Raw genomic sequence first — 46645 nt, 5'->3', positions numbered from 1 at the left:
ACCGGCGCCGCGTCGGCCGCGACCACCGCGGCCGGGCAGGGCGCCGTGGCCGCGGCGCTCGCGCAGCGGCTCGGCTCGCGCACCGCCGGCTCCTACCTGAAGGGAGGCGAACTGGTCGTCACGGTGACCGACGCCGCGTCGGCCCGCGCCGTCCGCGCCGCCGGCGCCGTGCCGAAGACCGTCGCGCGCAGCGGCGCCGACCTGAAGAAGGTCATGGCCGCGCTCAAGCGCGACGCGACCGTCCCCGGCACCGCCTGGGCCGCGGACCCGGCCACCGACCAGGTCGTCCTCACCATGGACGGCACCGTCAAGGGCGCCGCGCTGAAGAAGGTGAAGGCCGCCGCCGCCGAGCAGGGCGCGGCCGTCCGCACCGAGCGCGTCGCCGGGGCGTTCCGCACGTTCACCCGCGGCGGCGAGGCCATCTACACCAGCGGCGCGCGCTGCTCGCTGGGCTTCAACGTCCGCAGCGGGAGCACCTACTACTTCCTCACCGCCGGGCACTGCACCAACATCGGCACGACGTGGACCGACTCGTCGGGCCGCACGCTCGGCCGCACCGTCCGCAGCGTGTTCCCCGGCCACGACTACGGGCTCGTCCAGTACACCTCCACCCCCGCCGACACCCAGGGCTCCGTCAGCCTCTACAGCAGCGGGACCCGCGACATCACCGGCGCCGCGAACGCCACGGTCGGGCAGACCGTGTACCGCAGCGGCAGCACCACCGGGCTGCACAGCGGCAGCGTCACCGCGCTCAACCAGACGGTGAACTACCAGGAGGGCACCGTCAGCGGCCTGATCCGCACCACGGTGTGCGCCGAGCCGGGCGACAGCGGCGGCTCCCTGTTCGCCGGGTCGAGCGCGCTCGGGCTCACCTCCGGCGGCAGCGGCAACTGCTCGTCCGGCGGGACGACGTTCTTCCAGCCCGTCACGGCCGCGCTGAGCGCCTTCGGCGTCTCGATCTACTGACCGGGCGCGGCGCCCCGCCGGAGCTCCCAGCCGGCCGGTAGCCGCGTTCACCGCGACGCCGGGTGGGCGGCGGGCCGGGGCTCGGGACTCCCGAGCACCGGTCCGCCGCCCTGCCGCGTCAGGCGGGGACCTCCAGCGTGCGGTGGATCTCCTTGATGACGCCCGGCTGCTGGTCGGCCAGGTAGAAGTGGCCGCCCCGCAGCACCGTCAGCGTGAAGCGGCCGTCGGTGAGCGTCCCCCACCCCTTGGCCTGCGCCTCGGTGACGTGCGGGTCGGCGTCCCCGATGATCGCGGTGACCGGGACGGCCAGCCGCGTCCCCTCCCGGTGCTCGTAGGACTCGATCAGCGCGAAGTCGTTGCGCACGTACGGCAGGACCAGCTCGCGCAGCTCCGGGTCCCGCAGCGCCTCGGTGTCGGTGCCGCCGAGCTCCGCCATCGCCTCGACCACGCCGTCGTCGTCCCGGTCCGCCACGCGCTCGCCGCCCCGGTCGTGCGGGGGCCGGGCGCCGGAGGCGAAGACGTGCACCGGCGGGGTGCCCCGCTCCTGGAGCAGCCGCGCCACCTCGTAGGCCAGCACGGCCCCCATGCTGTGCCCGAACAGCGCCGCCGGCCGGTCCATCAGCGGCGCCATCGCCCCGGCGACGAGCCGGGCGAGCTGGTGCGCGTCGGTGACGAACGCGTCCGCCAGCCGGTCGGCGCGGCCCGGGTACTGGACGGCCTGCACCTCGACGGCCGGGCTGACCGCCTTCGCCCAGGGCCGGTAGAACACCGCGGACCCGCCCGCGTGCGGCAGGCAGAACAGCCGCATCGACGCCCACGGCCGGGTCTCCGGGCAGCGGAACCAGCTCACGTGATCAGCTCCTCCTCCTGGTACCGGCGGGACGCCGCGCGCGGGTCGTGCGGCAGCGGCCACGGCGCGACCCGCGGGTCCGGGACCAGCTTGGCCGCGGTCGTCTCCGCCGCCACCTTGAAGCCGCGGCGCCGGTAGTTGGCCATCGCGTTCGGATGATCGAGCGTACTGGTGCGCAGCCACACCCGCGAGGCGGGACCGCTGCCGGCGGCCCACAGCTCGCCGCGCTGCCACGCCCGCCGGGTGCATTGCTCGACGAGGTAGCCGCCGTAGCCGCGGCCGACGAACGCCGGGGTCAGCCCGACGAGGTGGATCTCGGTGTCGCCGCCGGGCTGGGCCTCCAGCTCGAAGAACCCGGCGATCGTCCCCTCGGCCATCGCGAGCCAGGTGGACAGCTCGGGGCGCTCCACCCAGGCCCGCCAGTCGGCGTGCGTCCAGGGGAAGCGGTCCGTCCAGCAGACGCGGGCGCCGACCATCGCGTACAGGGCCCGGTTGACGTCCGCGGACGGCACCCCGGCCAGGGTGAAGGTCATCTCGACGCCGGGCAGCGGCGCGGGCCGCAGGTCGGCGGCGTCGAGCATCTCCATCGCCCACTCGGTGACCGCGGGGATCTCCAGGGCGCGCCCCGCCGCCGGGTCACTCACCCATGGCCTCGATGAGGCTCTTCGGCCGCATGTCGGTCCAGTTCTCCTCGATGTACTCCAGGCAGGCCTGCCGGGTGTCCTCGGCCTTGGCGACCGTCCATCCGTCGGGGACCTCGGCGAACGACGGCCACAGCGAGTGCTGGCCCTCGTCGTTGACGAGGACGACGTACGTGCCGTCGGCGTCCTCGAAGGGGTTCGTCATCGGAGTCCCTTTCCAGTGTTCCCAGGTGTCTGGTCGTTGACGTGCAGTTTGTCGAGTTTCGCGGCGAGCACGGCGCCCATCTCGGCGGCCGGGCCCGGCTCCAGCAGGAAGTGGTGCTCGACGTCCAGGGGGTAGTCCTCGATCTGCCCCTCGACGAGCGGCCCCCAGTTGGACGGCCCGGTCGGCGAGTCCGCGGTGCGGCCCCGCAGGGCGGTGAAGAAGACGACGTCGCCGCGGTACCGGCCGGGCCGGTACCGCTCGGCCTGGCGCAGGCCGTTCTCGTAGTTGCGGTAGACGTTGACGAGGTCGTCCTCCTGGAGGGTGGCGAGGGCGTCGTCGCGTTCGGCGAGCACGGCCATGATCTGGGCCATGTCGGGATTGCCGTCGCCGGCGACCATCCGCGCGTCGATCCCGATCGACTCCAGCAGCTCGGGAAGGATCTCCCGCTTCTCCGCCTCCAGGTCCTGGGTGTGGTAGGCGTCGATGAGCCCGAGCAGCCCGACGCGCTCCCCGGCCTCCTGGAGCCGGACGGCCATCTCGTAGGCGATGAGGCCGCCGAGCGACCAGCCCACGAGGTGGTAGGGGCCGGACGGCCGCACGGCGCGGATCTGCTCGATGTAGTCCCGCGCCATCTCCTCGACCGAGCCGGGCAGGTCCTCGCGGGTGAACGCGCTGCCCTGGAGGCCGTAGATCGGCTGGTCGGGGCCGAGGTGGCGCTGGAACTGCAGGTAGCTCCAGGCGAGGCCGCCTGCGGGGTGGACGAAGAAGACCGGCGGCCGCGTCCCGGTGGTGCGGATCGGCAGGAGCATCTCGAAGCCGAGCCGGTCCTCGGGCTCCCCGGCGCGCAGCAGCGCCTCGACGGTCTGGTGGGTGAACACGTCGCGGGGCGTCAGCTCCATCCCGGCCTGGCGGGCGCGGGTGACGAGCTTCAGCGCGGCGATGCTGTCGCCGCCGAGGTCGAAGAAGCTCACGTCGGCGCCGACCCGGTCGAGGCCGAGGACGTCCGCGACGATCCCGCAGAGCACCTCCTCATCCGGGGTGGCGGGGTCGCGCCCGGCGGCGGCCTCGGCGTAGTCGGGCGCGGGCAGGGCGCGCCGGTCGAGCTTGCCGTTCGGGCCGACGGGGAAGGTGTCGAGCCGGACGAACGCGGCGGGCACCATGTACTCCGGCAGCCGCGCCGCGAGGAACTCCTTGAGCCCGTCGGTCCCGGGCGCGATGACGTACGCGACGATGGTCTTGGCGCCCGGGGCGTCCTGGCGGGCGACGACGGCGGCGTTCGCGACGTCCGGGTGCGCGGTGAGCGCGGCCTCGATCTCGCCCAGCTCGATCCGGAACCCGCGGACCTTCACCTGCTGGTCGGCGCGGTCGACGTATTCGAGGGCGCCGTCGGGGCGGTGCCGGACGAGGTCGCCCGTCCGGTACATGCGGGACCCGGGCGGCCCGAACGGGTCGGGCACGAACCGCTCCCCCGTCAGGGACGCGCGCCGCAGGTAGCCGCGGCCGACGCCCGGGCCGGCGATGTAGCCCTCGCCGACCGTGCCGGGCGGGACGGGCCGCAGCGCCGGGTCGAGCACGTACATCCGCCGGTCGTCCATGGGGCGGCCGAGCAGCGCGGACGTCTCGCCGGGGCGGGCGGCCAGCCGGGCCCGCTGCCGGTCGATGGTGGTGTAGGTGGTCGCCTCGGTGGGGCCGTAGACGTTGCCGACCTCGGTGTCCGGGCAGGCGGCGAGGACCCGGCGGACCGCCGCCATCGAGCCGGACTCGCCGCCGGTGAGCACCTCGCGGAGCCCGGCGAACGCCTGAGGCCGCTCGTCGGCGATCAGGTTGAACAGCGTCGTGGTGAGGAACAGGCCGGTGACGCCGTGCGCGCGGGCCAGGTCCTCGACGGCCTCGCCGGTGAGGTGGCCGGGCGGCGCGACGACGGTGGCGCCGCCGTGCAGCAGCGGCGTCCAGATCTCGTAGATGTGCGCGTCGAACGCGTGCGGTGAGTGGAACAGCACGCGGTCGTGGGCGCCGCCGCGCAGCTCGCCGTCGGTGGCGAGGCTCACCGCGTCGCGGTGGCGGAGCATGACGCCCTTCGGCACGCCGGTCGAGCCGGAGGTGAACAGCACGCAGGCGAGCTGCTCGGGATGGCACGGGACGTCCGGGGCGGTGGCGGGCTGCGCGCCGGTCTCCGGGTCGTCGTCCACGACGACGACGTGGGCGGAGGTGTCGAGGCGGTCGACGCGGCCGCGCATGGCGGTGTCGACGAGCAGGACAGGCGCGTCGACCTCGGCGATGGCCCACGCCGTCCGCTCGGGCGGGTAGGCGTGGTGGATCGGCGCGTAGGCGCCGCCCGCCTTGAGCACGGCCAGGGACGCCACGACGCCGGCCGCCGACCGCTCCACCAGGACCGCGACGGGCGTCTCGCGGCGGACGCCGAGCCCGGCGAGGCGGTGCGCCAGCCGGTTCGCGCGCTCGTCCAGCTCCGCGTAGGTGATCGTCTCCCCGCCCGCGACGACGGCCTCGGCGTCCGGGGTCTTCGCGAGCTGCTCGGCGAAGCGGCCGGTCAGGGTGCCGGGGCGGCGCTGCGTACCGGTTCCCTGCCAGGCGCGCAGCACGAGGTCGCGCTCGTCGTCCTCCAGCACGTCGATGCGGCCGAGCGGCAGGTCGGGACGGTGCGCGACGGACTCCAGGATCCGGACGAACCGCCGCATCAGCCGCTGCGCCCCGTCCTCGGTGAACAGGTCCGTGCGGAAGTCCAGCCGCAGCGACAGGCTCTGTCCGCCCCGACCAACCGACCCCGACCGACCTCCCGGGCCCGGGACGGCGGCGAGGGTCAGCGGGTAGTGGGTGGCGTCGTGGCCGTCGACGTTGTGGAGGGTGAGGCCGTCGAGGTCGGTGCCTGCGGCGTCGGGGTCGAACGGGTAGTTCTCCAGGACGGTCATCGTGTCGAACAGCGGGCCGGCGCCGGCGAGCCGCTGCACGTCCGACAGCCCGAGGTGGTGGTGCTGCATCAGCGCGGCCTGCTCGTCCTGCAGGCGGGCGAGGGCGGCGGCGACGGTGTCGCCGGGGCGGACCCGCACGCGGATCGGCAGCGTGTTGATGAACAGGCCGATCATCTGCTCGACGCCGGGCAGCTCCGGCGGGCGCCCGGACACGGCGGCGCCGAACACCACGTCCGTCGCGCCGGTGAGGCGGCCGAGCAGGACGCCCCAGCCGAGCTGGAGCACCGTGTTGAGGGTGACGCCCTCGGCGCGGGCGCGCGCGGACAGCGCGGCGGTGAGGTCCTCGGTGAGCCGGATCCGGACGCGGCCGGGCTCGGCGGCACCGGGCTCGCCGGCACCGGGCGCGACGAGGGTCGGCCCGTCGACGCCGTCGAGGGCGCGTCGCCAGGCGTCCTCGGCCGCGGCGCGGTCCTGCCCCGCGATCCACGCGAGGTAGTTCTTGTACGGGGTGACGCGCGGCATGCCGGTGTCGTCGCCCTTGGCGAGGTACAGCGCGAACAGCTCGGTCTGCAGGACGGGCGTGGACCAGCCGTCCAGCAGGATGTGGTGGTTGGTGAACACCATCCGGTGCAGGCCGTCCGCCAGCCGGATCAGCAGGAAGCGCAGCAGCGGCGGCCTGGTCATGTCGAACGGGCGGGCCCGCTCGGCCTCGGCCAGCTCCCGCGCCCGCGCGTCCCGCTCGGCCTCGGGCAGGCCGGTCAGGTCGGCGTCCTCCCACGGCAGCCGGACGGCGCGGTGCACGACCTGGACGGGCGAGCCCTCCTTGCGCTGCCGGAACCCGGCGCGCAGGTTGGCGTGCCGGCGCAGCAGGGTCGCGGCGGCGGCGCGCAGGGCGTCCACGTCGAGGGGGCCGCGCAGGTCGAACACGATCTGCGCGGTGTAGACGTCGTGCCCCGAGTCGTACAGGGCGTGGAAGAACAGGCCCTGCTGCAACGGGGACAGCGGGAGGATGTCCTCAAGCTGCGACTTGCTCAATCCAGCTCCCATTCACCGTCGAGTTCGGCGGCGAGCTCGTCGATCTCGTCCTGGCTGACGTCGACCAGCGACAGGTCGGAGGGGGTGAAGCCGCCCACGGGCCCGTCGGCGGACGCGTCCACGACGTGCGCGACGAGGCCGCGCAGCGCCGCGAACCAGCGTTCGGCGAGGTCGCGGACGGCGTGCTCGTCGAACAGGCCGCCCGCGTAGGTCCAGGTGGCGCTGAGCTCGGGGCCGTCCGGAAGGTCGCGGGTGTGGGCGTTGACCTCGACGGCGTGGACGAGGCCGAGCGCGTCGTCCTGCCCGCCGCCGAGCGCCTCGGCGTCGGCCTGCCCGGCGGGCCCCCAGTCGGTGGCCTCGGGCACCGCGGACCGGCCGAGGTAGTTGAAGGCGATCTGCGGGTGCGGGCGGCCGCCGAGCCGCCCCGCGGCGGCCGGGTTGAGGTGGCGCAGCAGCCCGTACCCGATCCCGTTGTCGGGGATCTCCCGCAGCTGCTCCTTGACCCGCTTCAGCGCGGTGCCGACGGCCTGCCCGCCCTCGCGGACGTCGCCGGGCTCGACCCAGCCGGCGTCGAGCCGGACGGGGTGGATCGCGGTGAACCAGCCGGCGGTGCGGGACAGGTCGACGCCCGGCACGATCTCCTCGCGGCCGTGGCCCTCCAGGTCGATGAGGACGGCGGTGTCGTCGCACACGCCCCGGTCGCGGCGCCATTCGGCGACGGCGAGGGCGAGGCCGGTGAGCAGGACGTCGTTGGCGCGGCCGTGGAACGCGGCCGGGACGTCGGTGAGCAGCGGCCCGGTGACGTCGGCGGGCAGGTGGAGGGTGAGGTGCCGGGCCGTCCCGAACGTGTCGGCCTTCGGGTCCAGGGGGCGGGCGCCGAGGGCGGGGTCGGGGGTGGCGAGGACGTCCTCCCACAGCGCCAGCTCGGCGGTGCGGGACGGGTCGGACGCCTCCGCGACCAAGCGCTGCGCCCAGCGGCGGAACGAGGTCGGGACGGGGTCGAGGGTCCCGCCCGCCCAGGCGGTGACGAGGTCGGGCAGCAGGATCCGCCAGGACACGCCGTCGACGACGAGGTGGTGCAGGGTCAGCAGCAGGCGGCCGGACGCGCCGGGGCCGGCGTCGAACCAGACGAGCTGCGCCACCGTCCCGGCCCCGGGGTCGAGGCGGTCGCGGGCGGCGCGGGCCTGCTCGGCGAGGACGGCGCGCAGCGCGCCGCCGTCAAGGCCGGTGACGTCGACGCGATGGACCAGCGGCGCCGCGTCGACCGCGCCGGGCTCGGCGACCTCGAACTCGCCGTCCCGCACGCGGAGCCGCAGCATGTCGTGGTGGTCGACGAGGGTCTGGAGGGCCGCCGCCAGCTCCCCGGCGCCGAGGCCGGGCGGGACCTGCAGCAGCATCCGCTGGCTGTAGCCGGCGGTCGGGCCGTCCAGCTCCTGGAACCAGCGCATGATCGGGGTGGCGGGGACCTGGCCGACGCCCGCGCCGGGCGCCTCCGCCTCGATCCGCTCGCCCTCGCCGACGGGGCGCGACGCCGCCGCCAGCTCCTCGACGGTCTGGTGCTGGAACACCTCGCGGGGCGTGATGACCAGGCCGGACTGCCGGGCCCGCGACACGAGCTGGATCGCGATGATCGAGTCGCCGCCGAGGTCGAAGAACCCGTCGTCTATCCCGACCCGCTCCAGGTTCAGCACCTCGGCGAACAGCCCGGCGAGCGTCTCCTCCTCGGGCGTGCGCGGCGCGCGCGACGACGCCTTCGCGGCGAAGTCGGGCGCGGGCAGCGCCGCGCGGTCGAGCTTGCCGTTCGTGGTGAGCGGCAGCGCGTCGAGCACCACCACGGCGGCCGGGACCATGTAGTCGGGCAGGCCCCGGCCCGCGAACGCGCGCAGCTCCGCCGGGTCGGTCTCGCCGGTGGTCACGACGTAGCCGATCAGGCGGTCGTCGCGGACGACGACGGCCGCGTCCGCCACGGCGTCGTGCCGGGTCAGCGCGGACTGGACCTCGCCCAGCTCGATCCGGAAGCCGCGCAGCTGCACCTGCTGGTCGGCGCGGCCGAGGTATTCGAGCGTGCCGTCGGCGCGCCGGCGGCCGAGGTCTCCGGTCCGGTACATGCGGGTGCCCGGCTTGCCGTGCGGGTCGGCGACGAACCGCTCGGCGGTCAGGCCGGGACGGTTCAGGTAGCCGCGCGCCAACCCCGGGCCCGCGACGTACATCTCCCCCACCACGTTCGGCGGGACGGGCTGGAGCCGCGCATCGAGGACGTAGACGCGCAGGTCCGGGATGCCGGTACCGATGACGCTGCCCGGCGCGGTGGCCGAGGAGACCCGGTCGAGGGCGAGGTACGAGACGTGGACGGTCGTCTCGGTGATCCCGTACATGTTGACGAGGGTCGGCGCGTCCTCGGCGTGGCGGGAGTACCAGTCTTCGAGGCGTCCGAGGTCGAGGGCCTCGCCGCCGAACACGACGTACCGCAGCGCGAGATCCGCGCCCGGGTTCGCCTTGTCGGCGGCCATGAGCTGGTAGAACGCCGACGGCGTCTGGTTCAGGACGGTGACCTGCTCGTCGGCCAGCAGCTTCAGGAACTCGTCGGGCGACCGCGACGTCAGGTACGGGACCACCACGAGACGGCCGCCGTGCAGCAGCGGCCCCCACAGCTCCCACACCGAGAAGTCGAACGCGTAGGAGTGGAACAGCGTCCAGACGTCGTCCGGGCCGAAGTGGAACCACTCCTCGGTGGAGCGCAGCAGCCGGACGACGTTCTGGTGCGGGACCACGACGCCCTTGGGACGCCCGGTCGACCCCGACGTGTAGATCACGTACGCGGGATGGTCCGGCGAGACCGCAACGCCGAGGTTCGCGTCGTCGTAGCCGGACGCGTCCAGGTCGTCGGGACGCAGGGTCAGGACGGGGGCGGCGTCCTCGACCATGTACGCGATGCGGTCCTCGGGGTAGTCGGGGTCGATCGGGACGTACGCCGCCCCGGCCTTCAGGACCGCGAGGATCGCGACGACGAGATCGGCGGAGCGCGGCAGCGCCAGCGCGACGAACTGCTCCGGGCCGACGCCCTGCTCGGCCAGGCGCCGCGCCAGCCGGTTCGCCCGCGCGTTCACCTCCCCGTACGTCAGCGACACGCCCTCGAACGACACCGCCACCGCGCCCGGACGCGCCGCCGCCTGCGCCTCGAACAGCGCCGGGATCGTCGACCGCTCCACCTCCGGCGCCTTGCCGCCCGCCCACTTGCGCAGGATGGTGCGGCGTTCGGCGCGTTCCAGGATCTCGGCGGTGCCGATGGGGGCGTCCGGGTCGGCGACGAGGTCGCGGACAAGTCGCTCGAACCGTCCGGCGATCGCGGCGGCGGTCGCCGGGTCGAACAGGTCGAGGGCGTATTCGAGACCGGCCTCGATCCCGTCCGGCGCGCCGTCGCCGCCGTGCCGCTCCTCCAGGTAGAGGGACAGGTCGTACTTCGCCGTCCCGGCGGTGAGCGGCTCCGCCCCGCCGGTGAGGCCGTCCATCTCCAGGCGCGCCTCGGGGTTGTTCTGGAACGACAGGGCGACCTGGAACAGCGGGTGACGGGCCATCGACCGCGCCGGGTTCAGCACCTCGACGAGCCGCTCGAACGGCAGGTCCTGGTGGCCGTAGGCCGCGAGGTCGGTCTCCTTCACCCGCGCGACCAGCTCGCGGAACGACGGGTCGCCGGAGGTGTCGGTGCGCAGGACGAGCATGTTGACGAACATGCCGACGAGGTCGTCCAGGGCCTCGTCGGTGCGGCCCGCGATCGGCGACCCGATCGGGACGTCGGTGCCCGCGCCGAGCCGGGTCAGCAGCGCGGCGAACGCGGCCTGCATGACCATGAACAGGCTCGCGCCGCTCTCCCGGGCGAGCCGCAGCAGGCCCGCGTGCAGCTCGGCGTCCAGCTCGAAAGCGTGCGTGCCGCCCCGGTAGGACGCCTCCGGCGGGCGCGGCCGGTCGGTGGGCAGCCGCAGCTCCTCCGGCAGTCCCGCCAGCGCGTCCCGCCAGTACGCGATCTGCCGGGAGATCAGGCTGTCCGGGTCGTCCTCGGACCCGAACAGCTCGCGCTGCCAGAGCGTGTAGTCGGCGTACTGGACGGGCAGCGGCGCCCACTGCGGCGCCCGGCCCTCCGCGCGCGCCGCGTAAGCGAGGACCACGTCGCGGGCCAGCGGCGCCATCGACCAGCCGTCCGCCGCGATGTGGTGCAGCACCAGCACCAGGACGTGCGCGCCGCCGTCGTGCGTGTCACCGTCGTGCGTATCACCGTCGAGGGCGAACAGCCGGGCCCGCAGCGGCGGCTCCACCGACAGGTCGAAGCCCCGCCCGACCTCGGCGGCGAGCGCCGCCGGCAGCGCCGCCTCGGCGACGGGGGCGACGTCGAGGCGCGGCCGGGCGGCGGCCGGGTCCAGGACGAGCTGGCGGGCGCTGCCCGACCCGTCCGGGAAGATCGTCCGCAGCGACTCGTGCCGCTCGACGACGTCGGCGAGCGCGGCGCGCAGCGCGTCCAGGTCGAGGGCGCCCTCCAGCCGCAGCGCGACCGGCATGTTGAACGTCGCGGACGCGCCCTCGAACCGGTTGAGGAACCAGAGCCGCTGCTGCGCGTACGACAGCGGCACGACCTCGGGGCGCTCGGCGCGCCGCAGCGGCGGCCGCACGTCCCCGCCGGCCCCGGCGAGCCGCTCGGCGAGGCCCGCGACCGTCGGGGCCTCGAACAGCGCCCGGACGGGCAGCTCGGCGCGCAGCGCGGTCCGGATCCGGCCGACGAGGCGGGTCGCGGTGAGCGAGTCGCCGCCGAGGTCGAAGAACCCGTCGTCGACGCCGACCCGCGGGACGCCGAGGATCTCCGCGAACAGCCCGCAGAGGATCTCCTCCTGCGGGGAGCGCGGCGCGCGGCTCACCGGCGCGCCGGTGTCGGGCGCGGGCAGCGCGGACCGGTCCAGCTTCCCGTTCACGGTCAGCGGCAGCGCGTCCAGCACGGTGAACGCCGGGACCATGTAGTCGGGCAGCCGCTCGGCCGCGGACCGCCGCAGCGCGGCGGCGTCCAGGCCCGCCGCCCGGTCCGCGGGCACCACGTAGGCGGCGAGCCGCCGGTCGCCGGGCCGGTCCTCGCGGACGACCACGGCGGCTTGTGCGACCCCGTCGAGCCCGGCGACGACGGCCTCGATCTCCCCCGGCTCGACCCGGAACCCGCGGATCTTGACCTGGTCGTCGGCGCGGCCCAGGTACTCGATGGTGCCGCCGGGGAGCCAGCGGGCGAGGTCGCCGGTCCGGTACATGCGGTCGCCCGGCGCGCCGAACGGGTCGGCGACGAACCGCTCGGCGGACAGCCCCGGCCGCCCGAGGTAGCCGCGCGCGAGCTGCGCACCCGCGAGGTACAGCTCGCCGGGAACGCCCGCGGGCGCGGGCTGGAGCGCCGCGTCCAGCACGTAGGCGCGCGTGTTGCGGTGCGGCCCGCCGATGGAGACCCGCTCGGACCGCGCGACGACCTGGTTCATCGTGTCGATGGTCGACTCGGTCGGGCCGTAGAGGTTCCGCGTCGTCAGGCCGGGGACCCCGCGCAGCTCGTTCCAGAGCGCGTCGCCGACGGCCTCGCCGCCGAGCAGCAGGTGCGAGGGCAGGTGGCGGCCGTCATCGTCGAGCAGGCCCGCCTCGCGGAGCGAGGCGAAGTGCGACGGCGTGGTGTTGACCAGGTCGATCCGCGCGCGCGCCACGTACGCGGTGTACGCCTCGACGTCCCGGCGCGTCGCGTCGTCGATGAGGTGCAGCTCGTGGCCGTGCATCATCCACAGCAGCCCGTGCCAGGACGTGTCGAACGAGAACGACGCGAGGTGCGCGAACCGCATCCGGCGCGCGCCGGCCGCCGCGATCGCCGGGTCGATGAACGCGTCCCGGTGCGCCTCGAAGTAGTTCAGGACGCCGGTGTGCGGGATCGTCACGCCCTTGGGGCGCCCCGTCGATCCGGACGTGTAGATGACGTAGGCGGCGTTGCCCGCCCGCAGCGGCCGGACCCGGTCGGCGTCGGCGGGGTCGCCGGGGTCGTGCTCGGGCCCGCTTCCGCCCAGCGGCAGGTCCTCGGCGGTGAGGGTGAGCGCGGGACGGCAGTCGTCCAGCATGTACGCGATGCGGTCCGCCGGGTACTCGGGATCGACCGGCACGTACGCGGCGCCCGCCTTCAGCACGCCGAGGATCGCCACGACGATCTCGGGCGTGCGCGGCAGGACGATCGCGACGCGGTCCTCGGCGCCGATCCCCCGCGCGATCAGCTCGTGCGCGAGCCGGTTGGCGCGCCCGTTCAGCTCGGCGTAGGTGAGGGACGTGTCGCCGCACACGAGGGCGGTCTCGCCGGGGGTGCGCGCCGCCTGCGCCTCGAACAGCGCCGGCAGCGTGCCGGACGGGACGTCGGCGGCGGTGTCGTTCCAGCGCGCCAGGGCGGCGCGCTCGTCCTCGCTCGCCAGCGGGACCGCGCCGATGAGCTGAGACGAGTCCTCCGCGAACGCCTCCAGGAAGCGGCGGACGCGGGCCAGCAGCGCCTCGACGACCTCCCGCTCGAACACGTCGGGCCGGTAGTGCAGGCGCAGCGACAGCCGGTCGTCCGGTACCGCGACGAACGACAGCGGGAAGTGCGTCGCGTCGTAGGAGTCGGCGGCGGCGATGCGGACCCCGTTCAGCGAGCCGTCCAGCATGGCCGGGTCGAACGGGTAGTTCTCCAGCACCGTCATCGTGTCGAACAGCGCGCCGCCGTGGCCCGCGACCCGCTGGATGTCGGTGAGGCCGAGATGGTGGTGCGCCAGCAGCGCGGTCTGCTCCTCCTGGAGCCGCTCCATCAGCGTGGCGAGCGGCTCGTCCGGGCGGTGCCGGACGCGGATCGGCAGCGTGTTGATGAACAGGCCGATCATCTGCTCGATGCCGGGCAGCTCCGGCGGGCGGCCCGACACGGTCGCGCCGAACACCACGTCCTCGCTGCCGAGGAACCGGCCGAGGACCAGGCCCCACGCGCCCTGCAGCACGGTGCTGAGCGTGACGCCGTGCCGGCGGGCGGCCCGGGACAGCCGGCGGGTGGTGCGCTCGTCCAGCTCGGCGGCGGTGCGTTCCGGCGGGCGCGGCGCGCGGGCGGCGGCCTCCGGCGCGACGAGGCTCGGCTCCTCCACCCCGTCGAGGGCGCGGCGCCACGCCTCCTCGGCGGCGGCGCGGTCCTGCTTCGCCAGCCACGCCAGGTAGTTCTTGTACGGGGTGACGCGCGGGAACCCGGCGTCGTGGCCGCCCTGCACGTACAGCATGAACAGCTCGGTCGCCAGGATCGGCGTGGACCAGCCGTCCAGCAGGATGTGGTGGTTGGTGAAGATCAGCCGGTACCGCTCCGGGCCCGTCCGGACCAGCACGAACCGCAGCAGCGGCGGCGCGGTCATGTCGAAGCCGCGCGCCCGCTCCCGCGCCACGATCGCGTCGGCCTCGGCGGCGTCCGCCGCCTCGGTCTCCTCCCACGGCAGCTCGACGGTGCGCGGCACGACCTGCACGGGCCGCGACAGGTCCTCGTGCCAGAACGCGGCGCGCAGGTTGGAGTGCCGGCGCAGCAGCGTCTCGGCGGCCGTCCGCAGCGCCCCGGCGTCCACCGGCCCTTCGAGGTCGAGCACGATCTGCGCGGTGTAGACGTCCCTGCCGTCCGCGCCGTCGCCCTCGCCGCCCTCGGCGTCGAACAGCGCGTGGAAGAAGAACCCCTGCTGCAAGGGAGACAGCGGCAGGATGTCCTCGAGGTCCCCCCGGTTCACGACTGGCCCCTCCACGCGTTCTGCAGCTTGTCGATCTCGCTCTGGTCCAGGTCCACGAGCAGGTCGGACGGGGTGAACCCGCCGGCGGGGGCGGCGTCGCCGGCGGCGGCGACGTGCGCGACGAGGCCGCGCAGCGCGGTGAACCAGCCGTCGGCCAGCTCCCGGACGGCGGCCTGCTCCAGCAGCCCGCCGGGCCACGTCCACGTCGCCGACAGCACCGGGCCGCCGGGCACGTCGCGGGTGATCGCGTTGATCTCCAGGACGTGCGCGACCGGCATCCGCGGGTCCTCGCCCGCGGGCGTCTCCTCGGGCGCGATCGTCCAGTCGCCGTCCCCGTCGCCGGGCGCGACACGGCCGAGGTAGTTGAACGCGATCGGCGCGGCGGGCGGTTCGGCGAGCTCCTCGGCGGCGTCGCCGCCGCCGTAGCGCAGCAGCCCGTACCCGATGCCGCCGTCCGGGACGGCGCGGAGCTGCTCCTTCACCTTCTTGATCGCGGTGCCGACGGCGGCGCCGCCGTCGCGGACCGCGGCCCAGTCGGCGGCGCCGGCGTCGAGCCGGACGGGGTGGATGGAGGTGAACCAGCCGGCGGTGCGGGACAGGTCCACGCCCGGAACCACGTCCTCGCGGCCGTGGCCTTCGAGGTCGACGAGCACGTCCGTGCCGCGGCCGGCGCCGTGCCGGCGGCGCCACTGCGCGACGGCGAGGGCGAGGCCGGTGAGCAGGACGTCGTTGGCGCGGCCGTGGAACGCGGCGGGCACGTCGGTGAGCAGCGGGCCGGTGACGTCGGCGGGCAGCTCCACGGTCAGCGACCGGGCGCGGGCGGCGATGTCCACGCGCGGGTCGAGGGCGCGCGGGCCGAGCCGCTGGGGCGGGCCGTCCACGATGTCGAGCCAGTCCTCCAGCTCGTCCTCGCGGTCGGCGGCGGTGGCGGTGAGCCGCTGCGCCCACCGGCGGAACGAGGTCGGGACGGGGTCGAGGGTCCCGCCCGCCCAGGCGGTGACGAGGTCGGGCAGCAGGATCCGCCAGGTGACGCCGTCCACGACGAGGTGGTGCAGGACGACGAGGAGGCGGCCCTGCTCGCGGCCCGCGTCGAACCAGACGAGCTGCGCCGTCGTCCCGGCCTCGGGGTCGAGGCGGTCGCGGGCGGCGGCGGCCTGCTCGGCGATGACCACGGCGAGCTTGTCGGCGTCGAGGCCCGCGACGTCCACCCGGGTGACGAGGGCGGCGGCGTCCACGGCGCCGGCCTGCCGGACGACCGGCTGCCACCGGTCGCCGTCGGCGTCGAGGCGGAGCCGGAGGACGTCGTGGTGGTCCAGGACGGTCTGGAACGCGGCCGTGAGGCCCTCCGCGCCGAGCGCGGGCGGGGTGCGCAGCAGCATCGACTGGTGGAAGCCCCTGATCAGGGACGCGTCGCCGCCGACCCGGTCGCGGAGCCACGCGACGATCGGGGTGACCGGGACCGGTCCGACGCCCGCGCCGGGCGCCTCGGCCTCGACGCGCTCGTCCTCGCCGACCGGCCGCGCGGCCGCGGCGAGCTCCTCGACGGTCTGGTGCTGGAACACGTCGCGGGGCGTGATGACCAGGCCGGACTGCCGGGCCCGCGACACGAGCTGGATCGCGATGATCGAGTCGCCGCCGAGGTCGAAGAACCCGTCGTCGATCCCGACCCGCTCCAGGGTGAGGACCTCCCGGAACAGCCCGGCGAGGGTCTCCTCCTCCGGCGTGCGGGGCGCACGAGAGGACGTCTTGGCGGCGAAGTCGGGCGCGGGCAGCGCCGCGCGGTCGAGCTTGCCGTTGACGGTCAGCGGCAGCGCGTCCAGCTCCACGACCACGGCCGGGACCATGTGGTCGGGCAGGCCGCCGCTTGCGAACTTGCGCAGCTCGGCGGAGTCGACGGGCGCCGAGGCGACGACGTAGGCGACGAGGCGGTCGTCGCGGACGACGACGGCGGCGTCCGACACGGCGTCGTGCCGGGCCAGGGCCGCTTCGATCTCGCCCAGCTCGATGCGGAAGCCGCGGAGCTGCACCTGCTGGTCGCTGCGGCCGAGGTATTCGAGGCGGCCGTCCTTCAGCCACCGCCCGAGGTCGCCGGTCCGGTACATGCGGGTGCCGGGGGCGCCGTGCGGGTCGGCGACGAACCGCTCCGCGCTCAGGCCGGGACGGTTCAGGTAGCCGCGCGCCAGCCCCGGGCCCGCGACGTACAGCTCACCGACGACGCCCGGCGGGACGGGCTGGAGCCGCGCGTCGAGCACGTAGACGCGCAGGTCCGGGATGCCGGCGCCGATGACGCTGCCCGGCGCGGTCGCGGCGTAGGCGCGGTCCAGGGCGATGTACGAGACGTGCACCGTGGTCTCGGTGATCCCGTACATGTTCACGAGGGTCGGCGCGTCCTCGGGGTGCCGCGAGTACCAGTCCTCCAGGCGGCCCAGTTCGAGGGCCTCGCCGCCGAACACGACGTACCGCAGCGCGAGATCCGCGCCCGGGTTCGCCTTGTCGGCGGCCATGAGCTGGTAGAACGCCGACGGCGTCTGGTTCAGGACGGTCACGCGCTCGTCGGCCAGCAGCTTCAGGAACTCGTCGGGCGACCGCGACGTCAGGTACGGGACGACGACCAGGCGGCCGCCGTAGAGCAGCGAGCCCCACAGCTCCCAGACGGTGAAGTCGAAGGCGTAGGAGTGGAACAGCGTCCACACGTCGTCGGGGCCGAAATCGAACCAGTGCTCCGTCGAGCGCAGCAGCCGGACGACGTTCTGGTGCGGGACCACGACGCCCTTGGGACGCCCGGTCGACCCCGACGTGTAGATCACGTACGCGGGATGGTCGGGCGAGATCGCCACGCCGAGGTTCGCGTCGTCGTAGCCGGACGCGTCGAGATCGTCCGGGCCGATGGTCAGGACGGGGGCGGCGTCCTCGACCATGTACGCGATGCGGTCCTCGGGGTAGTCCGGGTCCATCGGGACGTAGGCGGCGCCCGACTTCAGCACGGCGAGGATCGCCACGACCAGGTCCGCCGAGCGCGGCAGTTTCAGCGCGACGAACTGCTCCGGGCCGACGCCCTGCTCGGCCAGGCGCCGCGCCAGCCGGTTCGCCCGCGCGTTCACCTCCCCGTACGTCAGCGACACACCCTCGAACGACACCGCCACCGCCCCCGGACGCGCCGCCGCCTGCGCCTCGAACAGCGCCGGGATCGTCGACCGCTCCACCTCCGGCGCCTTGCCGCCCGCCCATTCGCCGAGGACCAGGTCGCGCTCGGCCGGGTCGAGGACGTCCGCGGCGCCGATGGGGGCGTCCGGGTCGGCGAGCAGCGCCGACAGGTACCGCTCGAAGCGGGCGACGAGCCGCTCCGCCGTCGCCGGGTCGTACAGGTCGAGCGCGTACTCCAGCTCGCCGTCGAGGCCGTCCTCCCGCTCGGTGAGGACCATCAGCAGGTCGAACCGGGACACGCCGGCGTGCAGCGGCTCCGCCTCGGCGGTGAAGCCGGGCAGCTCCAGCCGCGCCTCCGGGTTGTTCTGGAACGTCAGCCCGACCTGGAACAGCGGGTGCCGGGCGAGGTGCCGCGGCGGGTTGAGGACCTCGACGAGCCGCTCGAACGGGACGTCCTGGTGCGCGTAGGCGGCGAGGTCGGTCTCCTTGACCCGCGCGACCAGCTCGCGGAACGACGGGTCGCCGGAGGTGTCGGTGCGGAACACCAGCATGTTGACGAACATGCCGACGAGGTCGTCCAGGGCCTCGTCGGTGCGGCCCGCGATCGGCGACCCGACCGGCACGTCCGTGCCCGCGCCGAGCCGCGTCAGCAGCGCCGCGAACGCGGCCTGCGCGACCATGAACGGGCTGGCGCCGGTGTCGAGCGCGAGCCTCCGCAGCGCCGCGTGCACGTCGGTGCCGAGCCGGAACCGGGCCGTCGCGCCGCGGTAGGACGCCTGCGCCGGACGCGGCCGGTCGGCCGGCAGTCCGAGCTCCTCGGGGAGCCCGGCGAGCGCGTCCCGCCAGTACGCGATCTGCCGGGAGATCAGGCTGTCCGGATCGTCCTCCGACCCGAACAGCTCCTGCTGCCAGAGCGTGTAGTCGGCGTACTGGACGGGCAGCGGCGCCCAGTCCGGCGCCCGGCCCTCCACGCGCGCCGCGTAGGCGGTGAGGACGTCGCGGGCCAGCGGCGCCATCGACCAGCCGTCGCCGCCGACGTGCTGCAGGAGCAGCAGCACGACGTGCTCGTCCGGCGCGAGCCGGAACAGGTGGGTGCGCAGCGGCGGCTCGGCGGAGATGTCGAAGGCGTAGCCGGCCGCCATGGCCAGCCGCGCCGGCAGCTCGGCCTCGGCGGTCTCGGTGATCTCCAGCTCCGGCCGGGCCGCGGCCGGGTCCAGCACCTGCTGGCGCGGCACGCCGCCGCTGTCGGGCAGGATCGTGCGGAGCGTCTCGTGCCGCCCGACGACGTCGCCGACGGCGGCCCGGAGCGCGTCCACGTCGAGCGGGCCGCGGACGCGCAGCGCGATCGGCATGTTGTAGGTCGCGGACGGTCCCTCGAACCGGTTGAGAAACCACTGCCGCTGCTGCGCGTACGACGGCGGGACGGTCTCGGGCCGCTCCCGGGGCTCCAGCGCGGGACGTCCGGGCGCGGCGTCCCGGCGGTCCAGCAGCGCGGCGAGCCCGGCGACGGTCGGCGCCTCGAACAGCGCGCGGACGGGCAGCTCCGCGTCCAGCGTCCGGCGGACGCGGCTGACGACCCGCATCGCGATCAGCGAGTTGCCGCCGAGCGCGAAGAAGTCGTCGTCGGCGCCGACGCGGTCGAGGCCGAGCAGGTCGGCGAAGACGGCCGCGACGGCCTCCTCCCGCTCCCCCGACGGGGCCCGGAACGCGGTGGCGGGGACGGCGGGCGCGAGGTCCGGCTTCGGCAGCGCCCTGGTGTCGACCTTGCCGTTCGGGGTGAGCGGCAGCTCGTCCAGCACGACGACGGCGGCGGGGACCATCGCCTCGGGCAGGTTCGCGCGGACGTGCGCGCGCAGCTCCTCCGGGTCGACGGCCTCGCCGGGCGCGGCGACGACGTAGGCGACGAGGCGCTTCTCGACCGGCCCCGCGGCCGGTTCGGCGACCTCGACGAGGGTGACGCCGGGCAGGTCGAGGCCGTCCACGGTGACGGCGGCGCGGGTCGCGGCGACCTGTTCGAGGGTGCGCAGGTACCAGCCGGTGAGCCGCTCGGCGGTGCCCGCGTCGAACAGGTCCCGCGCGTACTCCAGGACGCCGCTGAGGCCGCCGTCCGGGGCGCCCTCCAGCAGGAACTCCAGGTCGAACTTCGCGACGCCCGGGTCCACCGGCTCGACCGCGACGTGCAGGCCGGGCAGCTCGACGGACGCCTCGGGGTTGTTCTGCAGGGTCAGCATCACCTGGAACAGCGGGTGCCGGGCCAGCGACCGGACCGGGTTCAGCACCTCGACGAGCCGCTCGAACGGGACGTCCTGGTGCGCGTAGGCGGCGAGGTCGGTCTCCCGGACCCGCGCCAGCAGCTCCGCGAACGACGGGTCGCCCGAGGTGTCGGTGCGCAGCACGAGGGTGTTGACGAACACCCCGACGAGGTCGTCGAGGGCCTGGTCGGTGCGGCCCGCGATCGGCGAGCCGATCGGCACGTCGGTGCCGGCGCCGAGCCGGGTGAGCAGCGCGGCGAGCGCGGCCTGCAGCACCATGAACACGCTGACCTGGTGGTCGCGGGCGACGGCGCGCAGCCCCTCGTGCAGCTCCGCCGGGACCTCGAAGGCGGCCCGCCCGCCCCGGTAGGAGGCGCGGTCGGGGCGCGGCCGGTCCAGCGGGAGGGCGATCTGGTCGGGCAGCCCGGCGAGGGCGTCCTTCCAGTAGGCGATCTGGCGGGCGGCGAGGCCGTCCGGGTCGTCCTCGGAGCCGAGCAGCTCGCGCTGCCAGAGCGCGTAGTCGGCGTACTGGACGGGCAGCGGCGCCCACTCGGGCGCCTTCCCGTCGCGGCGCGCCAGGTAGGCGGTGACGACGTCGCGGGCCAGCGGCGCCATCGACCAGCCGTCGCCCGCGATGTGGTGCAGGACGAGCAGCAGCAGATGCTCGTCCGTGCCGAGGCGGTACAGGTGGGCCCGGAGGGGCAGGTCGGACGCCAGGTCGAAGCCGCGGGTGGCGTCGGCGAACACCGCCCCGAACAGGTCGCCGGGGTCGGCGTCGCCGATCGCCAGCGGCGGGTCGGCGTCGGCCGGGTCCAGGATGATCTGGACCGGTTCGCCGTCGGCGTCGCCGAAGACGGTCCGCAGCGACTCGTGCCGGGCGACGACGTCGCGGAGCGCGGCGCGCATCGCGGCGACGTCGACCGCGCCGGTCAGCCGCAGCGGGATCGGCAGGTTGTAGGTCGCGGTGAGGCCCTCGAGGCGGTTGAGGAACCAGAGCCGCTCCTGGGCGTGCGACACCGGCAGCGGGTCGGGCCGCTCCGCCGGCCGCAGCGCGGGCCGCCGCGCCTCGCCGCCGGACGCGGCGATCCGCTCGGCGAGGCCGGCGACGGTCGGCGTCTCGAACAGCGCCCGGACGGGCAGCTCGACGTTCAGCGCGGCGCGCGCCCGCGCCACGACGCGGGTCGCCTTCAGCGAGTCGCCGCCGTGGTCGAAGAACCCGTCGTCGACGCCGACCCGCTCCACCCCGAGGACGTCGGCGAAGATGCCGGCGAGGATCTCCTCGCGGGCGTCGCGCGGGCCCCGCGCGGACTCCGGCGCGGCGAGGTCCGGCTCGGGCAGCGCGGCACGGTCCAGCTTCCCGTTCGGGTTGAGCGGCATCGCGTCCAGCGCCACGATCGCCGACGGCACCATGTACGCGGGCAGCGTCCGGCCGACGAACCCGCGCAGCTCCTGCGCCGGCACCGCCCTTGCGTCGGGGCCGACGACGTAGCCGACCAGGACGGTATCGCCGGCGGCGTCGCGGCGGGCGACGACGACGCTCTGCGTCACCGCGGGATGCGCCGACAGCGCCGCCTCGATCTCGCCCAGCTCGATCCGGAAGCCGCGGACCTTCACCTGGTGGTCGAGGCGGCCGAGGTACTCGATGTTCCCGTCGCGGTTCCAGCGGACGAGGTCGCCCGTCCGGTACATCCGCTCGCCGGGGCCGCCGAACGGGCAGGCCACGAACCGGTCGGCGGTCAGCCCCGGGCGGCGCAGGTAGCCGCGCGCGAGGCCGTCGCCCGCCACGTACAGCTCGCCGGGCACGCCGACCGGGACGGGCCGCAGCCGCTCGTCCAGCACGTACGCGCGGGTGTTGGCCATCGGGCCGCCGATCGGCGCCATCCCGGAGGCGTTGCCGTCGTCGAACCAGCCCGTCACGAAGACCGTCGCCTCGGTGGGGCCGTAGATGTTGGAGATCCGCGCGTCCGGCAGCAGCGCCCGGACGTCGCGCAGCAGCCGCGGCGAGAGCGCCTCCCCGCCGAGCGCCACGTCCCCGACATCGAGCCGGAAGTCGGTGCGCGCGAGCAGCACCGAGACCGCCGACGGCACGCCGCTGATCAGCGAGCCCGACCAGCCGCCGCGCTCGGCGACCTCCAGCAGGTCGCGGACGATCTCGATCTCGCCGCCGGCCGTCAGCGGCACCAGCCACTCGAACAGCGACACGTCGAAGTTCAGCGACGTGGAGAACAGGACGCGCCGCATCCGCTCGGGCCCGTAGCTCACCATCGACTCGGCGCAGAAGTCGACCACGTTCGCGTGCGAGATGACGACGCCCTTGGGGCGGCCCGTCGAGCCCGAGGTGTAGATGACGTAGGCGGGATGGGCCGGGCGGAGCGGCCGGACGCGCTCGGCGTCGGTGAGGTCGTCCCCCGGCAGGCCGCCGAGGTCGAGGACGTCGAGCTCGACGCGGGGCGTGCCGCCGGGCAGCTCGGCGGAGCGGGTCGTGATGACGCAGGCGGGCGCGGCGTCGTCCAGCATGTAGGCGATGCGGTCCGCCGGGTAGGCGAGGTCGATCGGCTGGTAGGCGGCGCCCGCCTTCAGCACGGCCAGCGCCGCGACGACGAGGTCCTCGTCGCGCGGGAGGGCCAGCGCGACGAAGTCCTCCGCGCCGACGCCGCGCGCGACGAGGTGCCGGGCGAGCCGGTTCGCGCGGGCGTTGAGGTCGGCGTAGGAGAGCCGGACGTCGCCGGCGGCGACGGCCGTCCGCGCGGGGGTCCGCGCCGCCTGGGCCTCGACGAGCTCCGGCACGACGGCGGGCGCGACCGGGTGCGCCGTGTCGTTCCACCGCCGCAGGACGAGGTCGCGCTCCGCGTCGTCGAGCAGCTCCACGTCCCGCAGCGGCGTCGACGGGTCCGCCTCGCCGAGCGCGCGCATGAACCGGACGTACCGCTCGTGGTGCGCGGCGACCTGCTCCTCGGTGTACAGGTCGGGGTGCGCCTCGAAGTCGACGCGGATCCCGGCGCCGTCGAGGTTGTCGTAGATGTTGATCGCGAGGTCGTCGATCGGGCCGATCGTGATGGCGTGCATCCGCGCCGGCAGCCCGGCGAAGTCGAGCCGGTAGTCGAACGCCATGATGTTGATGACGGGGCCGTAGAGCCGGCGCCGCTCGCCGAGCAGCTTCAGGTCGCGCAGCAGGTCCTCGCGGCGGTACCGCTGGTGCCGCAGCGCCCGCGCGCTCGCCCGCGTCGCCGCGCGGACCAGCTCGTCCACCGTCATGTCCGGCCGGACCTGGACGCGCAGCGGCAGGATCGTCGACAGCATCGCCGGCGTCTCGCGCGCGATCCGCGTGGTGCGGCCGCTGACCGCGAGGCCGAGGATGACGTCCTCGGTGCCGGTCATCCGCGCCACGTACGCGGCGGTCGCCGCGATCGCGAGGCCCTGCGTGGCGGTGCGGAGCCGGCGCGCCCCCGTCGCGAGCGCCGCGGACTGCTCCGGCGGGACGACCTCGACCCGGCTGATGAAGTCGGCGGTCGGCTCGGCCATGTCGTCGGCCAGGCTCACCGCGACGGGCTTGTCGGCGAACCGCTCCGTCCAGTAGGCGCGGTCCCGCTCGAACCGCTCCGACGCCCGGTACTCCTCCTCCTCGGCGAGGACGCGGCGGTAGTCGCCGAGCTCCGCCGGGACGTACTCGCCGCCGTTCGCCAGCGAGGTGTACACCTCGGCGGCCCGGTGCATGATCAGCGGCCCGCTGTGGCCGTCCTGGATCGCGTGGTGGGTGCGGATGAACCACCGGTGCAGCACGGGCGACAGCCGCAGCATCGCGGTGACGAACAGCCGGTCGCCGTCCAGCGGCAGCGGCTCCGCCATCCGCGCCTTCATCCACGCCCGCGCCGCCGCGTCCGGGTCGGGCTCGACGGACAGGTCCACTAGCGGGATCGAGACGCTCGCGTCCGGGTCGAGGACCTGCCGCACCGCGCCGTCCCGCTCGGCGAACCGGGCGTGCAGCGCCAGCACCTCGTGCGCGCCGATCCGCGCCACCCGGTCGAAGAGTTCGTGGTCGAGCGGGCCCTCGATCTCGATGTACTGCGCGATATGGATCGGCGTTTCGGGCGCCAGCTGCTGCGCGTACCAGACGCTCTGCTGAGCGGCCGATAGAGGAACGTACTCGGTGGACGACATCAAGTGGTGCTTTCCCGGTCGAAGGGGGTTTGCTTTGTGCCAGGCTTCGGCGTCAGGAAGGCGCCGGCGGGCGGAATTCAAAGAGAATGACCACAGAACTGATCGGGCTGCTCCCCGTCCCCTTTCACCCGAGTCCCTTCCGGGAACGCGGCGGCGGCGCGCGGACCCGGGGATCGACGCCCCGTGGTCCCGCCAATACAGAGCGCCGCCGCTTTCCGCCCTCGACCGGGACCCGCCCCGCGACCCATCGTCCTACTCAGGAGTAGCGGGGCCACAGTTAACCAGCCTGTCACATGCCTCGCAATCCCCTCGAAAGTAGAACTTGACCCCGCCAATTGCTCACGGGAGTGACAAAAGACCCGGTCACCGGCATGGGCGGTCAGCGGCAGGACGCTCACCCTATGACAAAGGTTGACAACTCAACACGAACAAGGCGATTACGGAGCGTTAAATGATCTCCGCGCGGGGCGTGCCGCCGGCCGCCCCAGCCCGGCCGCTACCTGGCCGGGTACTCGTGCACGACGACGGCCGCGGCGCGCACCCCGGGGTGCCGCTGCAGCACCGCCTCGATCTCGCCCAGCTCCATCCGCACGCCGGAGATCTTCACCTGCCGGTCGACCCGCCCCAGGTACTGCAGGGTCGGGCGGTCCTCGCCGCCCGCCCCGGCGGGCAGCAGCCGCACGGCGTCGCCCGTCCGGTAGAGCCGCCCGGTCGGCGACGGGCCGAACGGGTCCCGGTAGAACGCCTCCCGGGTCCGCTCGTCGTTGCCCAGGTAGCCGCGGCCGACGGCGACGCCGCCGACGAACAGCTCGCCGGTCTCGCCCGCGTCGCACGCCGTCCAGGTCCCGTCGTCGCCCTCCCGCAGGACGTGCAGGCGCGCGTTGACGACCGGGGTGCCGATCGGCAGCCGCAGCAGGTCGAGGTCCCCTCCGGTCACCGTGTGGTGGGTGACGTCGTCGGAGCACTCGGTGGGCCCGTAGGCGTTGAGCAGCCGCGCGTGCGGCATGGCCTCCAGCCAGCGGCGCGCCAGCTCGGCCGGCAGCTCCTCGCCCGTAGCGATCATCCAGCGCAGCCCGCCGAGGCTCCCCTCGGGCGCCCCCGGCAGGTCGTCCAGCAGGTGCCGGACCATGGTCGGGACCAGCTCGACGACCGTGATGCCCTGCTCGTCCACCGCCCGCGCGAACGCGACCGGGTCGTGGCCGACCTCGTCGCCGATCACGTCCACCCGGCCGCCGACCAGCAGCGGGGCCAGCATCTGCCAGATCGAGATGTCGAACCCGAGCGGCGCGGTGAACGCGAGGACGTCGTCCCCGGTCAGCTCCAGGTCGACGATCTTGGCCCAGAGGTGGTTGACCATCCCCTGGTGCTCGACGACCGCGCCCTTCGGCCGGCCCGTGGACCCCGAGGTGAACAGCACGTACCGGGGCCGGTCCAGGCCGTGCAGGCGCGGCCCGCCCGCCCACGGCTCCAGACCCGCCGCGTCCGCCGCGCGCAGCACCCGGCACCCGGCCTCCGCGGCGCCCTCCAGCAGCGCCGGCGCGCTCGCGCCGTCGTCCACCAGCACCAGCACCGACGCGCCCGCCTGGTCGAGGACGTCGCGGACGCGCCCGGCCGGCCAGGTCTCGTCGGCCGGCACGTACAGCGCGCCGACCAGTTCGATCGCCAGAAACGCCGCCACCACCGCGGCGCAGCGCCCGCCGCCGACCCCGACCACGGTGCCGGGCTCGACGCCCGCGCCCGCGAGCAGCGCGGCCAGCCGGCGCGCCTCCGCCGCGAGGCCGGCGTAGGACAGCGACCGGGCCCGGTCGGTCACCGCGGGCCGGTCCCGCTCGGCGGCGAACCGCTCCACCCGGACGATCAGCGGGTCGGCGAGGTCGACCGCGTGCTCGCGCACCATCCCGTGCCGCGCCGCCAGCTCCCGCGCCCGCTCCGCCTCGCCGGCGGGCACGGCGAGGACGGGCAGGCCGTCCAGGGGCAGCAGCCGATCCACGGCCGGGCCGCGAGCGCTCATCTTCACTCTCCGTGATGTCGTTCTTCTCCACCGTCATCGGCAAAAGAAGTGGAGGTCATAGCTTATGTCCGGCTCCGGTCGGCACCGCTCCGGATTCCGCGGATTGGACCCTACTCGCAGGTAATCGGGGGTTGCGACGGAACATGCCCGAAGGTACGGTGAGGCTCCGCCATGGTCTGGCGTGAGGCCCGCGGCGAACTCGGGGGAAGATGAGGGAATTGTTTCTTCATTCAAGGGTGACAGCGTGCCGATAATCACCTCGCCGCAGGATTTCAATGTGGACGACCTTTACGTCGACCTACGCCGCGTCATCGACCGTCCGCTCTTCCTCAAATGCGAGGGATTCAATTTCGCCGGCTCGGTGAAACTGAAGGCCGCCGCCGCGATGGTGGAGGCCGCCGAACGCGAGGGGGTGCTCGCCCCCGGCTCGACGATCGTCGAGTCGTCCTCCGGCAACCTCGGCATCGCGCTCAGCCTGATCGCCGCCGACCGCGGCCTGCGGTTCGTCTGCGTCACCGACCCGCGCTGCAACCCCGCCTCCGTCAAGGTCATGCGCGCGCTCGGCGCGGAGGTCCGCGTCATCGCCGACAAGGACGCCAACGGCGGCTACCTCGGCGGCCGCATCAAGTACGTCCAGGACCTGTGCGCGTCCGGCGACGGGTACGTCTGGCTGAACCAGTACGCCAACCGCAACAACTGGCTCGCCCACTACCGCGGGACCGCGCCGGCGATCGACAGGCAGTTCCCCGACCTGGAGGTCCTCTTCGTCGGGGCGGGCACCACCGGCACCCTGATGGGCTGCGCCCGCTACTTCCGCGAGCACCGCCGGCCCGTCACGATCGTGGCGGTCGACGCGGTCGGCTCGGTCACCTTCGGCGGCATCCCCGAGCGGCGGATGGTGCCCGGCCTCGGCACCAGCGCCAGGCCCGCGCTCGTCGACGAGTCCTACATCGACGACGTCGTGCACGTCGCCGAGCCCGACACGATCCGCACCGTGCACGCGCTGTCCTCGCGCGGGTTCCTGTTCGGCGGCTCGACCGGGACCGTGGTGTCCGGCGCGTCCCGCTGGCTGGACGCCAAGTACCCCGGCGAGGACCCCGTCGCCGTCGCCATCGCCCCCGACCTCGGCGAACGCTACCTCGACTCCCTTTACGACGAGAGCTGGCTCGGCGAGCACTTCGGCGAACTGCTCCCGGGGCTCGATCTCCCGGCCGCCGGTATTCTCGGCGTCTGATCATCCAGAACACCGCGAAAAGGACACGGAGTCCCTCCATGACGCAGGCCCCCACGTTCGCCGTGATCTCCGGCGCCCAGGTCCACGACGCGATCGCCGGGCGCGAGGAGCAGGTCATCGGCATGGTCGAGGCCGCCTACCGGCTGCACGGCGAGGGCCGCACCGTCAACCCCGACTCCTACTTCCTGCGGTTCCCGGACCGGCCGTCCGACCGGATCATCGCGCTGCCCGCCTCCGTCAAGGGCGACGTGGACGTGCACGGCATCAAGTGGATCTCCAGCTTCCCCGGCAACGTCGCGAACGGGATCCCCCGCGCGTCCGCCGTGCTGATCCTCAACGACGCCGAGACCGGCTACCCGTTCGCGTGCCTGGAGAGCTCCATCATCTCCGCCGCGCGCACCGCCGCGTCGGCGTCCCTCGCCGCCGCGACCCTCGCCGACGCGCGCGGAGACCGGCCCCGCCGGGTCGGCTTCGTCGGCGTCGGCCTCATCGCCCGGTACATCCACACCTACCTGGCGGGCAACGGCTTCACGTTCGACGAGCTCGGCATCCACGACCTGTCCCCCGAGCACGCCGAGGGCTTCAAGGGCTACCTCGAACGCTCCGAGAAGGGCGCGGTCACCGTCCACGACTCCGCCGAGTCGCTGATCCGCTCGTCCGACCTGATCGTCTTCGCCACGGTCGCGGGCGAGCCGCACGTCACCGACCCGGCCTGGTTCGCGCACAATCCGCTCGTGCTGCACGTCTCGCTGCGGGACCTCTCCCCCGAGATCATCCTGTCCGCGTACAACGTCGTGGACGACGTCGAGCACTGCATGAAGGCCAACACGTCGCCGCACCTGGCCGAGCAGAAGGTCGGCAACCGCGACTTCGTCGCCGGCACCCTCTACGACGTCCTCACCGGCGCCACCACCCCGCCCGCCGGCAAGCCGGTGGTCTTCTCCCCGTTCGGCCTCGGCGTCCTCGACCTCGCCGTCGCCAAGTACGTCCACGACCAGGTCACCGCCGCGGGGAACCTGCACACGATCCCCGGCTTCTTCCACGAGATGAAGCGCTACGGCTGACGCTCGCCTCGGATGGGGCGCCCGCCTGCGCGGCGTCCCACCGGGTCACGCGAACTCGGACGTGTCCAGCTCGATCCCGAACGGCTCCGGCAGCGAGATCGCCTTCCCGAACGGCACCTGGTGCGAGTCGCCGTAGTCCCTGCCGTCCGGCTCGCTGAACAGGGTCACCCTTCGCCTCTCCCGGTCCACCAGCAGGTAGTGCGGGATGTTCGCGCGGGCGTACGCGCACCGCTTCGCCTCGCGGTCGCGTTCCGGCCGGAAACCCGTGACCTCGACGACCATGGCGATGCCGTCAGACGGTGACCAGGGGTCGTCGCTGTGGACGTAGTGCCCGTCCGCCGGGACGAGCACCAAGTCCGGCCGCACGTGGTCGTCCAGGTCGCGATCGCGCCCCGGCAGGACGACGCCGAGGCTCGGCAGCGGATCGAACCTGCGGGCGCAGCGTCCGCAGACCTGCAGGATCAACTCGGAAACGCAGTGCTCGTGCGATCCCACCGGAACGCCGGTCACGAAGATCTCCCCGTCGATCAGCTCGACGCGGTAGCCCTTCGGGGCATCGGTCTCCAGGAAGTGCTCCACGAGAACGCCCTCCCGCTCCCGGGCACCCACGTCGTTGTTCGCCGTCACGAGCGGCTCCTCTCGTCTCGACGGGGAACCTATATTCAACGTGTGACAGTTCGAGTGCGCTTCGTCATGGGAGGGTCGAGCTCGTCCCAGCCGAGTGGATAGGAGGGGCGGGGAGCGGGCACGGGTCGGTCATGGACGAGCGAGACGATCCGCGTGGGGACGTTCAGGAGCTGAGCGACTTCGAGCTGGCGGTGTACGAGACCGTGGCGGAGATCGACGTCGAGGGCCGCGCGGCGGACTTCGAGACGATCGAGCGGCTGATGGAGGCGCCCGAAGAGGATCTCTGGGCCGCGCTGGGCCACCTGGTGTCGATCAATCACCTGCACTCGACCCCGAAGGGCTACGTCCTCGGCCCGCACGACTGGGACGCCTGACCCGCCGGCCGGGGCGTCCCGGTGAGCGGGAGGCGGTGGCGCCGGACGGGCGCGGGGCGGGAGGATGGTCCACTGCCGTGCACGTGTCTGGTCAGGGAGGCCGCCGGATGGAGCTCGTCGTCACCGAGGAACAGCGGGAGCTGCGCGACGCGCTGCGGCGGTTCTTCGCCGACCGGTCGCCGTCGGCCGAGGTGCGGCGGCTGATGGAGACGGCCGAGGGCCACGACCCGAAGATGTGGGCGCAGATGGCGGAGCAGCTCGGGCTGCAGGGCCTGGCGGTCCCCGAGGAGCACGGCGGCGCGGGCTTCGGCATCCGGGAGCTGGCCGTCGTGTTCGAGGAGATGGGGCGGGCGGTCGTGTGCGCGCCGTTCCTCGCCACGATCACCGCGGCGGAGGCACTGCGGGCCGGGGAGGGCGGGCACGGCCTGCTGCCCGGCATCGCGGACGGTTCGACCATCGCCACGCTCGCGATCGCGGAGGACGGCGGAAGCTGGGACCTCGACGCCGTGGAGACGCGGTTCGAGGGCGGCGTCCTGCGCGGGACCAAGAGCTTCGTGCTCGACGGATGCCTCGCCGGGCTCGTGCTCGTCGCGGCGAACGACGAGGAGGGCGTCGGGCTCTACGCGGTGGACGCCGATGCCGAGGGCATGACCAGGACGTCCATGCCGACGCTCGACCAGACGCGCAAGCTCGCCCGGATCGTGTTCGACGGGACCCCGGCGCGGAGGGTCGGCGGCGCGGACGCGATCCGGCACGCGCTGGACGTCGCCGCGGTGGCGCTGGCGGCCGAGCAGCTCGGCGGCGCGCAGCGGACGCTGGACATGACGGTCGAGTACGCGAAGGTGCGGCACCAGTTCGGCCGTCCGATCGGCTCGTTCCAGGCGATCAAGCACCGGTGCGCGGACATGTTCGTGCTGGTGGAGTCCGCGCGGTCGGCGGTGCTGAACGCGGCGGCCGCCGCCGACGAGAGCCCGGAGGAGCTGCCGCGCGCGGCGGCGCTGGCGAAGGCGTACTGCTCGGACGCGTTCTTCCACACGGCGGGCGAGGCTATCCAGCTGCACGGCGGCATCGGCTTCACCTGGGAGCACGACGCGCACCTGTACTTCAAGCGGGCGCAGTCGTCGCGGCAGCTGTTCGGGTCGCCGGACGCGCACCGCGAGCGGCTCGCCGCGCTCGCCGGCATCACGGGTGCAGCCTGAGCCCCTTCAGGGCCTTGTCCACGCCGTTCTTCGGCCCGTGGACGGCGAACCCGACGAGCGGCATGTCCTCGGCGGTGACGGCGCGGACGGTGGCGCGGTTGGCCTCGTCGTGGCCGGTCTTGAACATGTCCTCGATGTAGACGGCGATGTCCATCCCGCGGGCGAGGGCCCGGGCGTGGGCGGCCTTGACGTCCTGGGCGCCGGCCTCGTAGACGAGGACGGGCTGGCGGAACATCGCGAGGTAGGCGTTGCCGGAGGCGTCCTCGTAGGGGTCGCCGATGACGCCGGGCACTCCCCCGGCCACCGCGCTCGCCAGGAACGCGGTGACGTTGAGCCGCTGCCAGGCGGCCAGGTCGTCGCGGACCACGATGCCGATCTTGGTGTCGAAGCGCATGCCGTCCAGGCTGGCGGGACGGACGGGCGGCGGTCTTGAACGCTCGTGCGCCAGGCCACACTGGGGGCGTGGACTGGAGCAGGTACTGGCGGTCGCCCGACCGCCCGCTGGAGGCGATGCACGCGCACTTCGAGCGGCACGCCTACCACCGGCACAGCCACGAGACGTACTCGTTCGGCGTGACCGAGGACGGCTACCAGGCGTTCCGGTGCCGGGGCGGCGCGCACACGAGCGCCGCCGGGATGGTCATCGCGTTCAACCCGGACGACCCGCACGACGGCCGCCCGGCGGACGCGCTGGGCTTCACCTACCGGATCGTGCACATCGGCCCGGAGCTGGTGGCGGGGGTGCTGGCCGACATCGGGGGGCATCCGGCGGGGCTCCCGCTGTTCGACGCCCCGGTGGTCGGCGATCCCGTCCTCGCCCGGAGCCTGCGGGCCCTGCACGGCGCGCTGCTCGGCGGCGCCCCGGCGCTGCGCCGGGACGAGCTGCTCACCGCGGCGGTCGGCGCGATGGTGAACCGTGCCGCGTCCGGGCGGCTCCGCGTCGGGCCGTCGTCCGGTGCCGCCGCGCGGGCCCGGCGCCGCCTGGAGGACCGCTACCTGGACGACATCGGGGCGGACGAGCTGGCGGAGGCGGCGGGGTGCAGCAGGTTCGCGCTGTACCGGGCGTTCCGCCGGGCGTACGGGATGGCGCCGAGCGACTACCAGCGGCAGTTGCGGCTGCGCGCGGCGCGGGTGCGGCTGGCGCGCGGCGAGCCGATCGGGGAGGTGGCGGCGGCGACGGGGTTCGCCGACCAGAGCCATCTGACGCGGTGGTTCGTCCGCTGCTACGCGATGACGCCGGGGAGATTTCGAGCCGCCTGCGGCGATTGAGGAACAATGTCGCCCATGATGCGGGCGAGCGGAGCGATGTTCGGACTGGCGTACGGGGACGCACTGGGTGCGCCCACCGAGTTCCTCACGATGGAGCAGATAGACCGGCGTTTCGGTGCGCTGGGCCCGGCGGAGCCGGAGGGCGATCCCGCCCTCGTCACCGACGACACGCAGATGGCGATCGCGGTCGGCCTCGCCCTCCTGGACGCCCTGGCGAACCCGCCGTTCACCCCCGACCTGGTCGCGCCGATGTGGCGGCGGCGGTTCGTGGACTGGCTGAACAGCCCCGACAACAACCGCGCCCCGGGCAACACGTGCCTTCAGGCCTGCCGGGGCCTGGCGGCCGGGCGGCCATGGGTGGAGGCGACCGTCGCGGGCTCCAAGGGCTGCGGCGCGAACATGCGCGTGGCGCCGGTCGGGCTCGCGCCTGGCCTGACGGACGAGACGCGCGCGGGCGCCGCCCAGTTGCAGGCGGCGATGACGCACGGGCATCCGACCGGGCTGGCGGCGAGCGAGCTGACCGCCTTCGCCGTCCGGTGGCTGGCCGACGGCATGGCGCCCGCGGACCTGCCCGCCGCGCTGCGCGCCCGCTGCCACGAGCAGCGGTCCGTCTACCACGAGCGGTGGCTCGGCACGCTGTGGCAGCGGCCCGGCATGGACGCGCCCGAGACGTTCATCGCGCGCGGCTGGGACGAGTGCCTGGCCGTCCTCGACCGGCTGGACGAGGCCCTCGCGCGGGGCGACCGCGCGTCCGACCCGTGCGAGATCACCGGTGCGGGCTGGTGCGCGGAGGAGGCGCTCGCCACCGGGCTGCTGTGCTTCCTGCTGTTCCCGGACGAGCCCGTCGCGGCGATCCGGCGCGGCGCGGCGAGCTCCGGCGACTCCGACTCGATCGCGTGCCTGGCGGGCGCGTTCGCGGGCGCGCACCTCGGCATGGACGCCTGGCCGGCCGCGTGGGCCGGGCGGATCGAGTACGCGGCGGACCTGGCCCGGCTCGGGAGCGCCTGGGACTGAGGCCACCGGGGCCGTCCGCGCGGTCGACGCCGGCCTCTAAAGCGCGGCGGTCCAGCCCGTCCAGGCGTCGATGGCGATCGCGATGACCGGGCCCTCGGGCGGGCGGTCCCGGTACTGGGCGTAGCGGGCGGCGAGGAGCCGGACGGGCTCGGCGCGGCGGGCGTCGTCCTCGACGACGGCGGCGCGGCCGTCGACGCGGACCCACCAGAGCCGGTCCCAGTCGTCCTCGTAGTGGTCGGCGAGCAGCGCGACGTGCGGGTTGGCGCGGACGTTGGCCAGCCGCCGCAGGTCCCGCGTGCTCTTCGGCTTGTGGTCGACCGCGGTGTAGACCGACCCGCGGTGCACGGCGAACGTGACGGGGACCAGGTGCGGGCGGCCGTCCTCCCCGACGGTCGCGAGCCGCGCCACGGGGACGCTCGCGAGCAGCCGGCGCGCGTCGTCCGGTGAGAGCTTGGGCACGGGGTGCAGCCTGCCACGGCGCGGCGGCGGTTCCCAGGCTCCCCCGCGCGGGCGAGGCGGATCGCTCCCGGGCGGGAGGCCCTCCGGGGCGCGGTCCGGAAGGCTCGGACCCGTGGAAACGATCTTCAGACGGTGGCCCGCGTGGGCCGGGTACGCGGCCGGGGCGTGGGCGGTGGGCGCGGCGGCGCTGGCCCTCTACTGGGCCGCCGGCGGGACGGCCGGCTATCCGCTGCGGGACGTGCGGGACGCGCACGCGGCGGCCTGGCCGATCGGGGCGGTCCTGCTGGCCGGCGGAATCATGGCGGTGGCGAGCGTCCGGGACGTCGGGCGGCTCCTGCCGCGCGCCTGGCCGCTCGCGGGGCTCTGGGCGGCCTGCGCGGTGGCGGGCGCGGGGACGTTCGGAATCGTCATGAGCACGCTCCAGCTGGTGTTCACAGGGACGGTCGACGACTGGCCGGTGTTCGGCGTCGAGGCGTCCTGCGCGGTCGGCGCGGCCCTGTTCGCGGGGGCGGCCGCGGCGTTCCGCCGCCGGACCGAGGGGGCGTGCGCGCGCTGCGGCCGCGTGCACGCCGCGACGGGGGCCGCGAAGGTCCCGGCGCCGGTGACGGACGCGCCGCGCGGCGTCCGGCGGGCGGCGTACGCGGGCGCGCTGGCGTTCGTCCCGTACATGGCGATGAAGACGACGTGGGCGTTCGGGGGGACGTTCGCGGGGATCCCGGGCGACGAGGTCGTCGCGGAGTTCCGCCGCAACGGCGCGTCCGGGCTCGTCCTGACGCTGGAGCGGTACGGGCTGGACTTCACCACGCTGTCGGCGCTCGCGGGGATCTTCCTGCTGCTGGGGCTGACGCACCGCTGGGGGCAGGTGTTCCCGCGCTGGGCGCCGCCGCTCACCGGCCGCCGCGTGCCGCGCTGGCTCCCGCTCGTGCCGGCGTGGCTCGGCGCCGCGACGCTCGGCCCGTACGGGGTGGTGGGCACGCTCGCCTACCTGCTGCCGATCGCCGCGGGCGTCCGGGACCTCCCGCACGACGGGCTCATGAGCGGATGGTCCGGGTGGACGGTCGCCGCGTGCGGGATCGGCGCGTTCGGCGTCTACGGGATCGCGCTCGGCATTGCCGCGCTGTCGTACCAGCGGCGGACCCGGCCCCGCTGCGCCGCCGCCCCGCCGCCCGGAGACGCCGCCGGCCCGGCCGCCGCGCCGGAGGTCAGTCCTTGAAGTCCGGCGGGCGGTTCTGCTTTCGGGCCGCGATCGCCTCGTCGAAGTTCTGCGTGGTGAGCCGGACGTACAGCTGCCCGAGCCCCTCCTGCCCCATGTGCGCGTCGAGGCTCGACGCGTCCAGCCCGGACCACAGCGACCGCTTGGTCAGCTCGACGCCGGGACGGCTGAACCCGGCGATCCGCTCGGCGAGGTCGTAGCAGGCGTCCAGCAGCTTGTCGCCGGGGACGGTGCGGGAGACCAGCCCGATCTGCTCGGCCTCGGCGGCGTCCACGTCCCGGCCGGACAGCATGATCTCGAACGCGCGGGACGCGCCGATCGCGCGCGGCAGCAGGTAGCTGAGGCCGAGCTCGCTCGCGGTCAGCCCGTTGTTGATCCCGGCGGCGCGGAACAGCGCGGTCTCGGCGGCGAGCCGGATGTCGGCGGCCAGGCTCAGGCACATCCCGCCGCCGATCGCCGGCCCGTTGATCGCCGCGATCACCGGCTGGTGGACGCGGCGCATCGCGCGGACCACGTCGTCCAGCAGCTCCATCGAGCGCAGCGCGATCGTCGACAGCGTCAGCCCGTCGATGCCAGGGGGCGCGCCGGCCGACTCCAGGTCGGCGCCGGAGCAGAAGCCGCGCCCGGCGCCGGTGATGACGACGGCGCGGGTGTCGTTGTCGCGGCTCACCTCTTCGAGGGCCTCGCGGAACGGCACCATGACGTCGAACGCCATCGCGTTCATCCGCTCGGGCCGGTTGAGGGTGATGAGCGTGACGTGCGGGCGCGGCTTGTCGATCAGGACGAAGGGCAACGAGACCTCCCGGGTCGCCTAGCAAGCGCTAGGTTACACAGGCGGGAACTCCGGCGGCGCGAGCCCCCGCTCGACCACCTTCGCGAGCTGCCCGTCGGTCAGGATCCGGGGCTCGCCGATCGTCTTGGCCCGCACGTAGACGCCGCACAGCCACTCCAGCAGCCGCGCGTTCTCGAACGCCTCGTCCAGGTCCCGGCCGATCGCGACGCCGCCGTGGTTGGCCATCAGCGCCGCGCGCTTGCCGCCCGCCATCGCGGCGCGCACGTTCTCGGCCAGCTCCGGCGTCCCGTAGGTGGCGTACTCGGCGACCTTCACCACGCCGCCCAGCAGCAGCGTGTTGTAGTGGATCGGCGGCAGCTCGGTCATCGTCGTCGCGACCACGGCGCCGTAGGTCGAGTGGGTGTGGACGATCGCCGCCGCGGGCGTCTCCTCGTACAGCGCGAGATGCATCGGCGTCTCCGACGACGGCGCCCGGCCGCCGTCCACGAGCCGGGCGTCCAGGTTCACGACCGGGCAGTCCTCCGGCCGCATCCGGTCGAGCATCATCCCGCCCGGCGTCACCGCGACCAGGTCCCCCGACCGTACGCTGACGTTGCCCGACGCGCCGGTCACCAGGCCCGTCTCGGCCAGCCTGCGGCCCACCGCGCACAGCGCGCGCCGCTCGTCCTCCAGCAACATGCGAATCCCTCTCACGTTCTCGGCCCTGCCCGTCGTACGCTACGGCCCTGACGATCACGAGGGAGAACCCGGCATGGCAACTGTGGTCACGGTCGGAGCGCACATCCTGGACGTGCTGGCCCGGCCCGTCGAGGGCATCCCGGACGGCCAGGACACCGTGGTCGTCGACCGGATCACTGTGACCGCCGCCGGCGCGGCCGCCGGGACCGCGGTCGCGCTCGCCCGGCTCGGCAACCGGGTCGTCTCGGTCGGCGCGATCGGCGACGACGACCTCGGCGACCTGCTCGTCACGATCATGAACCGGAACGGGGTGGACGTCACCGGGCTCGTCCGCCGCACCGCCGAGCAGACCAGCGCGTCGATCCTGCCGATCCGCCCGGACGGCGGCCGGCCGAGCTTCCACGTCCCCGGCGCGAACCTCACCCTCACCGCGGGCGCGGTCGAGCCCGGCCTGCTCACCGCCGCCGGCGCCGTCCACCTCGGCGGCCCGGACGTCACGTTCGGGCTGCACGACCCGGAGTTCTTCGCCGCGCTCGACGCGGCCCGCGCGTCCGGGACCGTCGTCACCATGGACCTGCTGTCCAACATGCCCGACCTGGTCCGGGGCGCCGCCGCGTTCCTCCCGCACGTCGACCACTTCCTGCCCAACGAGGAGCAGGCCGCGGCGATGACCGGCGAGGACGACCCGGAGAAGGCCGCGCGCGCCCTGCTCGCCGAGGGGCCCGCCTCGGTCGTCGTGACGCTCGGCGCGCAGGGCAGCCTCGTCGCGACCGAAGGCGGCGCGCACCGGCTGCCCGCCCTGCCCGTCGAGGTCGTCGACACCACCGGCTGCGGCGACGCGTACTGCGCCGGGTTCATCACCGGCCTCGGCCAGGGCCGGGACGTCCTGGAGTCGGCCCGCTGGGGCACCGCCGCCGCCGCGACCGTCGCCCAGGGCCTCGGCTCCGACGCCGGCCTCACCGACCTCGACTCCGTCCTCGCGCTGCTCTGATTGCATCGCCCTTGGCGTCAGGCCGCTAGACGGCCTTCCTTCGGCGGGCGATGCGTGCGATCGCTGCATCGCTCCGACTCGCCCTGGGGGCTCGCTGCGCGATCGAGTTCTCGCACGCTCGAACTCGGCTTCGCTCGCGATCGCGACGCTCGCGGTGGGTGCGTGGCCGGTGCGCGGGTCGAGGCGTCCTTCGGATGCTCAGCGGGCGTCCTGCCAGTAGGGGTCGCGGAGGAGGCGCTTGTAGAGCTTGCCGGTGGGGGTGCGCGGCATCGCGTCGACGAAGTCGATCGAGCGCGGCGCCTTGTAGCCGGCGAGCGACGCGCGGACGTGCCCGATCAGCTCGTCCGCCAGCGCGGCGGACGGCTCGGCGCCGTCGGCGAGCTCGACGGCGGCCTTCACCTGCTCGCCGAACTCCTCGTCCGGGACGCCGAACACCGCGACGTCGCGGACCGCCGGATGGGTGATCAGCACGCCCTCGATCTCGGCCGGGTAGATGTTCACCCCGCCGCTGATGATCATGTCGATGACCCGGTCGGCGAGGAAGAGGTAGCCGTCCTCGTCCAGGTGCCCGGCGTCGCCGGTGGTGAACAGGCCGTCGCCGCGGTGCACCGAGCGGGTCTTCTCCTCGTCGCCCCAGTACTCCACGTCGTCGCCGCTGGCGTAGCGGAACCAGATCTGCCCGCGCTCCCCCGGCGCGGCGGGCTCGCCGTCCTCGCGCAGGACGTGCACCTCGGTGGTGGGCAGCGGGCGGCCGACGCTGCCGGGCCGCTCCAGCCACTCGGACGCGGTGATGACGCTGTTCACCGACGCCTCGGTGGAGCCGTAGTACTCGTGGACGATCGGGCCGAACCAGTCGATCATCCGGCGCTTGACGTCCGGGGAGCACGGCGCGGCGCCGTGCCAGACGGCCTTCAGGGAGGAGCCGTCGAACGCCTTGCGGGTCGCCTCGTCCAGCCGCAGCAGCCGGACGAACTGGGTCGGCACGAGGTGCACGTTGGTGATCGCGTGCTCGTCGACGAGCCGGAGCGTCTCGGCGGCGTCGAAGCCGCGGCGCATCACCACCGACCGCCCGCCGAGCAGGAACACGTGCGACCACAGCCACTGCGCCGAGTGGTAGACGGGCCCGACGAGCAGGGTGCGGCCGTTCTCCGGGATCTGCAGGACGCCCGCCATCAGGTCGCCGAGCAGCCGGGCGTTCTCGATCGGGCCGCCCGCGGCGGTGAGCTTGCGGGTGACGCCCTTGGGACGGCCGGTGGTGCCGGACGTGTAGAACTTCGGCAGGCCAGTGGACGGGTCGGCGATCTCCTCCTCGGCGCCCGTCGCGAGGAACTCCTCGTACGGGGTGAAGCCGTCGGCGGGCCCGCCGAACGCGACGCGCGCGGCGAGCCCGAGGCCGGCGGACGCCTCGCGCGCGACGCCGGCGAAGGCGTCCTCGGTGAACAGCACGCGGGCCCCGGCGTCCTGGAGGACGTAGCGCAGTTCGTCGGCGGTCCAGTGCCAGTTGACCAGCACGTAGCGCAGGCCGATGTGGCCGGCGGCGCACATGGCCTCGAAGTACTCGCGCCGGTTGCCGGAGTGGATCGCGATCACGTCCCCGGTGGCCAGCCCCAGGCCGCGCAGCGCGTTCGCCAGCCGGTCGGTCCTGGCGTCCAGCTCGCGCCAGGTGGTGGTGCCGCGCTCGTCGGTCAGCGCGGGCTCGTCCGGACGGGCGTCGGCGTGCGGGCGGAGCAGTTCGGCCATCGGTCGCCTCCTGGAACGGGACAAATCCTAGAATCCGACTCTAGAACCATCCCGGCCGCGTTGACCAGGGGCGGCTCACGACGTCCGGACGAGATCGGTGGCCAGCACCGCCTCCGCCGCGTTGACCAGCTGCTCCAGCCGGAGCACCTCCGTCCGGTGGAACGGCGGCGCCCCCTTCCGCGCGACGACCAGCGCGGCGCGCCCCGCCGACAGCGGGCAGACCGCGTACTCCGTGCCGTCCGTCCCGGTGAAGGCGCGCGGCCGCAGCGGCGGCAGCACCGGCAGCTCGGTGCCGGTCAGCCCGCCGACGCTGGCGTGCACCAGCACCGCCGAGTCCTGCTCCCCCACCTCGGCGATCCCCGCCCAGTCGGCGCTGAGGATGCCCGGCACGGCGTCGGCCAGTGTCGCCGCGCCGCGCTCGGGGACCGCCGCGACCTGCCCGATCACGGCGGCGTCGGGGAAGGCGCCCTGCGGCTCGACGGTCGGCCAGATGCCGACGATCTCCACGCCGTTCACCGAGCCGAGACCGTCGCGCAGCCGCTCGACGCCCGCGCCCGCGGGCCACGTGACGGTGAAGTCGTCCAGAGCCCGCCCGTTGTCGCGTTCCAGTACCGCCATCTGCGCGACGTCGGCGCCCGCGGCGCCCAGCGTCCGCGCCACCTGGCCCAGCGAGCCCGGACGGTCGGGCAGCCGGACGCGGATCCGCAGCAACATCGCCACCTCCTTCTTCCGTGTCCCACCAGCTTCAGGGAGACCCGTTTCCCACGTGTTACCCATTCGTGTCGACGCGAAGAAGTCGGTGCTGGAACGGCGGGCAGGCGTCAAACTAGAGTCCAATGAAGGTCAACAGCAGACCTATCGCCTCTGCCGCCTCATCATTAAGGTGACTGCACGTGTCGAGCGACGGGGATCGCACAGTCAACGACGGGGCCGGATCCGGCACCGACGGCGCCGCGCCGGCGACGGGCGGCGCCTCGGCATCCGCCGAGGCCGCGCAGGGGGACGCCGGGGGCGGCCGCGCCGCGTTCGAGGCGGAGATCAGGGACGCCCTGGCGGGGCTGACCGCGCGGCTGGACCGCGAGCACGAGCGCGCCGCGCACCGCGAGGCGGTCATCGACCGGCTGCACGAGGAGAACCAGCGGCTGCGGCGCGGGGAGCTGCAGGCGATGCTGGAGCCCGTCCGGGCGGCGCTGTACCGGCTGCACGACCAGGCCCGCCGCGAGGCCGACCGGCTGGCGGGGGCGGGCGAGCCGCCCGACCCGGTCCGCACCGCCGGGCTGTTCACCGCCGTCGCCGACGACGTCGCCGACGCGCTGGCCCGGCTCGGCGTCGAGCGGTTCAGCGCGAGCCCCGGCGACCCGTACGACGCGTCCCGGCACCGGCCCGTCGCCGTCACCCCGGTCGCCGACCCGGACCGCGACGGCCTGGTGACCGGCGTGCAGGCGGACGGCTTCGAGCAGAGCGGCAAGGTGCTGCGCAAGGCGGCGGTCAGCGTCGGCCGGCTCGACCGGGGCTCCAACGGGACCACCGTCGCCGCGGGCGGCGGCGAGACGACGAACAACCGACTCGGCACCGATGGGTGAGAGGGACATGGCTGTCTACGGGATCGACCTGGGAACCACGTACTCCTGCATTGCCTCCATCGACGACGTGGGGCGGCCGGCGGTCCTGCGGAACCTGGAGGGCACCGACACCACACCGTCCGTGGTGTACTTCGAGAGCGGCGAGAACGTCGTCGTCGGCGCGACCGCGAAGGACACCGCGGTGCTGGAGCCCGACAACGTCGTCAGCCTGATCAAGCGCGACATGGGCCGGGACGTGACCCGCCCGATCCACGGGATCGACTTCACCCCCGAGGAGCTGTCGGCGTTCATCCTGCTGAAGCTCGCGACGGACGCGCGGACGACGACCGGCGAGGAGGCCCGCGACGTCGTCATCACCGTCCCGGCGTACTTCGGCGCGGCCGAGCGCGACGCGACCCGCAAGGCGGGCCGGATCGCCGGGCTGAACGTCATCGACATCGTGTCCGAGCCGATCGCCGCCGCGATCACCTACGGGGTGCTGAACCCCGACGCCGACCGGACGATCCTGGTCTACGACCTCGGCGGCGGCACGTTCGACACGACCGTCATCGCGCTGCGCGCCGGGCACATCGAGGTGATCTGCACCGACGGCGACCACGAGCTCGGCGGCGCCGACTGGGACGCGCGGCTGGTGGAGTACCTGGCGGAGCGGTTCCGCGCCGAGCACCCCGACGCGGGCGACCCGCTCGACGACAAGCAGACCGAGCAGCAGCTGCGCCGCGACGCCGAGGACGCCAAGAAGGCGCTCACCACCCGCACCGCGCACACCGTCCGGGTGATGCACGCCGGGCGGGTCGCGGCGATCGAGGTGACGCGGGAGCGGCTGGAGGAGCTGACCCGGGACCTCCTCGACCGCACCGTGGAGATCACCGGGCGGACGCTGTCGACGGCCGCCGAGAAGGGCGTGCACGACTACGACGACCTGGTGCTGGTCGGCGGGTCCACGAAGATGCCGGTGGTGGCGTCGCGGCTGGAGACCGAGCTCGGGCTGTCGCCGCGCCTGCAGGACCCGGACCTCGCCGTCGCGAAGGGCGCCGCGCTGTACGCGTTCGAGGAGACCTACCGGCGGCTGATGCGGGAGGGCGCCGCCGAGCGCGCCGAGGAGATGGCGAGCCGGGCCGGGCTGTCGGCCGAGCAGCAGAAGCAGATCGCCGGCCGGCAGATCCGCACGGTCGCCTCGCACGCGTTCGGGATCGTGGTCGTCGACCGCGACTCCGGCGCCGAGCACGTCGCGCACCTGGTGCACGCCAACGACGAGCTGCCGGCGGCCCGCACCGAGGACTTCTTCACCGTCTACGACGACCAGACCTCCGCCGACGTCCGGGTGATGGAGCAGGCGGGCAGCGTCGAGTCCGCCGAGCTGATCGACAACACCGAGATCGCGACCGGGGAGATCCGCGTCCCGCCGGGCAAGAAGGCGGGCTGGCCGATCGGGGTGACGTTCGCGCTCGACTCGTCCGGGCTGCTCAACGTGACGGCCGTGGAGAAGGAGTCCGACGAGCGGCTGGAGCTGAAGGTGGACGTCGGGGGGATGTCGGAGGAGGAGGTCGAGCGCTCCCGCAAGGCCCTCTCCCGGGTGCAGGTGAGCTGAGGGCCGGCGCGCCGCGGTGACGTTCGACGAGGAGTACCGGCGGGAGGTGCTGGAGCCGGCGCGGGCCGCGGGCGACCAGCCGCCCGAGGACCTGCGCGTCCGGTACGCGCTGGCCGACCCGCTGTCCGGGCCGGGCGTCGAGGCGCGGGTGAAGCAGGTGCGGCAGTGCTGGCGGCGGGCGCGCGGCCAGCTGAAGTACCGCAAGCTGATCGACCGGCTGGAGGCCGAGCACCGGGAGCTGGCGCCGCTGTTCGCCGCCGCCGGGCGGGGCGACCTGCGGGCGCTGGAGGAGCGGCTGGCGGGCGGCCGGGAGCGCGGCGAGCGGCGCCGCGCGCAGGCCCGCGCCGGGCTGGCGGACGCGGCCGGGTTCCTGCGCATGGTGACGCCCGCCGAGGTCGAGGCGATCGCCCGGTCGGGCGGGGTCGCGCGCGCCGAGCTGGAGGCGCTCGCCGCCGCCGAGGGCGTCACCGTCCGCGAGCCGGACCCGCTGCCGCCCGCCGCGCCGTACGCGGCGTACCGGAAGGTCCGCGAGTCGCTCGGCGTGCTGGGCAAGCGGCACCTGGCCGACTTCCTGTTCGGGGCGCGGATCGCGGGCCCGATCCGGGTGCTGGACGGCTTCACCGCGCCCGCGTCGCCGGGCGCCCCGGGGGCGTCCGCGCTGCGCGGCGGGGTGCTGCGGCTCGACGCGGACGCGGTCGCCGCCGCCGGCGACGAGTGGGCGCGCCGCAGCCGCGACACCAGCACCACGCACGCCGGGACCGTCCTCGCGGCGCTGCGCTCCGGCGCCGACCTGGCCGAACTCGTCCGATACGACATCGTGGACCGGCTGCGGGAGCGGTTCCGGCAGCGGGCGTCCGAGCGGGCGCTGCTGCGGCACGCGACCGAGGACCTCGGCGTCCACGCGGAGGACGCGCGGCGTCTGGTGTTCGCGGTGGTGCGGGAGACGGCCGGGGGCGGCGGCCTGGCCGGGCGGCTGCGCTCGCTGCTGGACGCGGGCGAGGTGTTCGCGGCGTCGGAGCTGGCGGACGCGTCCGGGATCCCCGCCGCCGCGGAGGGCGAGCCGTCGGAGGAGGAGGTGCTCGCCGCCGAGGCGCGGCACCGCGTCGACACCGCGCTGCGGCTGCGCGAGACCGCCGCCGCCGAACCCGACCCGGACCGGGCGTGGCGGCTGCTCGCCGACGCGCTGCGGCTCGTCCGCGACCTGCCCGGCGCCCTCGACCACCAGCGGCGGCTGCCCCCGAGGCCCGTCCCGGCGCTGCGCGCCGACGTCGACACGGGCGGGACGGGCGCCACCGTGCGGCTCTCGTGGGAGGCGTCGCCGTCGACCGCCGGGGAGGTCGGCTACCGGCTCGTCCGGCGGACCGGGCGCCCGCCGCGCGGCGCCGGCGACGGCGAGGCGATCGCCGGGGAGCGCGACGAGCGGCCGCCGGTGAACGTCCCGCTGTACTACGGCGCCGTCGCGGTGCGCGGCGACGCCGCCGCGCCGCCCGCCGTCGCGGGGCCGGTCGTCGTGCGGCCGGAGCCGGGCGAGGTCGAGCTGCTGGCCGGGGACGGGCAGGTCACCGGCCGGTGGCGGTGCCCGGCGGAGGCGGCGCGGGTCGCCGTCGTGCGGGACGGGGCGCCGGTCGAGGCGGGACGCGACGGGTTCCGCGAGCGGGTGCCGAACGGCCGCACCCACCACTACCTGATCAGCGCCGTCTACCTGGACGCGGTGGGCCGCGAGGTCGCCACGCCGGGCGTGCGGGCGTCGGTGACGCCGAGCGCGCCGCCCGTGCCGGTGTACGAGCTGGCCGCCGAGCCCGACCCGGCCGACCCGGGGCTGCTGCGGGTGCGGTTCGCGCCGCCCGCGCACGGCACGGTGGAGCTGGTGCTGTCGCCGGGGCCGCCGCCGTGGCCGCGCAGCGCGCTGGTCCCGGTGGAGGAGGTCCGGCGGGAGACGCGGCGGCTCGCGTGCGCGCCGGCGGCGGGCGGGCTCGCGGTGCGGCCCGGCGCGGGCGGCTGGCTGCTCGCCGTGACCGTCGCCGAGGGCACCGCCGCGATCGGCGCGTACCACCGGTACGTGAACCTGCCGCCGCCGCGCCGGCTCGTCGCCGAGCGGCGCGGCGACCACGTGCACGTCGGGTTCGACTGGCCGCCGGACGTCGCGGAGGTCGACCTGGTGTACCGGATCGGCCGCGACGCGCGCCGCTCCGCCGACCCGGACGAGGAGCGGCGCGCGACGGTCACCCGCGCCGCGTACGACACCCAGGGCGGCGTCCGGCTGCCCGTCCCCGAGGACGAGCCCGTCGAGCTGGCCGTGGCGGCGGCCGGGACCGTCGGCGGGACGCGGGTGACCGGCCCGCCGGTGACCGCCGAGGTCGGCGCGCGCGCCGTCGTCCGCTACGACCTGGAGCGGTCGGGGCCGCCGTGGCGGCGGTCGCTGACGCTGCGGCTCACCTGCTCGCGGCCGCTGCGGGTGGCGCGGCTGTCGCTGGTGCTGCGGCGCGGCCGGGTGATGCCGCACCGGGCGGCCGACGGCGAGACGCTCGGCACGTGGGAGCAGGTGCCGGTGCCCGGCGAGCTGTCCGTGGCCGTCCCGGACGCGTCCGCGCCGTACTGGCTGCGCTGCTTCGCCGATGATGATGTCATCGAACTCACCGATCCCCCGATCCGCCGACTCCAGGTCCCGTGATGACCAGACCTCTCGCCCGCCTGCCGGGCGCGCCCGCGCGGCTCTTCCCCCGGCACGGCGTCACCTGCCCGTACTGCTTCGCGTCCGTCCCGCCGCAGCGGATCCTGTTCCGCTGCCGCGGGCAGGCGGGGCGGCGGCAGGGCTGCGCGCCCGTCCTCGACGAGAAGCTGGCCGCCTACACGGGGTCGACGGCGGGCGCGTCGCTGCCTCCGGTGTTCGCCGCGCCGGGACGCAAGGGGCGCGCCGACTGCCCCGAGTGCGGCGTCCCGACGGGGAACCGGGCGTGCCCGGAGTGCCACAACCCGCTGCCGTCGGCGTACTGCGACTCCCCCGGCCGGATCGTCGCGCTGGTCGGCGCGAAGAACGCCGGCAAGAGCACCTACATCGCGGTGCTGCTGCACGAGCTGATGAACCGGGTCGGCACGGAGCTGGACTCCTCGCTCGTCGCGTGCGACGACCGGACGATCGAGCGCTACAAGCGCGACTTCGCGCGGCCGCTGCTGGAGGAGCGGCGGCTGCTGCCGACGACCGCGAGCGCCGCGACGGGCCCGCGCGAGCCCCTCGTCTACCTGCTGACCCGGACGCGGGCCGGCCGGTTCCGGCAGGGCCGGTTCGCCCGCCCGCGCAACGACTCCCTCGCGCTGGTGCTGTTCGACACCGCCGGCGAGGACCTGCGCAGCCGCGAGGCGACCGACCTGCACCTGCGCTACCTGGAGGCGGCGGACGCGATCATCTTCCTGGTCGATCCGCTGGAGCTGCCGGGCGCGCGGGCGGGGATCCGCGACACCGTCCCGGAGCCGCGCGGCGCCGGCGACGACGCCGGCGGCGAGCCGCTGGACATCATCGCGCGGGTCACCGACGCGCTGCGGCAGCGGCACGGCACCCGTCCCGGCGAGCCGCTGCCGGTGCCGGTCGCGGTCGCCCTCACCAAGATCGACGCGCTGCGCCCGGACCTGCTGCGGCAGTCGGCGCTGCGCCGGTCCCGGTCCGGCGCGGGCGTGCTCGACCTCGACGACCGGGACGCGGTGGACGAGCAGGTCCGGGCGCTGCTGCACGAGTGGCAGGCGGGCCAGCTCGACACCTACCTCGGGCAGCAGTACGCCGAGCACGCGCTGTTCGGGCTGTCGGCGCTCGGCGGCGTCCCGGAGGACGGCCGGGTCGGCGCGGGCGGCGTCCGCCCGCACCGTGCCGAGGACCCGCTGCTGTGGCTGCTGTACCGGTTCGGGATGCTCGACGGCGTCCGCCCCGGAGGTTCGTGACGGTGGCGTGGCAGCTGCACTACACCTCCGCGCGGCGCGGGCCCACCGGCCGGGCCGGGTTCCAGTTCGTCGCGGAGACGCCGGGCCTGCCCGACGGGGTGCGGGCGGCGGTCACGCCGTACATGTCGTACCGGCCGCCGCCGGACGCGCCGCTGTCCCCCGACGACGCCGAGCTGGACCGGTTCCCCGTCTCGCTGCTGTACGACCGGGTGGACGGGCGCCCGCTGCTGCTGCGCTGCCGCTACCTGGGCCGCGACTACTCCGGCCGGTACGGCAACTTCTTCGCGCACGCGGTGGTGGCCGACCCCGACGAGCTGGAGGGGCTGCGCCCCGCCGAGCTGTGGCACGCGCCGATCTGGACGCCGCTGCCCGGCGACGGCGACCTCGGCGAGCTGGACGACCTCGCGCCGGGCGCCGCGCTCGACCCCGAGTCGCTCGCGGAGTGGCTCGCGGGGTCCGGGCCGCCCGACGCGTACGGGACCCTCGCGCGGCTGGTGGACGCGGTCGCCGGCGTCCTCGGCCGGGGGCACGGCCGGATCGTGCTGGTCGCCGCCGACGTCGAGCTGATCGCCCGCTGGATCGCGGTGGTGTCGTACTCGCTGCCGGTCGCGGCGGCGGAGCGGCTGTCGTTCGTCACCTACACCGCCGACCCCGACGGCGCCGCGCAGCGGCTCGTCGGCACCACCCCGGACGTGTGGAACGCGGTGCGGCACCACGCGTCCCACGCGCTGGCCGTCGACCTGCACGGCGGCCTCGCCGGCGCGGGCGGCGCGTCCCGCTTCGCGCGGACCGTCGCGGCGTGCTGGCGCGACGCCGACTTCCCCGCCCTCGACGCGCTCGGCGAGCTCGCGCTGCTCGACGGCGCGGCGCCGTCCGACCCGGCGGTGCTGGAGGGCGCCGCGGCGCTGCTGGCGCTGTGCCGCCG

The 46645-nt window shown here is 74.8% G+C and carries 27 protein-coding genes and 1 pseudogene; 14 read left to right on the top strand and 14 right to left on the bottom strand.

Going from position 1 to position 46645, the window contains the following annotated elements:
* Nucleotides 1-966 (top strand): S1 family peptidase (locus amrb99_RS40380; protein ID WP_190866513.1); only part of this gene is annotated, 966 nt, incomplete at its 5' end.
* A 118-nt stretch (nt 967-1084) separates the two neighbouring features.
* On the opposite strand, the gene amrb99_RS40375 is transcribed toward amrb99_RS40380, so the two are convergent.
* From amrb99_RS40375 to amrb99_RS40345, 7 genes are all read right to left on the bottom strand, one after another.
* On the bottom strand, nt 1085-1816 hold the full coding sequence (locus tag amrb99_RS40375; protein ID WP_190866511.1) for an alpha/beta fold hydrolase: 732 nt from the start codon (nt 1814-1816) through the stop codon (nt 1085-1087).
* A complete protein-coding gene (locus amrb99_RS40370; RefSeq protein WP_347257060.1) occupies nt 1813-2460 on the bottom strand; it encodes a GNAT family N-acetyltransferase in 648 nt (215 codons plus the stop codon). Before amrb99_RS40370 ends, amrb99_RS40375 begins: the two co-directional genes overlap by 4 nt.
* Nucleotides 2453-2662, bottom strand: a complete 210-nt coding sequence (locus amrb99_RS40365; RefSeq protein WP_190866509.1) for an MbtH family protein — start codon at nt 2660-2662, stop codon at nt 2453-2455. Before amrb99_RS40365 ends, amrb99_RS40370 begins: the two co-directional genes overlap by 8 nt.
* The gene (locus amrb99_RS40360) at nt 2659-6624 is read right to left on the bottom strand and encodes an amino acid adenylation domain-containing protein (RefSeq protein ID WP_241756391.1); all 3966 of its coding nucleotides are present in this window, start codon (nt 6622-6624) and stop codon (nt 2659-2661) included. The genes amrb99_RS40365 and amrb99_RS40360 overlap by 4 nt, the downstream gene beginning before the upstream one ends.
* Nucleotides 6621-14396 carry a non-ribosomal peptide synthetase gene (locus amrb99_RS40355; RefSeq protein ID WP_190866505.1) on the bottom strand — a complete coding sequence of 2592 codons (7776 nt, stop codon included), beginning with the start codon at nt 14394-14396 and terminating at the stop codon, nt 6621-6623. Before amrb99_RS40355 ends, amrb99_RS40360 begins: the two co-directional genes overlap by 4 nt.
* On the bottom strand, nt 14393-23950 hold the full coding sequence (locus amrb99_RS40350; RefSeq protein ID WP_190866503.1) for a non-ribosomal peptide synthetase: 9558 nt from the start codon (nt 23948-23950) through the stop codon (nt 14393-14395). Before amrb99_RS40350 ends, amrb99_RS40355 begins: the two co-directional genes overlap by 4 nt.
* A 496-nt stretch (nt 23951-24446) precedes the next feature.
* Complete coding sequence (locus tag amrb99_RS40345) at nt 24447-25961, bottom strand: amino acid adenylation domain-containing protein (protein WP_190866501.1); 1515 nt, start codon at nt 25959-25961, stop codon at nt 24447-24449.
* 277 nt (nt 25962-26238) lie between these two features.
* Here amrb99_RS40345 and sbnA point away from each other — a divergent pair, with 277 nt between their 5' ends.
* A complete protein-coding gene (gene sbnA, locus amrb99_RS40340) occupies nt 26239-27195 on the top strand; it encodes a 2,3-diaminopropionate biosynthesis protein SbnA (RefSeq protein ID WP_347257059.1) in 957 nt (318 codons plus the stop codon).
* A 38-nt stretch (nt 27196-27233) separates the two neighbouring features.
* Nucleotides 27234-28259: a 2,3-diaminopropionate biosynthesis protein SbnB gene (sbnB, locus tag amrb99_RS40335; RefSeq protein WP_190866497.1), complete on the top strand. Its 1026-nt coding sequence runs from the start codon at nt 27234-27236 to the stop codon at nt 28257-28259.
* A gap of 45 nt (nt 28260-28304) precedes the next feature.
* On the opposite strand, the gene amrb99_RS40330 is transcribed toward sbnB, so the two are convergent.
* A complete protein-coding gene (locus amrb99_RS40330; protein ID WP_190866494.1) occupies nt 28305-28886 on the bottom strand; it encodes a Uma2 family endonuclease in 582 nt (193 codons plus the stop codon).
* A gap of 131 nt (nt 28887-29017) precedes the next feature.
* Between amrb99_RS40330 and amrb99_RS40325 the strand changes: the two genes are divergently transcribed.
* Together amrb99_RS40325 and amrb99_RS40320 are read left to right on the top strand one after the other, a co-directional pair.
* Nucleotides 29018-29260 carry a hypothetical protein gene (locus tag amrb99_RS40325; RefSeq protein ID WP_190866492.1) on the top strand — a complete coding sequence of 81 codons (243 nt, stop codon included), beginning with the start codon at nt 29018-29020 and terminating at the stop codon, nt 29258-29260.
* Between the two features lie 107 nt (nt 29261-29367).
* Nucleotides 29368-30459, top strand: a complete 1092-nt coding sequence (locus amrb99_RS40320) for an acyl-CoA dehydrogenase family protein (RefSeq protein ID WP_190866490.1) — start codon at nt 29368-29370, stop codon at nt 30457-30459.
* Here the strand turns inward: amrb99_RS40320 and amrb99_RS40315 are convergent.
* Entirely contained in the window at nt 30443-30853 is a 411-nt protein-coding gene (locus amrb99_RS40315; RefSeq protein WP_190866488.1) for a DUF2000 domain-containing protein, read from the bottom strand. The two genes, amrb99_RS40320 and amrb99_RS40315, sit on opposite strands and share 17 nt — an antisense overlap.
* A 68-nt stretch (nt 30854-30921) precedes the next feature.
* Between amrb99_RS40315 and amrb99_RS40310 the strand changes: the two genes are divergently transcribed.
* A complete protein-coding gene (locus amrb99_RS40310) occupies nt 30922-31728 on the top strand; it encodes an AraC family transcriptional regulator (protein ID WP_347257058.1) in 807 nt (268 codons plus the stop codon).
* Nucleotides 31729-31743: 15 nt separating this feature from the next.
* Nucleotides 31744-32742: an ADP-ribosylglycohydrolase family protein gene (locus amrb99_RS40305; protein WP_241756389.1), complete on the top strand. Its 999-nt coding sequence runs from the start codon at nt 31744-31746 to the stop codon at nt 32740-32742.
* 36 nt (nt 32743-32778) lie between these two features.
* Here the strand turns inward: amrb99_RS40305 and amrb99_RS40300 are convergent, their stop codons facing one another.
* Nucleotides 32779-33201, bottom strand: a complete 423-nt coding sequence (locus amrb99_RS40300) for a TIGR03668 family PPOX class F420-dependent oxidoreductase (RefSeq protein ID WP_190866486.1) — start codon at nt 33199-33201, stop codon at nt 32779-32781.
* 112 nt (nt 33202-33313) lie between these two features.
* Here amrb99_RS40300 and amrb99_RS40295 point away from each other — a divergent pair, with 112 nt between their 5' ends.
* Nucleotides 33314-34414, top strand: coding sequence for a hypothetical protein (locus amrb99_RS40295; protein ID WP_190866484.1), 1101 nt, complete (start codon nt 33314-33316; stop codon nt 34412-34414).
* Here amrb99_RS40295 and amrb99_RS40290 read toward each other — a convergent pair.
* Nucleotides 34404-35207, bottom strand: coding sequence for an enoyl-CoA hydratase (locus tag amrb99_RS40290; RefSeq protein ID WP_190866482.1), 804 nt, complete (start codon nt 35205-35207; stop codon nt 34404-34406). The genes amrb99_RS40295 and amrb99_RS40290 overlap by 11 nt on opposite strands.
* A gap of 33 nt (nt 35208-35240) precedes the next feature.
* Entirely contained in the window at nt 35241-35885 is a 645-nt protein-coding gene (locus tag amrb99_RS40285) for a class II aldolase/adducin family protein (RefSeq protein ID WP_190866480.1), read from the bottom strand.
* Between the two features lie 73 nt (nt 35886-35958).
* On the opposite strand from amrb99_RS40285, the gene amrb99_RS40280 reads away from it, so the two are divergent.
* Complete coding sequence (locus amrb99_RS40280) at nt 35959-36876, top strand: carbohydrate kinase family protein (RefSeq protein ID WP_190866478.1); 918 nt, start codon at nt 35959-35961, stop codon at nt 36874-36876.
* 198 nt (nt 36877-37074) lie between these two features.
* On the opposite strand, the gene amrb99_RS40275 is transcribed toward amrb99_RS40280, so the two are convergent.
* Both amrb99_RS40275 and amrb99_RS40270 read right to left on the bottom strand, forming a co-directional pair.
* A complete protein-coding gene (locus amrb99_RS40275; protein ID WP_190866477.1) occupies nt 37075-38616 on the bottom strand; it encodes an AMP-binding protein in 1542 nt (513 codons plus the stop codon).
* A gap of 75 nt (nt 38617-38691) precedes the next feature.
* Entirely contained in the window at nt 38692-39330 is a 639-nt protein-coding gene (locus tag amrb99_RS40270; RefSeq protein ID WP_190866475.1) for an amino acid-binding protein, read from the bottom strand.
* A gap of 179 nt (nt 39331-39509) precedes the next feature.
* Between amrb99_RS40270 and grpE the strand changes: the two genes are divergently transcribed.
* From grpE to amrb99_RS40245, 5 genes and pseudogenes are all read left to right on the top strand, one after another.
* Complete coding sequence (gene grpE, locus amrb99_RS53505) at nt 39510-40199, top strand: nucleotide exchange factor GrpE (RefSeq protein ID WP_190866473.1); 690 nt, start codon at nt 39510-39512, stop codon at nt 40197-40199.
* A gap of 7 nt (nt 40200-40206) precedes the next feature.
* Complete coding sequence (locus amrb99_RS40260) at nt 40207-41790, top strand: Hsp70 family protein (protein WP_190866470.1); 1584 nt, start codon at nt 40207-40209, stop codon at nt 41788-41790.
* A 16-nt stretch (nt 41791-41806) separates the two neighbouring features.
* On the top strand, nt 41807-44461 hold the full coding sequence (locus amrb99_RS40255) for a hypothetical protein (protein ID WP_190866468.1): 2655 nt from the start codon (nt 41807-41809) through the stop codon (nt 44459-44461).
* Nucleotides 44461-45720 (top strand): GTPase, encoded by a 1260-nt coding sequence (locus tag amrb99_RS40250; protein WP_190866466.1) that lies wholly within the window; start codon nt 44461-44463, stop codon nt 45718-45720. Before amrb99_RS40255 ends, amrb99_RS40250 begins: the two co-directional genes overlap by 1 nt.
* Before the next feature lie 2 nt (nt 45721-45722).
* A pseudogene (locus tag amrb99_RS40245) lies at nt 45723-46645 on the top strand (hypothetical protein); the annotation flags it as partial.

Source organism: Actinomadura sp. RB99, assembly GCF_014706005.1.
Classification (GTDB): Bacteria; Actinomycetota; Actinomycetes; order Streptosporangiales; family Streptosporangiaceae; genus Spirillospora.
Note: the sequence above shows the minus strand (reverse complement) of the source record. Positions and strands in the feature narration are given on the sequence as shown.

Bases quoted from the DNA above. Each gene is read 5' to 3' on its own strand.
- amrb99_RS40365 (WP_190866509.1), bottom strand. From the start codon at position 2,662: ATGACGAACCCCTTCGAGGACGCCGACGGCACGTACGTCGTCCTCGTC.
- amrb99_RS40350 (WP_190866503.1), bottom strand. From the start codon at position 23,950: ATGTCGTCCACCGAGTACGTTCCTCTATCGGCCGCTCAGCAGAGCGTC.
- amrb99_RS40345 (WP_190866501.1), bottom strand. From the start codon at position 25,961: ATGAGCGCTCGCGGCCCGGCCGTGGATCGGCTGCTGCCCCTGGACGGC.
- sbnB (WP_190866497.1), top strand. From the start codon at position 27,234: ATGACGCAGGCCCCCACGTTCGCCGTGATCTCCGGCGCCCAGGTCCAC.
- amrb99_RS40325 (WP_190866492.1), top strand. From the start codon at position 29,018: ATGGACGAGCGAGACGATCCGCGTGGGGACGTTCAGGAGCTGAGCGAC.
- amrb99_RS40320 (WP_190866490.1), top strand. From the start codon at position 29,368: ATGGAGCTCGTCGTCACCGAGGAACAGCGGGAGCTGCGCGACGCGCTG.
- amrb99_RS40315 (WP_190866488.1), bottom strand. From the start codon at position 30,853: ATGCGCTTCGACACCAAGATCGGCATCGTGGTCCGCGACGACCTGGCC.
- amrb99_RS40305 (WP_241756389.1), top strand. From the start codon at position 31,744: ATGATGCGGGCGAGCGGAGCGATGTTCGGACTGGCGTACGGGGACGCA.
- amrb99_RS40285 (WP_190866480.1), bottom strand. From the start codon at position 35,885: ATGTTGCTGGAGGACGAGCGGCGCGCGCTGTGCGCGGTGGGCCGCAGG.
- amrb99_RS40280 (WP_190866478.1), top strand. From the start codon at position 35,959: ATGGCAACTGTGGTCACGGTCGGAGCGCACATCCTGGACGTGCTGGCC.
- amrb99_RS40275 (WP_190866477.1), bottom strand. From the start codon at position 38,616: ATGGCCGAACTGCTCCGCCCGCACGCCGACGCCCGTCCGGACGAGCCC.
- amrb99_RS40270 (WP_190866475.1), bottom strand. From the start codon at position 39,330: ATGTTGCTGCGGATCCGCGTCCGGCTGCCCGACCGTCCGGGCTCGCTG.
- amrb99_RS40260 (WP_190866470.1), top strand. From the start codon at position 40,207: ATGGCTGTCTACGGGATCGACCTGGGAACCACGTACTCCTGCATTGCC.
- amrb99_RS40250 (WP_190866466.1), top strand. From the start codon at position 44,461: ATGACCAGACCTCTCGCCCGCCTGCCGGGCGCGCCCGCGCGGCTCTTC.